Source organism: Janthinobacterium sp. SUN176, from assembly GCF_030587335.1.
Taxonomy (GTDB): Bacteria; Pseudomonadota; Gammaproteobacteria; order Burkholderiales; family Burkholderiaceae_D; genus Janthinobacterium; species Janthinobacterium kumbetense.
The window spans coordinates 795,115-851,501 of record NZ_JAPWIA010000001.1 but is presented as its reverse complement, the minus strand read 5'-3'; the positions used below and the strand labels follow the sequence as shown (position 1 = coordinate 851,501).

54 protein-coding genes (2 of these 54 only partly in view) are annotated in these 56,387 nt (G+C 64.5%); 18 read left to right on the top strand and 36 right to left on the bottom strand.

What is annotated here, in order from left to right; translation table 11 throughout:
- Together O3299_RS03955 and O3299_RS03950 are read right to left on the bottom strand one after the other, a co-directional pair.
- On the bottom strand, positions 1-211 hold the beginning of the coding sequence (locus tag O3299_RS03955; protein ID WP_099664439.1) for an ABC transporter substrate-binding protein. The gene continues 1,043 nt to the left of window position 1, outside the view; 211 of the gene's 1,254 nt are visible here — the first part of the coding sequence; its start codon is at positions 209-211; the stop codon falls past the left edge of the window.
- A gap of 356 nt (positions 212-567) precedes the next feature.
- A complete protein-coding gene (locus O3299_RS03950) occupies positions 568-1,881 on the bottom strand; it encodes a carbohydrate porin (RefSeq protein WP_099664440.1) in 1,314 nt (437 codons plus the stop codon).
- A 346-nt stretch (positions 1,882-2,227) separates the two neighbouring features.
- Here O3299_RS03950 and O3299_RS03945 point away from each other — a divergent pair, with 346 nt between their 5' ends.
- Both O3299_RS03945 and O3299_RS03940 read left to right on the top strand, forming a co-directional pair.
- On the top strand, positions 2,228-4,141 hold the full coding sequence (locus tag O3299_RS03945; protein WP_099380657.1) for a glucokinase: 1,914 nt from the start codon (positions 2,228-2,230) through the stop codon (positions 4,139-4,141).
- Positions 4,125-5,219: a LacI family DNA-binding transcriptional regulator gene (locus O3299_RS03940; RefSeq protein ID WP_305061564.1), complete on the top strand. Its 1,095-nt coding sequence runs from the start codon at positions 4,125-4,127 to the stop codon at positions 5,217-5,219. Before O3299_RS03945 ends, O3299_RS03940 begins: the two co-directional genes overlap by 17 nt.
- A gap of 28 nt (positions 5,220-5,247) precedes the next feature.
- Here the strand turns inward: O3299_RS03940 and O3299_RS03935 are convergent, their stop codons facing one another.
- The 4 genes from O3299_RS03935 to O3299_RS03920 form a co-directional block, all read right to left on the bottom strand.
- Positions 5,248-6,171, bottom strand: a complete 924-nt coding sequence (locus tag O3299_RS03935; RefSeq protein WP_305061563.1) for a carbohydrate kinase — start codon at positions 6,169-6,171, stop codon at positions 5,248-5,250.
- Entirely contained in the window at positions 6,168-7,382 is a 1,215-nt protein-coding gene (locus tag O3299_RS03930; RefSeq protein ID WP_305061562.1) for an AGE family epimerase/isomerase, read from the bottom strand. Before O3299_RS03930 ends, O3299_RS03935 begins: the two co-directional genes overlap by 4 nt.
- A 68-nt stretch (positions 7,383-7,450) precedes the next feature.
- Positions 7,451-8,437 (bottom strand): tetratricopeptide repeat protein, encoded by a 987-nt coding sequence (locus O3299_RS03925; protein ID WP_305053167.1) that lies wholly within the window; start codon positions 8,435-8,437, stop codon positions 7,451-7,453.
- Positions 8,434-9,276 (bottom strand): tetratricopeptide repeat protein, encoded by an 843-nt coding sequence (locus O3299_RS03920; RefSeq protein WP_305053168.1) that lies wholly within the window; start codon positions 9,274-9,276, stop codon positions 8,434-8,436. The genes O3299_RS03925 and O3299_RS03920 overlap by 4 nt, the downstream gene beginning before the upstream one ends.
- A 134-nt stretch (positions 9,277-9,410) precedes the next feature.
- On the opposite strand from O3299_RS03920, the gene O3299_RS03915 reads away from it, so the two are divergent.
- On the top strand, positions 9,411-9,800 hold the full coding sequence (locus O3299_RS03915; RefSeq protein ID WP_180278561.1) for a DUF1090 family protein: 390 nt from the start codon (positions 9,411-9,413) through the stop codon (positions 9,798-9,800).
- Here the strand turns inward: O3299_RS03915 and mmsB are convergent.
- The 3 genes from mmsB to O3299_RS03900 are packed head-to-tail and all read right to left on the bottom strand — an operon-like array spanning position 9,797 to position 13,483.
- Positions 9,797-10,702: a 3-hydroxyisobutyrate dehydrogenase gene (gene mmsB, locus O3299_RS03910; protein WP_305053169.1), complete on the bottom strand. Its 906-nt coding sequence runs from the start codon at positions 10,700-10,702 to the stop codon at positions 9,797-9,799. The genes O3299_RS03915 and mmsB overlap by 4 nt on opposite strands.
- 10 nt (positions 10,703-10,712) lie before the next feature.
- Positions 10,713-12,239 (bottom strand): CoA-acylating methylmalonate-semialdehyde dehydrogenase, encoded by a 1,527-nt coding sequence (locus O3299_RS03905; protein ID WP_305061561.1) that lies wholly within the window; start codon positions 12,237-12,239, stop codon positions 10,713-10,715.
- 26 nt (positions 12,240-12,265) lie between these two features.
- The gene (locus O3299_RS03900; protein WP_305061560.1) at positions 12,266-13,483 is read right to left on the bottom strand and encodes an ABC transporter substrate-binding protein; all 1,218 of its coding nucleotides are present in this window, start codon (positions 13,481-13,483) and stop codon (positions 12,266-12,268) included.
- Between the two features lie 121 nt (positions 13,484-13,604).
- Here O3299_RS03900 and O3299_RS03895 point away from each other — a divergent pair, with 121 nt between their 5' ends.
- The 3 genes from O3299_RS03895 (at position 13,605) to O3299_RS03885 (ending at position 17,074) form a co-directional block, all read left to right on the top strand.
- On the top strand, positions 13,605-14,522 hold the full coding sequence (locus O3299_RS03895) for a LysR family transcriptional regulator (protein ID WP_305061559.1): 918 nt from the start codon (positions 13,605-13,607) through the stop codon (positions 14,520-14,522).
- A gap of 42 nt (positions 14,523-14,564) precedes the next feature.
- Positions 14,565-15,095, top strand: coding sequence for an isochorismatase family protein (locus O3299_RS03890; RefSeq protein WP_305061558.1), 531 nt, complete (start codon positions 14,565-14,567; stop codon positions 15,093-15,095).
- A gap of 107 nt (positions 15,096-15,202) precedes the next feature.
- On the top strand, positions 15,203-17,074 hold the full coding sequence (locus O3299_RS03885; protein ID WP_305061557.1) for a hypothetical protein: 1,872 nt from the start codon (positions 15,203-15,205) through the stop codon (positions 17,072-17,074).
- A gap of 7 nt (positions 17,075-17,081) precedes the next feature.
- Here the strand turns inward: O3299_RS03885 and O3299_RS03880 are convergent, their stop codons facing one another.
- Both O3299_RS03880 and O3299_RS03875 read right to left on the bottom strand, forming a co-directional pair.
- A complete protein-coding gene (locus tag O3299_RS03880) occupies positions 17,082-18,239 on the bottom strand; it encodes a DUF1624 domain-containing protein (protein WP_305061556.1) in 1,158 nt (385 codons plus the stop codon).
- A gap of 9 nt (positions 18,240-18,248) precedes the next feature.
- A complete protein-coding gene (locus O3299_RS03875; protein ID WP_305061555.1) occupies positions 18,249-20,351 on the bottom strand; it encodes a TonB-dependent siderophore receptor in 2,103 nt (700 codons plus the stop codon).
- Positions 20,352-20,622: 271 nt separating this feature from the next.
- Here O3299_RS03875 and O3299_RS03870 point away from each other — a divergent pair, with 271 nt between their 5' ends.
- Positions 20,623-20,943 carry a tetratricopeptide repeat protein gene (locus tag O3299_RS03870; protein WP_305061554.1) on the top strand — a complete coding sequence of 107 codons (321 nt, stop codon included), beginning with the start codon at positions 20,623-20,625 and terminating at the stop codon, positions 20,941-20,943.
- 7 nt (positions 20,944-20,950) lie between these two features.
- Here the strand turns inward: O3299_RS03870 and bla are convergent, their stop codons facing one another.
- The 12 genes from bla to O3299_RS03810 all read right to left on the bottom strand — a co-directional run bounded on the left by bla (position 20,951) and on the right by O3299_RS03810 (position 32,165).
- The gene (gene bla, locus O3299_RS03865) at positions 20,951-21,907 is read right to left on the bottom strand and encodes a subclass B3 metallo-beta-lactamase (protein WP_305061553.1); all 957 of its coding nucleotides are present in this window, start codon (positions 21,905-21,907) and stop codon (positions 20,951-20,953) included.
- 58 nt (positions 21,908-21,965) lie between these two features.
- Complete coding sequence (locus O3299_RS03860) at positions 21,966-23,729, bottom strand: M56 family metallopeptidase (protein WP_305061552.1); 1,764 nt, start codon at positions 23,727-23,729, stop codon at positions 21,966-21,968.
- Positions 23,726-24,118, bottom strand: coding sequence for a BlaI/MecI/CopY family transcriptional regulator (locus O3299_RS03855; protein WP_099664459.1), 393 nt, complete (start codon positions 24,116-24,118; stop codon positions 23,726-23,728). Before O3299_RS03855 ends, O3299_RS03860 begins: the two co-directional genes overlap by 4 nt.
- A 64-nt stretch (positions 24,119-24,182) precedes the next feature.
- A complete protein-coding gene (locus tag O3299_RS03850; RefSeq protein ID WP_305061551.1) occupies positions 24,183-25,682 on the bottom strand; it encodes a hypothetical protein in 1,500 nt (499 codons plus the stop codon).
- Between the two features lie 104 nt (positions 25,683-25,786).
- Positions 25,787-27,133, bottom strand: a complete 1,347-nt coding sequence (locus O3299_RS03845; RefSeq protein WP_305060012.1) for a DUF3422 family protein — start codon at positions 27,131-27,133, stop codon at positions 25,787-25,789.
- 99 nt (positions 27,134-27,232) lie between these two features.
- A complete protein-coding gene (locus O3299_RS03840; protein ID WP_305061550.1) occupies positions 27,233-28,441 on the bottom strand; it encodes a multidrug effflux MFS transporter in 1,209 nt (402 codons plus the stop codon).
- Positions 28,438-29,112, bottom strand: coding sequence for a CerR family C-terminal domain-containing protein (locus O3299_RS03835; RefSeq protein WP_305061549.1), 675 nt, complete (start codon positions 29,110-29,112; stop codon positions 28,438-28,440). The genes O3299_RS03840 and O3299_RS03835 overlap by 4 nt, the downstream gene beginning before the upstream one ends.
- Positions 29,113-29,234: 122 nt before the next feature.
- Complete coding sequence (locus O3299_RS03830) at positions 29,235-29,705, bottom strand: copper chaperone PCu(A)C (RefSeq protein WP_305061548.1); 471 nt, start codon at positions 29,703-29,705, stop codon at positions 29,235-29,237.
- A 20-nt stretch (positions 29,706-29,725) separates the two neighbouring features.
- Positions 29,726-30,322: an SCO family protein gene (locus O3299_RS03825; protein WP_251351250.1), complete on the bottom strand. Its 597-nt coding sequence runs from the start codon at positions 30,320-30,322 to the stop codon at positions 29,726-29,728.
- Between the two features lie 62 nt (positions 30,323-30,384).
- A complete protein-coding gene (locus tag O3299_RS03820) occupies positions 30,385-30,771 on the bottom strand; it encodes a DUF2946 domain-containing protein (RefSeq protein ID WP_289905462.1) in 387 nt (128 codons plus the stop codon).
- A 36-nt stretch (positions 30,772-30,807) separates the two neighbouring features.
- Positions 30,808-31,401: a hypothetical protein gene (locus O3299_RS03815; RefSeq protein ID WP_289898927.1), complete on the bottom strand. Its 594-nt coding sequence runs from the start codon at positions 31,399-31,401 to the stop codon at positions 30,808-30,810.
- A gap of 62 nt (positions 31,402-31,463) precedes the next feature.
- Positions 31,464-32,165, bottom strand: a complete 702-nt coding sequence (locus O3299_RS03810; protein WP_251351247.1) for a Crp/Fnr family transcriptional regulator — start codon at positions 32,163-32,165, stop codon at positions 31,464-31,466.
- A gap of 113 nt (positions 32,166-32,278) precedes the next feature.
- Here O3299_RS03810 and O3299_RS03805 point away from each other — a divergent pair, with 113 nt between their 5' ends.
- Positions 32,279-33,913 carry an acyl-CoA synthetase gene (locus tag O3299_RS03805; protein WP_305061547.1) on the top strand — a complete coding sequence of 545 codons (1,635 nt, stop codon included), beginning with the start codon at positions 32,279-32,281 and terminating at the stop codon, positions 33,911-33,913.
- 2 nt (positions 33,914-33,915) lie between these two features.
- Here O3299_RS03805 and O3299_RS03800 read toward each other — a convergent pair whose 3' ends face one another.
- From O3299_RS03800 to O3299_RS03765, 8 genes are all read right to left on the bottom strand, one after another.
- Positions 33,916-35,331 carry an MFS transporter gene (locus O3299_RS03800; protein ID WP_305061546.1) on the bottom strand — a complete coding sequence of 472 codons (1,416 nt, stop codon included), beginning with the start codon at positions 35,329-35,331 and terminating at the stop codon, positions 33,916-33,918.
- A 73-nt stretch (positions 35,332-35,404) separates the two neighbouring features.
- The gene (locus O3299_RS03795) at positions 35,405-36,121 is read right to left on the bottom strand and encodes a hypothetical protein (RefSeq protein WP_218965271.1); all 717 of its coding nucleotides are present in this window, start codon (positions 36,119-36,121) and stop codon (positions 35,405-35,407) included.
- A 68-nt stretch (positions 36,122-36,189) separates the two neighbouring features.
- Entirely contained in the window at positions 36,190-37,290 is a 1,101-nt protein-coding gene (locus tag O3299_RS03790) for a branched-chain amino acid aminotransferase (RefSeq protein WP_305061545.1), read from the bottom strand.
- Between the two features lie 117 nt (positions 37,291-37,407).
- Positions 37,408-37,905: a Fur family transcriptional regulator gene (locus tag O3299_RS03785; protein WP_180278566.1), complete on the bottom strand. Its 498-nt coding sequence runs from the start codon at positions 37,903-37,905 to the stop codon at positions 37,408-37,410.
- Positions 37,906-38,038: 133 nt separating this feature from the next.
- The gene (locus tag O3299_RS03780) at positions 38,039-40,387 is read right to left on the bottom strand and encodes a TonB-dependent siderophore receptor (RefSeq protein WP_305061544.1); all 2,349 of its coding nucleotides are present in this window, start codon (positions 40,385-40,387) and stop codon (positions 38,039-38,041) included.
- Between the two features lie 93 nt (positions 40,388-40,480).
- Positions 40,481-42,886, bottom strand: coding sequence for a TonB-dependent siderophore receptor (locus O3299_RS03775; RefSeq protein ID WP_305053186.1), 2,406 nt, complete (start codon positions 42,884-42,886; stop codon positions 40,481-40,483).
- A gap of 91 nt (positions 42,887-42,977) precedes the next feature.
- The gene (locus tag O3299_RS03770; protein ID WP_305061543.1) at positions 42,978-43,991 is read right to left on the bottom strand and encodes a FecR domain-containing protein; all 1,014 of its coding nucleotides are present in this window, start codon (positions 43,989-43,991) and stop codon (positions 42,978-42,980) included.
- Positions 43,981-44,493, bottom strand: a complete 513-nt coding sequence (locus O3299_RS03765) for a sigma-70 family RNA polymerase sigma factor (protein ID WP_369812298.1) — start codon at positions 44,491-44,493, stop codon at positions 43,981-43,983. Before O3299_RS03765 ends, O3299_RS03770 begins: the two co-directional genes overlap by 11 nt.
- A gap of 262 nt (positions 44,494-44,755) precedes the next feature.
- Between O3299_RS03765 and O3299_RS03760 the strand changes: the two genes are divergently transcribed.
- The 4 genes from O3299_RS03760 (at position 44,756) to O3299_RS03745 (ending at position 48,633) form a co-directional block, all read left to right on the top strand.
- The gene (locus O3299_RS03760; RefSeq protein WP_305061542.1) at positions 44,756-47,302 is read left to right on the top strand and encodes a sulfite reductase flavoprotein subunit alpha; all 2,547 of its coding nucleotides are present in this window, start codon (positions 44,756-44,758) and stop codon (positions 47,300-47,302) included.
- Between the two features lie 137 nt (positions 47,303-47,439).
- Complete coding sequence (locus O3299_RS03755) at positions 47,440-47,625, top strand: hypothetical protein (protein WP_099402374.1); 186 nt, start codon at positions 47,440-47,442, stop codon at positions 47,623-47,625.
- Between the two features lie 151 nt (positions 47,626-47,776).
- Positions 47,777-47,932 (top strand): hypothetical protein, encoded by a 156-nt coding sequence (locus O3299_RS03750; protein ID WP_180278567.1) that lies wholly within the window; start codon positions 47,777-47,779, stop codon positions 47,930-47,932.
- A gap of 302 nt (positions 47,933-48,234) precedes the next feature.
- Positions 48,235-48,633, top strand: a complete 399-nt coding sequence (locus O3299_RS03745; protein WP_305061541.1) for a bacteriohemerythrin — start codon at positions 48,235-48,237, stop codon at positions 48,631-48,633.
- A 3-nt stretch (positions 48,634-48,636) separates the two neighbouring features.
- Here O3299_RS03745 and O3299_RS03740 read toward each other — a convergent pair whose 3' ends face one another.
- Positions 48,637-49,515, bottom strand: coding sequence for a hypothetical protein (locus O3299_RS03740; RefSeq protein WP_143451328.1), 879 nt, complete (start codon positions 49,513-49,515; stop codon positions 48,637-48,639).
- A gap of 324 nt (positions 49,516-49,839) precedes the next feature.
- Between O3299_RS03740 and O3299_RS03735 the strand changes: the two genes are divergently transcribed.
- Positions 49,840-52,074, top strand: a complete 2,235-nt coding sequence (locus O3299_RS03735; RefSeq protein WP_305061540.1) for a TonB-dependent siderophore receptor — start codon at positions 49,840-49,842, stop codon at positions 52,072-52,074.
- Between the two features lie 15 nt (positions 52,075-52,089).
- Here O3299_RS03735 and O3299_RS03730 read toward each other — a convergent pair whose 3' ends face one another.
- Positions 52,090-52,851: a nucleotidyltransferase domain-containing protein gene (locus tag O3299_RS03730; protein ID WP_305061539.1), complete on the bottom strand. Its 762-nt coding sequence runs from the start codon at positions 52,849-52,851 to the stop codon at positions 52,090-52,092.
- A 94-nt stretch (positions 52,852-52,945) separates the two neighbouring features.
- On the opposite strand from O3299_RS03730, the gene O3299_RS03725 reads away from it, so the two are divergent.
- The 3 genes from O3299_RS03725 (at position 52,946) to O3299_RS03715 (ending at position 54,459) form a co-directional block, all read left to right on the top strand.
- Positions 52,946-53,512 (top strand): methylated-DNA--[protein]-cysteine S-methyltransferase, encoded by a 567-nt coding sequence (locus tag O3299_RS03725; protein WP_305061538.1) that lies wholly within the window; start codon positions 52,946-52,948, stop codon positions 53,510-53,512.
- A gap of 58 nt (positions 53,513-53,570) precedes the next feature.
- Positions 53,571-53,945 carry a DUF1294 domain-containing protein gene (locus O3299_RS03720; protein WP_305061537.1) on the top strand — a complete coding sequence of 125 codons (375 nt, stop codon included), beginning with the start codon at positions 53,571-53,573 and terminating at the stop codon, positions 53,943-53,945.
- Between the two features lie 124 nt (positions 53,946-54,069).
- Positions 54,070-54,459 (top strand): hypothetical protein, encoded by a 390-nt coding sequence (locus O3299_RS03715; protein ID WP_305061536.1) that lies wholly within the window; start codon positions 54,070-54,072, stop codon positions 54,457-54,459.
- A gap of 81 nt (positions 54,460-54,540) precedes the next feature.
- Here the strand turns inward: O3299_RS03715 and O3299_RS03710 are convergent, their stop codons facing one another.
- Positions 54,541-55,260: a hypothetical protein gene (locus O3299_RS03710; RefSeq protein WP_305061535.1), complete on the bottom strand. Its 720-nt coding sequence runs from the start codon at positions 55,258-55,260 to the stop codon at positions 54,541-54,543.
- A gap of 158 nt (positions 55,261-55,418) precedes the next feature.
- On the opposite strand from O3299_RS03710, the gene O3299_RS03705 reads away from it, so the two are divergent.
- Together O3299_RS03705 and O3299_RS03700 are read left to right on the top strand one after the other, a co-directional pair.
- Positions 55,419-55,598 carry a hypothetical protein gene (locus O3299_RS03705; RefSeq protein WP_099664483.1) on the top strand — a complete coding sequence of 60 codons (180 nt, stop codon included), beginning with the start codon at positions 55,419-55,421 and terminating at the stop codon, positions 55,596-55,598.
- Positions 55,599-55,721: 123 nt separating this feature from the next.
- Positions 55,722-55,934, top strand: coding sequence for a hypothetical protein (locus O3299_RS03700; protein ID WP_099664484.1), 213 nt, complete (start codon positions 55,722-55,724; stop codon positions 55,932-55,934).
- Between the two features lie 63 nt (positions 55,935-55,997).
- Here O3299_RS03700 and cydX read toward each other — a convergent pair whose 3' ends face one another.
- Entirely contained in the window at positions 55,998-56,123 is a 126-nt protein-coding gene (cydX, locus tag O3299_RS03695) for a cytochrome bd-I oxidase subunit CydX (RefSeq protein ID WP_077402854.1), read from the bottom strand.
- 22 nt (positions 56,124-56,145) lie between these two features.
- Positions 56,146-56,387 carry the end of a cytochrome d ubiquinol oxidase subunit II gene (gene cydB, locus O3299_RS03690; protein WP_305061534.1) on the bottom strand. Its footprint extends 913 nt past the window's final position, so only the last 242 of its 1,155 coding nucleotides appear in the window; its start codon lies off the right edge, out of view; it ends in the stop codon at positions 56,146-56,148.

Genomic DNA, 56,387 nt, shown 5'->3' with positions numbered 1-56,387 from the left:
TCGCGGCGTTTTCGCCAGCGCCACCGGCCACGGCGAAGTCTTTCCAGCCGAAGCCGCTTTCCTTCACGATTTGCTGCAACTGGCCCACGGACTTCGCTTCGCCGCCGGAGGTCCAGTAGTGCAACACTTCCACGTCGGTCGCAAAGGCGCTGCCGGCGAATGCCAGGGTGGTCAACGCGGCCAGTTGGGTAATCTTGAATTTCAGTTTCATCTCCACATTCCTTTTTTGATCAAGCTTTTAGGGGGCTTCGGCATACGGGGGCCGAAAAAGGTGAAATCTGCGCCTGTACCGGCGCTCTTGTGCTCAGACCCGCTTGCAAACGGGCATCATCTTGGTGTAAAGACGGCGCCGTGATCCATGAAACGACTACATTGCATTTATATCACGGGACGGCGCCAAAAACGCATCCGCGAAGGATGCGCCAGGTTGATCTGCATTACAAACATCAACACTGAACAAAACCGTCGCGAGCGGCAGTGATTTGTGGCTAAGAAGCGCAACCGTGCTAGAGCACGGTGAGCATCGCAGGCCGCAAAGCGCGCCGCGCAGCAGGTTTGGTTCGGTGTTTAGAACCAGGTTTCCACTTGGAAACCGTAAGAGGTGCCGCTGGTATTGTTGTTGTAGATCGGGCCGCCGTTGTTCGACGCATTGACCGAGGCGGTGGCCGCATCGTTCCATTTGCCGTAGGTCACGAAAGCGCGCAGTTCAGGACGCGACCACAGGCCAGGACCGGCCGAGATCGTCGGCGCGATGGTCAGCTTGGTCAGGCGCTTGGCCGGCAGGCCGCCCGCTTGCGTCACGCGGTCCGTGCCCAGTTCGCCCACCAGCTTGAAGTTGTCGGTGAATGCGTACACAGGGCGCACGCCAACCGAGGTCCAGGTCGAGGAACCGTTGGCGTTCGACTCGTCTTTTTGCCACAGGGCAACGAATTCCATGCCGAAGTTGGCCATCGGCTGGATCGCCATGTCATTGAAGATACGCGTGCGTTTCACGTCCGAACCGAAACTGGTGTCGCCCGAAGCGCCGAACTGCGCGCCCTTGCCCGTGCCGGGACCGACGCCGTACTGCACGCCGAAGGTGTTGCCGCCGCCAAACACTTTACCTTGACGGTGGAAGGCCGACAGCTGCCAGCCATTGTGTTTCTTGCCGTACAAGTCGTTATCCTTGCCTTCACCGATGATGTAGGTCGCGGCCAGGTCCAGCGTGCCGTTTTCATTGACGGGAATCTCGCCGTAGATGAAGTTCTGGCGCACGGCCGAACGGGTGCCGAGCAAGGCGCCCGGCTTGCCGCTGATCGTGCCGAGGCTGTCATCGAACTTATTGAAATCGTTGTCCTTGAAGAAGGCATACGAGAATTTACCAGGACCAGCAGGAATGCGGTCCAGGCCGGCCCCCGTGCCGTTCATATTGATGTATTGCAAGTCCAACATGTGGATGTCAGGACGGTAGTAGAAGCGTTTACCGATCCAGGCCGTGCCGCCGTTCAGGAAATCGAGTCCCTGCGCTTCGACGTAGGCCTTGACGATGCCCAGCTTGTTGTCGCCGAAATCCGAGTTTGGCGCATAAGCGTTGACCCAGATGGTGGCCAGGTAGTTCACGCCGCCGGACTTGGCGATGGACTTGGTGTAGCCGAATTCCGTATAGGCGTCGCACTCATTGCCCAGACGGTATTTCATGGTATTGCCACCCAGGCCGAAGCAGCCTTGCGAACCTCCGTCGCCCGATGTATTGCTGCCAGCGCCGGCGCGCAGGTAGCCGTGGAAGCCTTCGGAATCGGATGGGTACATCGGGTCGGCGGCAGCGGAACCGCTGGCGATGGCTAAGACGATGGCAGCTGGCAGCGTTTTCAACACGGCCTTCAACATGGTGCGATGCAGCATGGTAAGTCTCCTCAGTAATTTATTTTTTATCTAGTCATTCGTGGCCGAATGTACTGGCCAGAATTCTTTCCAGCAGGGACATAGTAACTATACTACGAACAAATATCAACATATTATGTTGTAATCCTACGACTACTCTGCGACACTTTATTTGCGTACCGACAGGCGCGTTGACTGCCCTGTTTTTTCCGCCGGCGCCGCCCGTTTCCGGCACTGCGGACAAGCATTTATGCAGGCGTCCCGCATTTTTCGGCACGCGGCACGTATACGAATTAAAATCCTTGGTTTTTGCCATAACGACAGTGCGCCGCCAAGACAGCGCACGCAGACGAGACTAGGCACCGCCATGAAAATAGATGAAAAAATGGAAGTAGCAGGCAGCGATCCGGCGGAGCGTTTCAGTGAAGGGCCGCGCTTGCTGGCCGACATCGGCGGCACCAACGCCCGCTTCGTGCTCGAAACGCGCCAGGGCCACCTGGAAGCGGTCGCCGTGCTGCCCTGCGACGACTACGCGTCGCTGCTCGACGCCATCACCGCCTATATGGATAGCAGCGAAGCGCGCGCCGCCGGTTCGGCGCGCGTGCGCCATGCGGCCATCGCCATCGCCAATCCCATCGACGACGACAATATCCGCATGATGAACCATCACTGGTTCTTCTCGATCGAGGCCATGCGCGCCACGCTGGGCCTCGACACCCTGCTGGTGGTGAATGACTTCACGGCGCTGGCCATGGCCCTGCCCTATCTGCGGCCCGACCAGCGCCTGCAGATCGGCGGCGGCATGGCGCGCGCCGACAGCGTCATCGGCCTGCTCGGTTCGGGCACAGGCCTGGGCGTGTCGGGCATGATCCCCGCCGAAGACCGCTGGATCGCGCTGGGCAGCGAAGGGGGCCACGTCAGCTTCGCGCCCTGCGACCAGCGCGAGATGGACGTGCTGTCCTTCGCCTGGCGCGAACTGTCGCACGTCTCGGCCGAACGCCTCGCTTCCGGGCGCGGCCTGGAACTGATCTACCGCGCCCTGTCCGAGCGCGCCGGCAAGCCCGATGCGCTGCCGCTGCTGGCAGCCGAAATCACCAGCCGCGCCCTGAACAATGAATGCGACGTGTGCCTCGAAGCGGTGGACTGCTTCTGCGCCATCCTCGGCTCCATCGCTGGCAACGTGGCCATGACCCTGGGCGCGCTGGGCGGCATCTATATAGGCGGGGGCATCGTGCCGCGCCTGGGGCCCCTGTTCGAACAGTCGCAGTTCCGCGCCCGCTTCGAGCAAAAGGGCCGCCTGAACGAATACCTGGCGCAGATTCCCACCTTTCTGATCACGGCCGAACTGCCGACTTTCCTCGGCATCGCCGCCATCCTGGCGCAAAAGCTCAAGCGCGCCCATTCCGGCGCGCCCGTGCTCGAATCCGTGCGCCAGGCGCGCGGCAGGATGAGCCCCTCGGAGTGCAAGGTGGCCGACTGGGTCTTGAAGGAGCCGAACGCCATGCTGACCCTGCCGATTGCCGAAATCGCCCAGCGCGTCGGCGTGAGCCAGCCGACCGTGATGCGCTTTTGCCGCTCGATCGGCGTGCAGGGCCTGGCCGACTTCAAATTGAAGCTGGCGTCCGGCCTGACGGGCGGCGCCATCACGGTGGCCCACTGCCACGTGGAGATCTCGGATTCCGACGCCGAACTGGCGCGCAAGGTGCTGGGCAATAACGCCTCGGCCGCGCTGGCCCTGCGCGACATGCTCGACGTCAAAGCGCTGACGGCCGCCATCGAACTGCTGCGCGGCGCGCAGCGCGTGGAATTGCTGGCCGTGGGCAGCGCCCGCGTGGTGGCCGACGACATGCAGCACAAATTGCTCAACCTGGGCATCGTCAGCAGCTTCTTTGCCGACCCGCAGGCGCAGGAAATGAGCGCCGCCATGCTCAAGCCAGGCGACGTGGCGCTGGTCATTTCCCGTTCCGGCGCCCTGCCCGACCTGCTGCGCACCGTCAAGGTGGCGCAAGGCTGCGGCGCGCGCGTGCTGGCGATCACGGCCAGCGGTTCGCCGCTGGCCAAGCTGGCCGACGTGCTGCTGACCTTGAACCACCCGGAAGGTAACCTCAATTTCGTGCCCATGATCGTGCGCCTGCTGCAGCTGATGATGCTCGATATCCTGTCCGTGGGATTGGCGCGGCGCGACACGGCGCAGCGCACCAGCGCCGCCGAACTGGAAGAGGGGCAATTGCATGGCATGCGCATCAGCGGCAAGCTGAAATTCGGTGGCCACCTCGAATAAGGCGGCGCACGCCGCCCCCACCTCCTCCGACGCCGCCAGCGGCGCCACCGTGCACGACGTGGCGCGCGTGGCCGGCGTGTCGGCCATGACGGTGTCGCGCGTGATCAACGGGCGCGCCAGCGTCAGCGCGGCCACGCGCGACAAGGTCGAGGCGGCGGTCGCCAGCCTGCACTACCAGCCCAACTTGGCGGCCAGGGCGGCGCGCACGGGCACCCTGCGCATCGGCCTGTTGTACAGCAATCCGAGTGCGGCCTTCCTCAGCGAATTTTTAGTTGGCGCCATGGATCAATGCCGCCAGGGCGGCGGCCAGTTGCTGCTGGAACGCTGCGAAGACCTGGACAGCCAGCGCGCCGGCATCGATTGCCTGGTGGCGGCCGGCGTGGACGGCATCCTCGTGCCGCCGCCCCTGTGCGATTCGCCGGAAGTGCTGGCGCAATTGAACCGGATGGGTATCCCCGCCATCGCCGTGGCCACGGCGCGCCCCTCGCCCGGCGTTTCGGCCGTACGCATCGACGATTACGAGGGCGCGCTGGCCATGACGCGCCATTTGCTCGCGCTGGGCCACCGCGACATCGGCTTCATCGAGGGCGATCCGGCGCACACGCCCGCCCTGCTGCGCCGCCAGGCTTTCGAGGACGCCATGCGGGAAGCGGGTTTGCGGGTAGCGCCGCACAGGGTGGCGCAAGGTTACTTTACGTATCGTTCGGGTCTCGACGCGGCGCGCCAGCTGCTGGCGCAAGCGCCGCATCCCAGCGCCATCTTCGCCAGCAACGACGACATGGCCGCCGCCACCCTGGCCGTGGCGCACGGCATGGGCTTGCAGGTACCGACGGAATTGAGCGTGTGCGGCTTCGACGACACGCCCGTCGCCACCACGGTCTGGCCCGAGCTGAGCACCATCCACCAGCCCATCGCCGACATGGCGCGCGCCGCCGTCAATCTCGTCATCGACGAAATCCGCCAACGCCGCGCCGGAGAAACGGCGCCCGCCACGCATCATTTGATGGCGTTCACCTTGATGGCGCGGGCGTCGACGGGGGAATGTGCTCCGGTCGGGCACATTCCGGGCGCGAAGTGACTGCCCCCACCAACCCGTCGAGCGCCACTTAGCGCACCACAGTGCGCTGCACCAGCGACTCCACCAGTTCCACCGAAGGGGGCGCGCCACCGGCCGCCAGGCAGGCGCCCGCGCCCGCCGCGACGGCAAAGCGCAAATGCTGGCCGCCATCGGCCTCGGGCCGGTACATCAGGCTGTACAGCAAGCCGCCGATGCTGGCGTCGCCCGCCCCCACCGAATCGACCACCTCGATGACGGGCGGCGCCGCCTGCCATGTCTGCTCGCCCCGATACAGCGCCGCGCCTTGCGCGCCGCGCGTATACAAATACGTGGCTTGCGGATTCCAGCTGCGCAGGGTGGCAAACGCGCCATCGATGTCGTCATGGCGGAACAGGCCCGCCAGGTCTTCGTCCGACACCTTGATCACGTCGGCCAGCTGCGTCATGCGGCGCAAGGTGGCGTCGTAGCGTTCATCCATCATGATGCGGAAATTCGGGTCGTAGCTGATCTTCACGCCAGCCGCCTTCAGTTCCTGCGCCAGCGCCACCAACTTGCCCGCCAGCGGTTCGCGCGCCAGGCTGATGCCGCCGAAATGCACCCATTGCGCCCCCTGCATCCAGCCGGCCGGCAAGAGCGACGCGTCGAAATGCAGGTCGGCGCTGTCGTCGCCGATGAAGTAATAGGTAGGCGGATGCAGTTCATGCACGATGGCCAGCAGCGGCGACTTCGCATGGCGCTGCAGGAAGCGCATGTCCAGGCCCGCCGCCCCGGTCGCCTGCGCCAGAGCGTCGCCGAAGACGTCCAGGCTGACGCCGCCCGCAAAGGCGCTGGGCACGCCCAGGCGCGCCATCACGCGCGCCACGTTCCAGGTCGAACCGCCCACCTGGCTGTTCCAGGAGTCGGCGCCCGTGCGCAGCATGTCCGTCAGCGCTTCGCCGGCCGACACAAAGCGTGGGAAATTGGCGGCGCTCATACTGCACCGCCGATCACGTTCAGCACTTCATAGCAGGCGCCCATGGTGTGGTAATCGGTCTTGCCGGCCGGGCTTTTCTCGTTGCTGATTTTTTGATTTTCAGGCGTCAGGATGCGGTACCAGGCGCCGTGTTCATGGTCGACGAAGTGCGTCCAGCTGTAGTCCCAGATCTTGTCGTAGCTATGCCAGTAAGCCTCGTCGCCCGTGCGCACGGCCAGCACGGCGGCCGCCGCGAAGCTTTCCGCCTGCACCCAGAAGTATTTGTCGCCGTCGCAGATCTCGTCCTGCGGGCCGAAACCGTAGTGGATGCCGCCATGTTCGCCATCCCAGGCCTTGGCCAGCGCCGTGTCGTACAGGGCGCGCGCACGCGGCAGCAGCCAGTCCGATGGGCCGGCCATGAACCGGCTGTGGCGCTCCATGATCAACAGCAGCTTGGCCCATTCCGTGAAATGGCCGGGCTGGTAGCCCCACGGACGGAAGATATTGCTCTTGTCGTGCAGGTTATAGTCCCAGTCGATCGACCAGTCGGGCTTGTAGTGCTCCCAGATCATGCTGTTCGCCAGACCCGCCTGACGGACCGTGATGTTGTGCGCCAGGGTTTCGGCGCGGTGCAGATATCTCGCTTCGCCCGTCGCCTCGAACGCGGCCAGCATGGCTTCGCAAGCGTGCATATTGGCGTTCTGACCCCGGTAGCCGTCCAGGGTGGACCAGTCGGCACTGGCCACGTCCGCATACAGGCCGTGTCCGGGCAGCCAGAAGCGCTGCTCCATCAATTCGAAGGTCTCGTCCAGATACGCGCGCGCTTCCGTCACGCCAGCTTGCAAGGCATGCGCATAGGCCAGCAGCACGAAAGCCAGGCCGTAGCAGTGATTGGCGCCGTCTTCCACCGTCTTGACGCCGTCTTTCCAGGACAGTTGCCAGGCGTAGCCGCCCGTGGCCGGGTCGCGGTGCACGTCGCGCAGGAAGGCCACGCCGTGGCGCAGGGCCGCCTGGTAAGCGTCATCGCCGAAGTGGCGGTACGCCATGGCGTAATTGAAGATGAAGCGCGTGCTGCTGACCAGGTGACGCGTACTGGCGTCGTACACCGTGCCGTCATCGAGGAAGAAGTGATAAAAGCCGCCGCTCGGGTCAAACGCGCGCGGGTGATAAAAGTGCATCGTGTGCTGGATATGCTTTTCGAGCATGTCCCTGGAGCGGAAATCGGGATTCATGGGTCTCTCATGATATTGTTATCGATAACAATGATGATAGCATGCCGTCCCCGCGCCGTCATGCCCGCTCAGGGAGTCTTGGCCAGCCTGAGTTTTTCGCGCCACAGGGCCGCTTGCGCGGGGTCGGCCGCCTGTTCCAGCTCGCCCCTATCGTACACCTTGACCAGCCGTTCGATGGCTTCCAGGTCGCCCTGCTTCGCCGCCAGCAGGTACAGCGCGAAGGGCTTGGGCGCCGGCCCTTGCCGGGTCGGGCCGCCCCGGCCCTGCTCCAGCAGCCGCGCGAAACCCGTCTGGCCGGGCGGACTTTTGGCGATGGCGGCCATTTCATACCAGCCCAGGGCCGCCTCGTCGCTCTGCGGCGCGCCCTGCCCCACTTCATACGAGTACGCCACATTGTTCAAACCGGAGGGATCGAGCGCCTTGGCCGCCCGCATGTACCAGGTGAATGCCTGCTTGCGCTGCGCCTCGTCCTGCGCCGTCATCATCAGGCGGTAGCCGATTTCATTGTAGGCGGGGATGAAGCCGTTTTCCGCATAGAACTTCAGCCAGTGCAGCGCGTGCGCCTGTTCTTCCGGGCTGCTGCGGATATTTTCATAGTGCATGGCCAGCGTGAAGTTGGCCAGCTCCACGCCTTGCGCGGCGCCCTTGCGCGACCAGTATTCGCCCAGCTTGCGGTCGATGGCCATGCCCTGCCCCAGCGTGTAGGCCACACCCAGGAAAGCCTGCGCCGGGCCATAGCCGCCTGCGGCCGATTTCCGCATCCACGCCAGGCCGGCGTCGACGTCGCGCGGCGTGCCTTCGCCGCCGTGCAGCATCTGCGCCAGCTCCAGCTGGGCAGCCGCATTCCCCCCTTCCGCGGCCAGGCGCGCCTTCCCGAAGGCGGCGACCTTGTCCGGCGACAGGTCGGCAGGACGGTCGACCACGGCCCGCACCCTTGCGCGCATGTCATCGAGGCCGGACATATCGAATTCGACCAGCGCCGGATGCTGGCGCGGTGCGTTGGTGGACGCTGGCTGCGCCAGGGCCAAGCTCAATACCAACAGGATGGTCTTCATTTGTTTTCCTTCTCTGCCAGCTTACCGCGCCATTCGGCCGCGTCTTCGGCATTCGCCTGTTCTCCCAGTTCGCCTTTGACATATACCTCGATCATGCGCCGCATGGCGGGCACGTCGCCGCTCCATCCGGCCCGCTCGTACCAGACCAGGGCCCACTTGTCCGACTGCGCCACGCCCAAGCCCAGTTCATGTGCGCGGGCCAGGTTGCGCATGCCGGCCGGCTCCTTTTCACGCGCCGATCTGTAATACCAGTGGAAAGCCTCGCCGCGATCTTGTTCATCGACGGCTGCGCGCATCAGGTGCTCGCCCAGCGCATTGTAGGCGGGCACAAAGTGCTGCTCGTTCGCCGCCGCCTTCAGCCAGGTGATGGCCAGCGCCTGCTCTTCGGCACTGCTGTCGCCATCGATGTATTCCATCGCCAGGATGGTTTGCGCCTCTGCATCGCCCTGCGCCACGCCCCGGCGCAGCCAGTATTCGCCCTGCACGCGGTCGATGGGCACCTTGCCGCCCAAGGTGTAGGCCACCCCCATGGCCGCCTGCGCCGGCGCATAGCCGCCTTCGGCCGACTTGCGTATCCAGGCCATCGACTGTGCCGTATCCTGCGGCGTGCCGACGCCCAGCTGCAGCATGCGCGCCAGGTCCAGCTGCGCCTCCACGTCGCCCGTTTCCGCCACGCGCCGTGCCTGCTCAAATTCGGCGATGCTTTCCGGGCTATGACTAGCCGCATCCGCCCTGACCTTGATGGCGAGCAGCTGCAGGTCGAGCAAGGTGGGCGGGGTCTGGGCCAGGAGCGGCAACGGCAGCAGGAAAGGAATCAGCAAGAGGAGTTTCTTGGGCATGCGAAGGTGTCGGGAAGAAGAAAACACGCATGGTAGCCGATGCCATGCCAGACAGGCGCGCACTGCACAAGAAGTTTGACAGGGCAAGCCGGCAGGCTTACATTGCACGAGCCCACCACTTACACAGGAATGCCATGAACCGCCTCGCCACAACCGCCTTGACCCTGCTGCTGGCCGCAGCCTCCGTGGGCGCCAGCGCCGCCGACACCCAGCTGGCCGGCTGCGCCGCCAAGCGCGAAAGCATCCGCAGCGAATTGCACCAGGCGCAGGAACAGGGCCTGTCCGACAAGGTCGCGGGCCTGACGCGCGCGCTCGACGAAGTCAACGCCCACTGCCGCGACAGTACCCTGATCGAGCGCCACAACAAGAAAATCGTCAAGGCGCAAGCCAAGGTGAACCAGACGGAGCGTTCGCTGCGCCTGGCCCAGGAAGCGAACAAGGAGCCGAAGAAGATCGCCAAGCTGGAAGGCAAGCTGGAAAAGGCCAGGGCCGAGTTGGCGGCCCTGCAGGCGCAACAGCCTTAAGCCTTCTCGCCCAGCAGTTGATAAATGCTGGAAAAATCCAGCGCGCCCGCCCCTGCCTTGCTGTGCAAACTATATAGGTTGCGCGACAAGGCGCCCAGCGGCACGCTCGCTCCGCTAGCCAGCGCGCTTTCCACGGCCAGCCCCAGGTCTTTCAGCATCAAATCGACGCCAAAGCCCCCCGTGTAGCCGCGCGACGCGGGCACGTTTTCGGCCACGCCCGGGCACGGGTTGTAGACCTCCAGGGTCCAGTTGCGGCCCGAGCTTTTCGCCATCACGTCCGACACCACCTTCGGGTCCAGCCCATTGGCCACGCCCAGGCGTATCGCTTCGCTGGTGCCGATCATGAGTATCCCCAGCAGCATGTTGTTACATATCTTGACCGTCTGGCCGCAACCCGAGCCGCCCGCGTGAAAAATCGCCTTGCCCATGACGTCCAGGTAGGGCCGCGCCGCCGCCAGCGCGGCTTCTTCACCGCCCACCATGAAGGTCAGCGTGCCGTTGGCGGCGCCCGCCGTGCCGCCCGACACGGGCGCGTCCAGCATCGGCATGCCCTTGTCCTGCGCCGCGCGGCCCACCTGGCGCGCCGCTTCGGTGGAAATCGTCGAACAGTCGATCAGCAGGGTGCCGGGCCGCGCCTGCGCCAGGATGCCAGAGTCCCCCAAAGGGTTACCCAAATAAGCACCCAGTACGTGGCGGCTGGCCGGCAGCATCGTGATGACGATGTCGGCCTGGCCTATCGCCGCCGCCTGGTCATCGGAGACCAGGCCGCCGCCGTCGGCGAATTGCCGCACGCTGGCCGGCAGCAAGTCGAAACCCGTCACCGCATGGCCGGCCCGCACGAGGTTCTGCGCCATGGGCAAACCCATGTTGCCCAGGCCGATGAAAACGATATTGGTGCCCATGGCCTTCCCCTTATTTCATCGAGATGGTGGTATTGACGCCGCTGCCGCCATCGTCCGGGGCGAACCAGCGCGCCGTGACGGTCTTGGTCTGCGTCCAGAAGTACAGGGCCTGTTTGCCGTTCGGGCCCAGGTCTCCCAGCTTCGACGCGCGCGACCCCGTAAAACTGAAATACGCGACGGGTACGGGAATGGCCACGTTGATGCCCACCTGCCCCACGTCGATCTCGTTCTGGAATTTGCGCCCCGCCCAGCCGGACGAGGTGAAGATCGAGGTGCCGTTGCCGTTCGGGTTGGCGTTGATGAAGGCGATGGCCTGGTCCAGGGTGTCCGTCTCCACCACGCACATGGCGGGGCCGAAGATTTCCTGCGTGTAGACGGAATTCGACGCTGCCACCTTCGAGAAAATCGTCGGTCCCATGAAATTGCCGCCTTCGTAGCCGGCCACCTTGTGGCCGCGGCCGTCGAGCAGCAATTGCGCGCCTTCGTCCACGCCCGCCTGGATCAGCTTTTCCGCGCGCTGCATGGCTGCTTTCGACACCATCGGCCCCAGGTCGGCATCGCGGTCGCTGCCCGGCCCCACTTTCAGGGCCTGCGAGCGGGCGACGATTTCCGGCAGCCAGGAACGGGCCTCGCCCACCAGCACGACGACAGAATTGGCCATGCAGCGCTGGCCGGCCGCGCCGAAGGCGGCGCCGATCAGGTTATTGATCGCCTGTTCCTTGTTGGCGTCGGCCAGCACCACGCAATGGTTTTTCGCGCCCATCATCGATTGCGCGCGCTTGCCCGATTCGCTGGCGCGGCGGTACACATGCGTGCCCACATGGGTGGAACCGATGAAGGAGACGGCCTTGATGTCGGGATGGTCGCACAGCATGTTGACGACGTCGGCGCCGCCATGCACGACGTTCAGCACGCCGGCCGGCAAGCCCGCCTGGTACATCAGTTCGACCAGGTACATGGTCGAGGACGGGTCTTGCTCGGACGGTTTCAGGACAAACGTATTGCCGCAGGCGATGGCAATCGGGAACATGAAGCACGGCAGCATGACGGGGAAGTTGAAGGCCGTGATGCCGGCGCCCACGCCCAGCGGCTGGTAGATATTGTAGACATCGACACCCGTGGCCGCGTTTTCCGCGATTTCGCCCAGCTGCAGGGTGGCGATCGAGCACGCGTGCTCCACCACTTCCAGGCCGCGCATGACCTCCCCTTCCGCGTCGGGCAAGGTCTTGCCATGTTCGCGCGTGATCAGTTCGGCCAGGGCGCCGATGTTTTCGCGGATCAGGTGCTGGTACTTGAGCATGATGCGCATGCGCGCCGCCAGCGGGGTATTGCGCCAGGTTTTAAAGGCTTCCTTGGCCGTGGCGACGGCCAGGTTGACTTCGTCGGGCGTGGAAAACGGCACCCTGGCGACGATTTCCTGCGTCGCCGGGTTGACGACGTCGCGCCATTCGCTGCTGCTCGAGGCGTGGTGCTTGCCGCCGATGTGCAGGGGGACGGCGGGGACCGGGGTGACTGCGTGAGTGAGGGCTTGGTTCATGTGAGGCTCCGTAAGGTATTCGATGGTTATTTCTTGACCAGGTTGCACGCCGCCGCATCCATCGCCTTGAACGCCTGGTCGGCGGGAATGGTGGACAATACTTTCAGGTAGTCCCATGCGCCCTTCGATTCGGCCGGGGTTTTGACCTGCACCAGGTACATGTCGTGGATCACGCGGCCGTCGGGGCGGATGGAAGCGTTGTTCATGACGGCATCCTTGATGGGCAGCTCGCGCATTTTCTGGGCGACGACCTTCGAATCGTCGCTTTTCGCGGCCGCCACCGATTTCAGGTAGTGGTAGACGCTGGAATACACGCCCGCCTGCACCATGGTCGGCTTGGCGCCCTTGTTGAGCGCTTCAAAGCGTTTCGCAAACGCGCGGCTGCGGTCATCGTAATCCCAGTAAAAGCCGTCCGCGTAGACGAGGCCCTGGGCCGTTTCCAGCCCCAGCGCGTGCACGTCCGAGAGAAACACCAGCAAGGCGGCCAGGCGCTGGTCCTTGCCGCTGCCGATGCGGAACTCGCGCGCCTGCTTGATGGCCGATACCGTGTCGGCGCCGCCGTTGGCCAGGCCGATCACCTGCGCTTTTGACCCTTGCGCCTGCACCAGGAAGGACGAAAAATCGGACGCGTTCAGCGGATGGCGCACGGCGCCCAGCACCGTGCCGCCGTTGCGCTTGACGACTTCGCTGGCATCCTTTTCCAGCGAGTGGCCGAACGCGTAATCGACGGTGACGAAGTACCAGGATTTTTGCCCCAGCTTGGTCAATGCCGCCGCCGTGCCGGCCGCCTGCGAATAGGTGTCGAACATCCAGTGGAAACCGTTCGGCGAGCAATCCTCGTTCGTCAGGCGTCCCGTGGCAGGGCCACTGAACATGGCGATGCCGCCCTTTTCTTTCATGAGCTTTTGCACGGACAGGGCCACCGAGGAATTGGTGAGATCGGCGATGGCGTCGACCTTGTCGCGGTCTATCCATTCGCGCGCCTTGGAGGCGGCGATGTCGGCCTTGTTCAAATGGTCGGCCGAGAGGATCTCGATCTTCATGCCCTTGCATTCGGCTTTCAGGCAATCCTCGACAGCCATCTGGCTGGCGACGACGGAGCCGCGCCCGCCCATGGCCGAATACGGCCCGGACATGTCGGTCAGGATGCCCACCTTGACGACGCCATCGGAAATCTGCGCGTGCGCGCCGCCAAAGGAAAGGGTGAGCGCCAGCGCGCCCATGGCCAGAACGGTTTTTTTCATGCGTGTCTCCAGGTGGATGGGTTTTCTTATATGTTTATCTGCATTCTGCATGTGTAAAAATATGCGCTCAAGTGAAATTAATGCATAATTCCTTTGCAAAAATGCACAGAGGGGGTTTGCCATGCTCGATTGGGACAATGTACGGGTCTTCCTGGAACTGACGCGCAGCGCCGGTCTCGTCGATGCGGCGAAAAAGCTGGGCATCGACCATTCCACCGTATCGCGGCGCATGCGCAAGTTCGAGGAACAGGTGGGCACGCAGCTGTTCGACCGCAACTACGTGGGTTACCAGCTGACGCCCGAAGGCCACCGCCTGATGGAATACGCGGAAGCCATGGAAAGCACGGTGTTTGCCGCCACCGAGGAACTGGGCGAACACAATCGCCTGCTGTCGGGCCAGGTGCGCCTGGGCGCTACCGAGGGCTTCGGCGCCATCGTGCTGGCGCCCCACCTGGCGCAGTTTTGCAGCCGCTACCCGCACATCAGCGTGGACCTGATCGCCGTGCCCCGTTTCGTCAGCCTGTCCAAGCGCGAAGCGGACGTCGCCATTTCCATCGAGCGCCCCCTGTCCGGGCCGTATGTCGTGACCAAGCTGTCCGACTACCGCCTGAAACTGTACGCCACGCCAGCCTACCTGGCGCGCCACGCGCCGATCACCAGCGTGGCGCAGCTGGCGCAGCACCCGATCATCGGCTACGTGGACGACCTGGTCTTCAGCGCGGAGCTGCGCTACATGGATAACGTGGCGCCCGATTCCCTGCGCGCGTTTCGCAGCACCAGCGTCATTGCCCAGTACCACGCGGCGCGCGCGGGCCAGGCGCTGGCGATCCTGCCCTGCTTCGTGGCGCAGCAATCGAACGAACTGGTGCCCGTGCTCGATGGCGAGATCGACCTGCTGCGCGCCTTCTGGATGATCTCGCCGAGCGAGCGGCGCAATATCGCCCGGGTCAGTGCCCTGTGGAACTACTTGCGCACCGCCATCGACCTCAATCACGCCTACCTGATGGGCGAAACGGCCACGCCCAGCTGGCCAAGCTGACTGCGCGCTACACTGTCGCCACAAATGAATAAGGAGAACGCCATGCTGATGGATGCAAACCAGGCCGTTTTGGTCATTGTCGACCTGCAAGGCCGCTTGATGCCGGCCATCCACGATGCCGGCCTGGTGCTGGCACAAAACCTGCGCCTGGCGACGATCGCCCGCCTGCTCGACGTGCCCGTGCTGGGCACGGAACAGAACCGCCAGGGGCTGGGGCCGAACGTGGAAGAGATCGCCGCCCTGTGCGAACGGACCTTGCACAAGACGCATTTCGGCGCCTGTTCTGATGGCTTGCAGGACATGCTACCCACCGGGCGCAGACAGATCGTCGTCACCGGTTGCGAAGCCCATGTGTGCATGCTGCAGACGGCCATCGGCCTGCTGGAACGCGGCTATGACGTGAGCATCGCCATCGACGCCGTCGGTTCGCGCCAGGCCGCCAGCCGCGACGCGGCGCTGGCCCGCCTGGACAAGCTGGGCGCCCACCTGGTGACGGTCGAGATGCTGGCCTTCGAGTGGTTGCGCGACTGCAAGCATCCGCGTTTCCGCGAAGTGCTGGCGTTAATTAAATAATACGCGAGGTTTAAGCCAGATCAAGCCCTTCGGCGGCCCATTTGCTAGCTTGGTAACAGCGCCGCCATTGCGAGCGGCGCGCCGTCCATATCAGCAAGGGAACCATCATGGCCTATATCCTGCGAGGCAAGCTGTGCGGCTTGATCTGCGCCGAGTGTCCTGAAGCCTTATCCCACGTCATCGTGCGCCTGTACCGGCCGCGCGCGTCGCAAAACGTCACGGCCCTGGCCGTGGCCAGCGCCAAGGAAACCTTCGCCATCCTCACGGACGAGGAAGTGCAGGCGAAAGCGCCCTTCCTGCTGGCCGAAACGCGCACGGACGACGATGGCAACTACAGTTTTACCCTGGCAGGCGATTACCAGGGCGAGGCCGTCGAAGTCGATATCCTGTGCCCTACCGTGCCGCATCTGAAACCGGGGCCGAAAGACCCCGTGCCGCTGCAGTTTTCCATCACCACGCTCCAGCCGCGCTGGCGCCAGGCCGACAATGATTTCCTCGCCGTCTGGAACTATTGCCTGCCGCAACGCTTCTGGTGCCTGGTGCGCGCCCGCTTCGGCGCCTGGACCATCTGCGGCCGGCTGCGCACCTGCGATGCACCGCATGCGCCGATCGCCGGCGCCACCGTGCGGGCGTTCGACGCCGACTGGCTGCAGGACGACGCGCTGGGCCAGGCGATCACCGATGCCGGCGGACGCTTCCGCATCGATTACCTGACGTCCGACTTCACCTTGACGCCCTTCTCGCCCTTCATCAATGTGGAGTTCGCCAGCGGCCCCGACGTGTATTTCACGGCGCAGCTGGGCAGCGTGACCATCCTGTCGGAAACGCAGGCCAACGGGCGCCAGCCGGGCCGGGAAAACGTGGGCCACTGTTTCTGCGTGGAATTGTGCTCGAAAGAAGTCTTGCCGCCCGACGTGGAAGGCGTACCGCACTGGCAACAGGTGGAAATCTTCGACATCCACCCGTTTCCCTCGCTGGCGGGCTTTTCCCCGCAAGGCTATGCGGGCGGCGCGGGCGCCTCGTATGTCTTCGCCGGCGGCGTCACCCTGAAGGGTAATTGTCCGCTGCGCAACAGCGCCATCCCCGCCAACCCGCTCGAATACCGTTTCCTGATCAGCGAATGGTCCTGGCCCGGCGGCACGGACGATCCCACGGCGCTGCCCACGGTGGCGCCGGCCAGCCTGGCGCCGTTGACGCAAATCCTGGGCACGCATGTCGGTTATGTGTTTTATACGAATGGCCTGGGCCTCGCCGATTCGGCACCCGTCATCATCGATGCGGGCGATCTGCAAGCGGGCGGCTGGATACGGGTGGACGGCAAGCCCGTCACGGTGGACATGCGCGACGGCACGACGGCCGTCGTCAACGTGGCGCCCAACATCTTCCTGCGCACGTTTGATTTACTGACGGTGAATACGCCGGCCATCACCAGCCTGCATCCGGCCAAGTTGCCGGGCGGCTTGCCCATCCTCGACGCGGGCCGCAGCCTGACGGCGGCCGAGAGCGAACCGATACGCCGCTACCGCCTGGGCTTCGAAGTGCGCGACGGCATCAGCCTGGCGCAGGTGGCGACGGACGGGCTCGACTCCATCGTCTTCGACAATTCGCCCGTCATCGTGGCGCTGGACCTGGAAGAGCTGCGCAGCAATGCCTGCAACCCCATCGCGGGCGGCCTCGTGCATATCCTGTACACGATCGACCATCCGCATTTGCGCTTTTTCAATATCACGATTTCCAACAACAACGGCATCCAGCATCCGCCGCCACCGCTGCCGGCCGCCAGCTTTACCCCACCGCCGCCACCGAGCAACTATCTGTTCCGCGGCGGCGCGGGCGGACCGCATTTATCGGGCAACAATGGCGGCTTCCCCGTCAACGTGGCGCTCGATCCGCCGTGCGCCTACCGCGTGGCGATTGCGTGGCAGACGCGGCATTACCTGGCGTCCAGCCACAGCATCGACAGGCTGTACTGCAAGTAGGCATGCTTCAGAAATAACGCACCCACGCCCGTTGCGAAGTGCGCTTGTAGTGGGCAAACGCGCGACAGGGAAAGTACAGCACGGGCATCAGGGCCAGCGCGATCAGCCACACTTGCCAGATGTGCTCGACGCCATAGCGGGCACCGTGGTTAACGCCCAGTACGGCCGTCAAGGCGAGGCCGATGGCCAGCAGCAGGTATAAATGCAGCAGATAGTAAAACATGGGCGCGCCGCCAAAGGTGGCGCACGCCCGCGTGAACCAGTTATCGACGCTTTCCAGCCAGGCCAGACCCAGCAAACCCAGGCCCAGGGTGAACAGCAGGAAATCCAGCGACGGCGGATACTTGGTGAAGTTCAGCACGCTCATGGCCGTGCGCAAGGCCGTGTCGCCCGCCACCCAGGGCAGGGTTTCACCATAGAGATTCAAACCGCGCAGCACGGCCAGCAGCAGCAAACTGCCGCCGCCCAGCGCCAGCAACAGGCGGTGCCGTCCTTCGACAGACCGGCCGCGCGCATACAGGGGCCCGGCCACATAGCCGAGCACGATCACGCCTATCCATGGCAGCAGCGGATAGCTGACCTTGATCTTCATGGCGCCGTCCGCCACCAGGTAACCCCGTTGCAGCAGCACCGTCAGCGCGTAATAGGCAAAGCTGCCCTCTTCCGCGCGCAGTCCCGTGAACAGATGCTGCCCCGCGATGATCGCCACGCCCAGCAGCGCCAGCACCTTCAATGGCAGCCGGTGCAGCACGGCCAGCGCCATCATGGCCAGGCCGATGACCCAGATCACCTGCAGATACAGCACGGCCGGCGGAAACGCCCCGCTCCAGGCGAAGTTGACGAACACCAGTTCCAGCAGCACCAGCAGCAAGCCCCGCTTGAACAGGAAACCACTGGCGCTGCGGGGTCCGGCCGCCGGATGCGCGTACAGCCAGGCGGACAAACCCGTCAAAAAGACGAACATGGGTGCGCACACGTGAGCCGCCAGGCGGGTGAAGAACAGGGCCGGATCGACGCTGGCCGCCTCCATCGGGTCGCTCACCTGGTGATGTAAAAAGACGGTTTCACGCACATGGTCAAACAGCATGATCAGCATGACGAGGCCGCGCAATACGTCGATGACGGCGATGCGGGCGCGCAGGGTAGCAGAAGAAGTCGATGTCATGGTGATAGCTTAAAAACGGTAGTGCGCATTCAGGGTCAGCGTGCGCTCGGCCCCCGGCGCCACCCACAGCTGACTATAGGAACTCGCATAGTAGCTGCGGTTGAACAGGTTTTCCACGTTCAAGGCCAGGCGCAGTTTGGCGTTGGGCGAATACGAGGCCAGCAATTTGGCCGTCGTGTAGGCCGGCAGGGTAAAACTGCTGCTGACGGCGACGTCGCCCAGGCGCTCGCCCACGTACTGCACGCCGCCGCCCACGCTGGCCGTGCCCGTACCCAGCGCGAACCGCTGCGTGGCGAGGACATTGGCGCTGTGGCGCGGCACGTTGGCGAAGCGGCTGCCCGTCACGATCGTATTGTCGCCGCGCGTGACGGTGGCGTCCGTGTACGCATAGGCGCCCGAGACGCGCAAGCCGCGCGCCACTTCGCCCGACACGTCGAGCTCCACGCCACGGCTGCCCACTTCGCCCGCCGCGATGGCGAAGTCCGTGTTGGCGGGATTCGTCGTCAGTACATTGTGCTTGCGGATGTCGTACACGGCCACGGTGCCCGTCAGCTTGCCCGTTTCCAGCTTCGCGCCCAGCTCATACGAGCGGCTGCGCTCGGCCGGGAAAGCCTGGTTGGCGATGCTGATGCCGCTGTTGGGTCGGAAGCCCTTCGCCGCGCTCGCATACAAGGACCACATTTTCGACGGTTGATAGACGAGTCCCGCGCGGGGGCTGGTGGCCGACAGCGACTGGCGGTTGTTGACATTCAGGCGCTTGTTCGTCACGTCCTGCGTGTACGTATCGTGGCGCACACCGACCAGCGCCTTCCACTGCGCACCCAGGTCGACCTGATCCTGCGCATACAGGCCGCGCGCCCTTTGCCCTTCCTGCGTATCGATGGACAGGGCTAGCGGATCGGCCTTGCCGCCATACGCGGGATGGAAGATATCGATGGCATAGGCATTTGCTGCCGAGGGATTGCGCCGCAGCTGCACCCGGTGGTCGTCGAAATGATAGGCGTCGACACCGGCCAGCACCTCGTGCGCCAGGCCCCCCGTCCTGAACTTGCCCAGCAACTCGACGCGGGCCGACGCGTCGGTGGCCGAAAAATCGCGGTGGCGGCGCTGGCGGTTCAGGGTGCGGCCATCGGCAAGCAGCTTGTTCGCCTCGGTCGAATAGCCGGTCAGTTCGCTGTCGCGGTAAGAAACGCCCGCCTGCACCGTCCAGTCGTCGGACAGCGCGTGGTGGAGGAACAGCTGCTGCCCCAGCGACTTGACCGTCATGGGTCCGTCGCCCGGTTCGCCCAGGAAGCGCGAGACGGGGACAAGTCCCAGCTGGCCATTGACGGCCACCACGCCCCGGTCGAACGGCGCGCGCTGCCGCACCGCTTCGATTTCATACGACACGGTCGTGTGTTCGCCCAGCAGCCAGAGGAAGGAAGGCGAAAACAGGCTGCGTTCGACCTTCAAGGTATCGCGGAAGCTGTGCCCCTCTTCATGCGCCGCGTTGAGGCGGTAGGCGATAGTGCCGCTCAACGGCCCCGTCAAGTCGGCGGCGGCGCGGCGCGTCTGGAAACTGCCCAGCGACACATCGGCGCTGTACTCGGGCACGAACTTGGGCTTTTTCGTCGTGATGTTTACCGTGCCGCCCGGCTCGCCCCTGCCATACAGGGCCGAAGCGGGGCCTTTCAGCACTTCCACCTCCTGCGTATTGCCGCCGTCGCGCATGCCGTTATAGCCGCGGCTGGAACTGAAACCGTTGACCATGTAGTCGGAACCGAAATTCGGGTCGCCCGTGAAGCCGCGCATGGCATAGCTGTCCCACAGGCCGCCCAGCGGACTTTGCTTCGCAATGCCGCTGGCCAGGTCCAGCGCGCCGGCCAGGGTCGTCACGCCCGCGTCGCGCAGCAAGTCGCCGGTGAGCACGCGCACGCTTTGCGGCAAGTCCATCAGCAAGGCATCCGTCTTGGTGGCGCCCGTGGCCGACAGGCTGCGGTAGTGCTGGCGCTCGGCCTTGACGGCGACGACATCCAGCGCAGCGGGCTTGTCGGCGGCAGGGTCAGCCGCCAGCACCAGGGGAGAGGCGACGGCAAGCAAAAGCGCCACGGGGCGGCGGTAAAACACGGACATGGGATTCCTGACAATGGGCAATTCAATGCAATAGGCTTGCATTATAATTGATAATCAATTCTCATTAAAGATTTCATGGAAAATCTGCGCCAAGAACTCCACGGACACTGGCACCTTGGCCGTGGGCTTGACGACCGTTCACATCGGCGTAACGGTGTCTGGCAGCGCGCGGCAAGCTGGTGGTGGATGTGGCCGGCTGAACACCGCCTTGTTACTGGCAGGTGGAAGCGTTAATATGCAAGAACAAACTTGTATATTGACGAGGCCGGACATGCGTGAAAAACTGGAAAAACTGCTGGCGCAGGGGCGCGACAACGCCCTGCTGCGCTTTGGCTTGGGAGATGCCTGCCTGAAAGAGCATGACGCGCAGCAAGCGGCCCTGCATCTGGCGCAAGCCACCGCGCAGCAACCGGGCTATTCCGCCGCCTGGAAGCTGCTGGGCAAGGCCTTGCACCAGCTGGGCCGGCTGGACGACGCGCAAGCCGCCTGGACCACCGGTATGACGGTGGCCCAACAGCAAGGCGACTTGCAGGCCGTCAAGGAAATGACGGTGTTCCTGAAACGCCTGCAAAAACAGCAGGCGGCACAGTAAAAACGGCTTAGTGCGCGTGCGCCGCGCCCTTCGCGTCAAGAGGCAGCACCTCGCCCCGCTCCTTCGCCAGGCGCTTGGCCAGCAAGCCGCCCGCTTCGGCCGCATAGGCGCGGCAGGCGCTGGCGTCGATCAGGGGATTGTCCGTGCCGCTGCGTCTGGCGGCCTTGCCCAGCACGTCCGTCGTGCCCGGATGCACGGGGATGATGATGTCGCATGGCAAGGCCGCCACCTTGGCGATGCTCGCTTCGAACGAGGCCGAAATATCTGGCGAACCTCCCTTGCCCTTGCCCGTATAACGGAAATCGCCGCTCGCATACGGGTTCAGGCTGTCCGCATACACGACGTCCAGGCAGCGGTCGCCTTCGCACGAGGTCCACGTCCACGTCGTGCCGCCTGGCGTGTGGCCCGGCGTCATGTGGGCCGTCAAGGTCAACGGTCCGACCTTGACGGTATCGCCCTCGCCCACCAGGCTGACCTTGCGCACCTTGGCGACGTGCACGACGGGATTGGCCTGGTATTGCGGATCGTCCTTGCCATTCGTGCCGCTTTGCAGGCCAAGGGCGCCCGAGGCGCTGGCCATCACGGTGGCGCCGCTGGCCCGTTGCAGTGCTGCAATGCCGCCCGCATGGTCCCAATGGGCATGCGAATTGAGGATGACTTTCACGTCCTCGATGCGAAAGCCCAACGCCTGGATATTCGCAATGATCAGGGGTGCCGATTGCGGCAGCGCGCCGTCGAGCAGGATATGGCCCTGCGGACTCGTCACCAGCACGGCGGACAGGCCGGCCGTGCCCACGTACCAGGTATTGCCAAAGACATTGAACGGCTTGACGGGCGCGTTCCATTCCTTGCAACTATCACAATTAACAGGTTTATCCTGCACCGGTGCGGGCGTCTTCGCCTGCACCGCGCCAGCCGCCATGGTCGCAACCGTAGCCAGCATCAACTTCGCCAATAGTGTCATCTTCATCTCCAGAGTGTAAAAAAAGAAGGGCGCCCGCACTGGCGCGCCCGGGGGGGTATCAATGCATGCGGCCGGTCCTGTCGGCCAGGGTGTCGCGGATGTGTCCGGCGTCGAGCGAGCGCCGCTGCGCGCCGGCGGCGTCCAGCAGCACCACGGTGACGTGCTTGCCGCCGCTGCGCATGCGCATCGTCAGGCAGCTGCCCGCCGCGTTGCTGCTGCCCGTCTTGGACAGCAAGATGTCCCAGCCCTTGCCGCCCACCAAGGGATTCGTGTTGTGCAAGGTGCGCGTCCTGCCATTGACGGCCACGCTCGCCTGCGGGTGGCTGGTGATGCGCGCGATGTCCGGATAGCGTGCGGCTGCCGCGACGATCTTCGCCACTTCGCTGGCCGTGGACGTATTCGCGGGCGAACTGCCGACCGGGTCCGTCAGGGTGGTGCGCGTCAAACCCAGCTGGCGTATCTTCGCTTGCAAGGCTTGATGAAACGCCACGCTGCCACCGGGATAAGTGCGCGCCAGCGCGGCGGCGGCGCGGTTTTCGGATGGCAGCAGCGCCAGTTGCAACAGCGCGCCGCGCGACACGGCCACGCCCTCGGCCAGCAGGCTGTGGCGCTGCATGGAAGCGTCGCCATCGGCGCGCACGATGCGCAGCTGTTCCTCCGGGTCGAGGCCCGCATCGAGCACCACCATGGCCGTCATCAGCTTGGTGATCGAGGCGATGGGCACGACGGTGTCCGCATCCTTCGCCATCAGCACCTTGCCGCTGGCGTCATCGAACACCAGCATGTGTTTCGCGCTGACGGGCAAGGCCAGCATGCCGGAGGCGGCCTCGGCCAGGGTCGCCCCGTTGACGGCGGGCTTGCCCTGCACCTGCAGCAGCAAGGTGGCGCAAGCCAGCAACAAGGCGGGCACGGCCAGTTTCCAGCTGGCCGTGTCCGGACCGGGTGCCATCAGGCGTTCTATGCGCGTCAGCAAGGCTCCGCCCCGTGCCGACATCAGCAGGCCGGAATGCTGCGGCACGGCAGCGTGCACGGACAGCGCATGCAGCGCCGTGGCCAGCTGTTGCGGGTCTTGCAGCGCTTGCACCGCCAGGGCGTCGGCCACCTGTTCCCGTTCGGCCCGCATGCGCGCCGACAGCCACCAGACGACGGGGTGAAAAAACAGCAGTGCCTCGGCCACGCTTTGCAACAGATTGACCAGGTAATCCCAGCGCCGCACGTGGGCCAGTTCATGCGCCAGCAGCGCTTCCAGCAAGGCGACGGGCATGCCGCTCAGCAAGGCGGCCGGCAGCAGGATGACGGGGCGCCAGAAGCCCACGGTGACGGGACTGGCCAGGCCCGCATGCAATTTCAGCGGAATCGGGGCACTGCGGCGCAAGCCCATGCGCTGCGCCAGCGCATCGAGGCGGCCCTGCCAGATGGCCGGCGCAGCCACCGCCTGGCGGCGCAGCTTGCCGACCCAGGCCAAGCCCAGGCACAGGCGCAAGCTCATCAGGCCAACGCCCGCGCTCCAGGCCAGCACCAGGGCCGGCATCCAGGCTTGCAGCGCCGCGCGCCAGGCGGGCGGCGCATCCACCGGCAGCCGGGCCGGCGAGACGCCCGACAGCAGAGACAGCAGGTGCACAAAGGGAATACACAGGCACAGCAGCAACGCCAGCGCGCAGACGGCATAGCGCCAGCGCGCGCTGGCGTGGCGCAGCAGCCAAAGCAATACGGCAGATACGGCGCCGACGATCAAGCCCTGCCAGACGAAATACAGCAAGACCCAGCCCAGCGCGGGGACAAGGTTGCCCACATCGATGCCGAGGTGCATGTCCAGGTTCATGGCGCCTTGCCATCCTTGCTGCTCAGAATTTTTTCAATTTCCAGGCGTTCCGCGTCGCTCACGTGCTCGCGCAGCGCCGTCAGCACGAGCGCCTTGCCGGAACCGGAAAACACCTTGCCGATCAAGTCCTTGAGCAAGCTGGTCTGCAGCTTTTCCTGCGCTTCGACGGCGGCATACAGCTGCGGCCGCTGGCTTTCGTCGCGGCTCAGCAAGCCCTTGCCATGCATCAATTGCAACTGGCGCAGCACGGTGGCGTAACTGGCGTCGGCACGCTCCGCGGCCAGGGCGTCGTACACGGCGCGGGCGTCGGACGGACCGCGCTGCCACAGGATGCGCAGCAGGTCCAGTTCGGCGGCCGTGGGATGGGGAGTGGAGGTATTTTTTAGCATGACGCTAGAATACCCATTCTAGAATGCCCTGTCTAGAACTTTTTTTCTAGAATGCCAGACTGGCCTAGAATTCGCGCAAGCGGTCGAACAATTCCAGCAAGGCCGCCTCGTCGACGAGCCCAGCCCCCTGCCCGCCCGCTTGCTGCAATTGCTGCCGCAGCTGGGCCAGCAATTCCGCCAGCACCGTGTAGATTTCCTCGCGCTCGACCGTCTCGATGATGCTGGCGCGCCGTTCGATCTTGTTGAATGCCTCCACATAGGCGGCGACCATCGCTTCCAGCGCGGCGGCAGCCGCCGTCGCCGCCATGGCCGCATCGATGCTGCGCGTCACGGCCAGCATGTTCTTGTACGCCAGCGCCGCCTTTTTCGCATACGCAGGGGAAATTTGCTCGCGGCCATCCCAGTCGCGGAACGGGTTGAGCAGGTTTTCAGCCAGCCATTCCGGCTTGCGCGCCTTGGTGACCGATAAGTCCAGTCCCTGCGCCGCCGCTTTCTTGTAGCCGGCCTTGATGGCCTTGGCGACATCGGCGGGCAAGCTGGTCAGCCACAAGGCCGACAGCTGCGGCAATTGTGCGGCCGATGGAAACTCCTCCGCCGTGAATCCGAACAAGTCATAGGCGGTGAACGTCCGCAGCCGGGTCAGCTGCGCAAGGCTGGCCATCTGCGACGCCATTCCCGGTTTACCCCAGATGCGCAAGGAGGTCAGATGGGGAAAACGCCGCGCCACTTGCGCCAGATCAACTTCCTTCATGCCGATCAGCGACAGGCCGCCCAGCTGGCCGAGACCGTGGAACGGCGGCAGCGCGTGCTTGCACTGCAGTGTCAGGTGGCGGCCATCGGCGCCATCTTCGATGCGCAGCGCCTGCGATGGCGCGCTGTCCAGCGCGAGAAGGTTCAAGCCTTCGTTCAAGACGAGGCTGGTGACGCCATCGGGCTGCAGGATCAGGCGTTCCAGGCCGCTGCCGCTGAAATCGAGCGCATGCACCGTCGATGATTGCCAGTCCAGCTCATTGATGAAGGGGTTGCCTTGGATAAACTCCATCAAGGCTTGCGTGCCATTGCCAGTCTCGATCGACATCAGGCAAGGCAGTTGCTCCAGCTCGGACACGTCGCCCAGCGCCTGCAGGACGCTGTCATTGATTTTCGTCGCGTCTTGCCGGAAGACATGGCCGCCCAAGGTCACTTCACGCTTGTCCGACGCGGCCTTGAACTGCTGGCGCCGCAGCGGATCGATGCGCTCCCAGTTGCGCTGGCGCAGCACGCTGTCGCCCACGTACCAGGCGCTGCGGTAGCTGTTCACTTCCACATCCACCAGCGGCGCGATATTGCCAACGAGCGTATAGCCAGGCGGCACGTTCGCCGTGGCATAGCAGTGATCGTGGCGATTGTTCCAAAAGAAATAATCGCACAGCAGCGGCCGCATGGCTTGCACGGCCGCCGCATCGGGCAAGGCGTCGCCGGTCCAGTCCAGCTCCAGCACGGCAGCTACCGGCCTGGACGAGGATGCATCCTTGATGCGGGTGACCTGGCAAGCCACATACTGCTGCAGCTCGGGCGAAAACACACTGTAAACATCTCCAACATTCGCTAGCACGCAACTTCCTTTTCAAAACACCTGACGGTCGAATGTTGAAAGATAGCAAAAATGACAGCGCGATGTCGTCCTGTTCAGTCCGCGTGCAGCTTGTGGTGCATGCGGCGCAGTCCCAGCCACACGGCGGCCGCCACGAACGGCACCAGCGCGCCGACGAGGATTTCCGGATTCACAGGCAGGCCCAGCACCTTGGCCGCCTTGCCCGTGTAGCTGAACAGGCCGATCACGTAATACGAAATGGCGGCCACCGACAAGCCTTCCACCGCCTGTTGCAGGCGCAGCTGCTGCGCGGCGCGGGCGTTCATCGATTGCAGGATTTGCCGGTTCTGCAATTCCTGCACGATGCCCACGCGCGTGCGCAGCAAGTCATTCGTGTTGGCAATGCGCTGCGCCATCGCTTCCTGGCGGCTGGCCATCGCTGCGCACGTATTCATGGCGGGCGTCAACCGGCGGTCCATGAATTCCTCGACCGTGGGGATGCCTTCGATGCGCACTTCGCGCAACTCGTCGATGCGGGCCTTGACGAGGCCCATGTAGGCTTTCGAGGCGGAAAAACGGTAGCTATTGTCGAGCGACAGCTTTTCAATGCGCGCCGCCAAACGCGTGATGCGGTCGAGCAAGGCTTGCTCGGCCACGCCTTCGTCGGCCTTGACCAGGCCCGGCGCATCGTCCGTGTCCACCATGGCGGCCGCCAGGGTCGCCAGTTCATTCTCGATGGCATTCAAGGATGGTGCCGCCTGCATGGCGTAAGGCAGGCCCAACAAGGCCATCATGCGGTAGGTTTCGATTTCCAGCACGCGCTGCACCAAGCGGCCCGACTGCTGCGAACGCATGCCCGCGTCGCGGATGACGAAACGGCTGAAGCCGTCGGACTGGATGGTGAAATCCGTCCACAATTCGCCGCCCTGCAATACCTTGCTGCCGGCCAGGGTATTGCCTTCGAACACGCGCGACAAACCTTGCATGAAGATCTCGGCCGGCTCGGTCGCTTGCTCCAGCACCACGTGCGCCGCCACCATCAGCTTGCCCTTCAAGCCCGCCAGCCACTGCTGCGGCAATTGCGCCAGCGGCATGCGCTCGAACGCCTGCTCCAGGGGCAAGGCGGTACCAGGATGCTCGGCGAAGGTGAAGGTGGCAAATTCCGTGTGGCATTCCCATTTCAGGCGGAAGCGGCCGAAGTCGTAGTAAAAATACTTGGCTTCGGTGCTTGGGGGCGTGACGCCGAAATGCGTGCACAGGGCCGCCAGGGTGGCGTGCTGGGCCGCCATATTCGACGCACCGGGCGCCGCGCTGTCATCTTTATACACGGCCAGATGGGTGATCAGCTCGGGGGCGTCGAGCTGCAAGAATGGCCGCGAGTGGATTTCCGCGGCCAGCGGCACGCGCAAGGCGTGGTTCAAACTGGAGTTAATCAAGTGCATGATAGCCAAAGGTAAAGTTGCAAAACTGCTTAGACCCGCGCGGGTCTGATTGTCACAGTGTAACAAAGCAGAAAGCATGCCATCCTTTTCAAACTCCACTCATGCCGTTTTAACAACTCCCATCGCGCCCTGCGCCGCGTCCTGGCGCGTGCCCAGCCACCAGAAAAACGCGGCCAGCGCCACGGCCGAAGCCTGTCCCAGCGCCAATTTCAATGCGCTGTCGAACAGCAACGGTGCGACAAAACCGGACACCAGCGCAAACACCAGCATTTGCACGAAGTTTTGCAACGATGCGGCCAGGCCCCGCATCTGCGGGAAGATGTCGAGCGTCGACATGGTCATGCCCGGCAAGGCCAGCGACATGCCGAACGCATACAGCATCACGGGCACGACGGCGAACGGGATGCTGGCCGCGAACCAGTGGTTGTAGGCTATGTTGAGCGCGCCCGTGGCCGCCATGGCCAGCAAGCCCCAGCGCACCAGCACGGTGCTTTTCACCGCATGGGCGAGCTTGCCCGACAGCGCCGAGCCGCCCACCAGGCCCGCCACCATGGGGATGAACATCCAGCCGAACGCCGTTTCCGGCAAACGCAGCAGTTCCAGGATGAAATGCGGCGCGGACGCGATGTACAGGGCGAAGCCGCCAAAGGCGAAGGCCACGGCCAGCGAACGCAGCAGGAAAGCGCGGTGGCGCAAGGCCAGCCAGTAATTGCGCGCGATGTTGCCTGGGTGGAAGGATTGGCGTTGCTCGACGGCTAAACTTTCCGGCAAGCCTTTCAGGCAGGCGAGCGCCAGCAGCACGGTGACGGAAAACGTGAAGACGAACGTCGATTGCCAGCCATACGCCACGTGCAGCCAGCCGCCGATGATGGGGGCGATGGCGGGCGCGATGCCGAACACCATCATGATATTGGCAAGCATCTTTTGCGCGGCCGCGCCCGACAAGCTGTCGCGCACGATGGCTTGCCCGATCACCCTGCCCGCCCCCGCCGAGGCGCCCTGCATGCCGCGGAAGAACAACAGCCAGCCAAAGCTGGGCGCGAACGCGGCGCCGATGGAGCCGACGGCAAAGATCAGCAGCGAAGCGAGGATCACGGGACGGCGGCCGAAGGAGTCGGACAAGGTGCCGTAAAACAAGGTCATGAAGGCATACGCGGCCAGGTAGACGCTCAGGGTCTGCTGCACCAGCACGCTGCTGACGTCGAAATGCGTGCCGATCGCGGGAAACGACGGCAGGAAGGTATCCGTGGCGAACGGGCCCAGCATGGCCAGCCCGGCCAGCACCAGGGTCAGGTTGCGCGCCGTCATGCGAGCGCCTGCGCGGCATGCTGACGGCGCAAGCCATCGAGGGCGGCCAGCGAAAACGCGGCGACATGCTGCGCGATGCTGGCGGTGCCCGCCTCGTCATAGGTGATTTCCGGCGCCACCAGTTCATGCACGATGCGCGAACGGGAGTAGAACACGGCCTGGCCGATCACGCTGAACACGCATTTCTGCACCACGTCCGCCGGCATGGCCTGCCCCACCACGCCACGGATCAAGCCCGTAAACAGCGCATGGTGCGCGCGCACATCGCGGTCTGCCAGCATGTGGATGGCGGCCGTCGGCTCGATCAGTTCGCGCGCCACCAGGCGGCTGAACAGCGAAGCCGGCCCCGGACGCAGCATGTCGAATACCATCGACTGTATCGCCAGGCGCAACTGTTCCACGGGCGCCACGGCCGCCGCAGTGCCGGCGTCCGGCGCGGCAGCGGCCGAGGCACGCGCCAGCGCGCGCGCATGGTCGAAGGCGGCCAGGTACAGCTCTTCCTTGCCATGAAAGTAATAATTAACCATCGCCACGTTGACGTGGGCCGCTTCGCAAATCCGGCGCACGGACGCGAGCCGGTAACCTTCGTCGGCAAACAGCTGGACCGCCACTTGCAGGATGCGCGCGCGGGCCGGTTCCGTTTCCTGGTCGCTTCTCTTTTCTTCCGTCATGCCATTCCCATCGTTTAAACAGCTGTTTAATATTGGATGGGATTATATCAAACAGCCGTTTAACTTTCAGGCGGACGCAAAAAAGCCCGGCGAACCGGGCTTTTCAAGGGCGTATCGACAGCTTAATGCTTCATGGCCGGCATCGGGGCCGAGGCGGCGCCCAGCGGACGTGCCACGGCATTGACTTCGATGGTTTCGCGGCGCTTGTCCTCGCCTTCGACGACGAGGGTCAGCGGAATCTTGTCGCCCGCCTTCACCTGTCCTTTGAGTTCCAGCAGCATGACGTGGTAGCCGCCCGGCTTCAATTCGACGGCTTTGCCGGCTGGCAAGGCGATTTCCTTGACCTGGCGCATGCGCATCATATTGTCCGTCATGCTCATTTCGTGGATTTCCGCCACGCCCGCCACGGGCGAGCGCACTTCCAGCAGGCGCATGGCTTTCGGCGCCGTGATCTGCATGAAGGCGCCCGTGGCTTTTTGCTGCGGCACGGTGGCGCGCACCCACGGGTCGGTGATTTGCACGGACGTCTGGGCAACGGCGGAGAAGGACAGCACGGTCAGGGCCGCGGCCAGCAGGTTTTTGACATGGGTCATGATTATTCCTTTCGTGATAGTTACAAGGTGTATTTCGATTTCATCAAGGTCTTGATGTCCTGCACGCACTCGTCGCCCGTCAACTGGTGCTTCAAGCCCAGGCGCATGCGCCCCTCGTTGTCGAGCACATAGCTGATGGCCGTGTGGTCCATCGTGTACGAGCTGCCGCTGGGCACGCGGCGGTAGAAGACCTTGTAATTGAAGGCCGTCTGCGCCGTCGCCTGCGGGTCCGTGCGCAAGCCGAGGAAGCTGGGGTCGAAGGCGCGCATGTATTCGCCCAGCAACTCGGGCGTATCGCGCTCGGGGTCGATGCTGATGAAGATGACTTGCAGCTTGTCGGCATCGGCGCCCAGCTTCTGGCGGATTTCCAGCGCGCGCGACAGGGCCGTCGGGCAAACGTCCGGACATTGCGTAAAGCCAAAGAAAACCATCACATACTTGCCCTTGAAGTCGGCCAGGGTGTAGACCTTGCCGTCGGGGCCGCTCAATTTGAAGTCGGGCTTGTAATCGCCTCCCGTCAAGTCGAGACCGTTGTAATGGGGTTTGGGCGCTTGTTCGCAAGCGGCAAGCGTGAGCAATCCCGCCGTGCCGGCGAGAAGGAAAAGACGACGTTTCATGGCATTCTGGCCCGATGGGCGTAGTGGATACAGTTAAGACGTGGAAAGCGTGACGGCTGCGTTCAGGCAGCCGCAGGAGGGCCGCGCGGGCTGGCGGCCAGCCACGCGAACGGGGCCCGCGGCGCCTGGTAAAACAGGGGCGGATACAGGTCGTGGCCCGTGATGACGGGCAGCGTCGATGACGACGGCGGCGGCAAGCCCACGCTGCCCGCATGGCTCATGCAGAACGGGCAATGCTCGATGTGGTGCAGCACGGAATCGGTGGTGGACTTGGCGGCCGGCGCCAGGTCCGCTTGCGTGTAGACGGCGCCGCTGGCCGAGCAGATCTCGACGGCGGCATTGTTCGCGTTGGCGTGCAGCGAGGCAAACGCATACGACAGGGATGGCGACAGCGCATTGAGCAGTATCGCCAGGCAGGCGAACCACATATGCCACTGTTTGCGCTTCAATAATGATCCCATGGCCCCGATTATAACGGAGTCTGGCTATCCGGGCGCCGGGCCGCGCAGGAACAGGCTGGGACGCACGCCCGCCACGTCCACGCAGGCGTCGCAAAACGCGGGGATCGAGGCAAAGCCGGAACCGGCCGCCACTTGCGCCAGGTCGCGTTCGCCGTCTTCGTCGTCGGCATCCGCTTGCGCCGCCGTGTGCAGCGCGTGCGCCAGGCGTTGTTCGCGCACCAGACTGAGCAGTGCCTCGCCCTCGGCAAACAGGCGCGCCCTGGCCTTGTGCGGCGTCACTTGCCACAGGGCCGCCAGGCGGGCCGCCGTCCACTTGCCTTGCGGCGTATCAAAGATGTGCTGCGCCAGCGCCTGGCTCCAGCGCTTGCCGCCGCCGTGGCCGCCCTCCGCCTCATCGCCTTCCAGCGCCAGGGTGAACACGGCCGGCTTGCCCCGCCCCGGCATCACGTCGCAGGCAAAGCGCAAGAAGGCGGGCACGACGAAACTGTCGCCGCTGGCCAGTTTCTTGGTGGCGATTTCATTGTGCAAAGTCACAAAACCCTGGCGCACGGTAACGCGCAGCCGGAGCGGAAAGCGCAAGCCCAGCAAATGCAAGGGATGATCGGAAACGAGGGCCATGCGTCAGGTCAAGGTGGTGAACGAGCCGCCAGCATGCCACACATCGCGCGCCGGGTCTGTCATCACAGCGACGCCACGCCGTAGCGGCGCAAGCCGTCGAGGTCGACGACGCGGATGGATTGGTAGGCGATGCTGATCAGGTTCAGCTCGGCCAAGTGGCCCAGCGCCTGATTCACGCGCTGGCGCGAAATGCCCGTCAGCAAGCCGATTTCTTCCTGCGACAGCTCAAGCACGCTGGACGTGCGCGGGTATAACATGGGGTGGAACAGTTGCGCGATCGCTTGCGCCACTTGCGCGTCGACGGCCAGCAGGCGCTGGTTCTGGATGGTGGCGATGAATTGGCCCATGCGCTCGTTCAACTGGCGGATGACGAAGGCATTGAAGGAGAGGCTCTCGGCCAACAACAGGTGAAACAGGTCCACCGGCACGAGGAGGATGCTCGATGCGCGCACGGCCACCACGTCGTAGCGGCGCAGTTCGCGCTTGAGCACGCTGCCCTCGCCGCACCAGCCGCCGGCCGGCACGCCGGAAAACGTGGCGCCGCGCCCATCGGCGTTGTAGACGGCCAGCTTGATCAAGCCCGTGTGCACGCCGATCCAGTGCGCCGACGGTTCGCCGCGCCGCGTGATGAAGGCGCCCGCCTCGTAATGCCGCAGCACGCTGTCGGCGCGCAACAGGGTCTGATGCCGCGCGTCGAGGGCCGTGAACCAGTCGTGGCTGTCGAGTTCTGGCACGGCAAGGCCTACACTATCGTTGCTATCCATTCCACCCTTCAGTTGTCACTAAGATGACAGTGATTTTCCAGCACCGGTGCTATGCTAACCGGTATCAATCCCGAAACAGGGAGCTATAGAATTTTATTTACCAGGAGACAAGCATGACACCTGATTTCAATACCGGCCTCGGCAAAAACAGCGCCAACTACGCCGCCCTCACCCCGCTCGACTATATCGCCAGGGCAGCGGCAGTATATGGCAATCGCCTGGCAATTGCACATGGCGCCGTGCGCCAGACGTGGCGCGAAACGTATGCGCGCACGCGCCGCCTGGCATCCGGTCTCATCAAACTGGGCGTGGGCACAGGCGACACGGTCGCCGTGATGTTGCCAAACACGCCTGCCATGGTGGAAGCGAGCTTCGGCGTCCCGATGGCCGGCGCCGTCCTCAACGCCCTGAACATCCGCCTCGACCTGGCCTCGCTGACCTTCATGCTGCGCCACGGCCAGGCGAAGGTCTTGCTGGCCGACACGGAATTCGCCGAGCTGGCGCGCCAGATGGCGGCGCAGATTCCCGGCTTGCGCGTGGTCCAGGTCAACGACGTGCTGGGACCGGAAGTGGACGCCTTTTCCGACCTCGACTACGAAAGCTTGCTGGCCAGCGGCGACCCCGATTACGACTGGCAGCCGCCCGCCGACGAGTGGGACGCCATCGCCCTGAACTACACGTCCGGCACCACGGGCGACCCGAAAGGCGTCGTCTACCACCACCGGGGCGCGGCCCTGAACGCCCTGTCGAATATATTAGAGTGGGACATGCCCAAGCATGCCGTGTATTTATGGACATTACCGATGTTCCACTGCAACGGCTGGTGCTTCCCGTGGACGGTGGCCGCGCGCGCCGGCGTCAACGTGTGCCTGCGCAAGTTCGAGCCGAAGCTCGTGTTCGACCTGATGCGCGAATTGCGCATCACCCACTATTGCGCCGCGCCCATCGTGCACGCGGCGCTGGCCAACGCGCCCGCCAACTGGCGCGACGGCATCGATTGGACCGTGCGCGGCATGGTGGCTGGCGCGCCGCCGCCGGCGGCCATGGTGGCGAAGATCGAAGCCATGGGTTTCGACTTGATCCACTCGTATGGCTTGACGGAAGTGTACGGCCCGGCCGCCATCTGCGCCGAGCAGGACGAGTGGGCGGCCCTGTCGCAGGAAGAACGCGCCGTTTTAAAGTCGCGCCAGGGCGTGCGCTACCACTTGCAAAGCGCCGTGGCCGTGATCGACCCGGAAACCATGCAGCACGTGGCGGCCGACGGCGAACAGATCGGCGAGATCATGTTCCGCGGCAACATCTGCATGAAGGGGTATTTAAAGAATGAAAAGGCGACGCAGGAAGCGTTCGCGGGCGGCTGGTTCCACACGGGCGATCTGGGCGTCATGTATCCGGACGGCTACATCAAGCTGAAGGACCGCAGCAAGGACATCATCATTTCCGGCGGAGAGAATATTTCCAGCGTGGAAGTGGAAGACGCGCTGTACCACCACCCGCAAGTGCTGGCCGCCGCCGTCATCGCCCAGCCGGACGAAAAATGGGGCGAGACGCCGTGCGCGTTTGTCGAGCTGCGCGAAGGCGGCACGGTGACGGAAGCGGAATTGATCGCCTTTTGCAAGAACAACCTGGCCGGTTTCAAGGTGCCGAAAGCCATTTACTTCGGCCCCCTGCCCCGCACGTCGACGGGCAAGATCCAGAAGTTCGAATTGCGCAAGCGCATGCAGTCGGACAAGGCCATCGACGTCTAGGTTTAGCCGCCTTTGCCTGTCAGCCACGCCGGCTGCGCCACCACCAGGCGCGAGAAGCTGGCGATGCTGGCCACGGCGGCGAAGCCTGCCGCCAGGCACAGCGCATACGTCGTGCCCCGGCTGGCGGAAACCGTGAAGCAATACGCGACCAGCGCCGCGCCCGTCGCTTGCCCGATCAGGCGCGACGTGGCCACCACGCCGCTGGCGCCGCCGGCCCGCTCAGGCGGCGCGCTGCCCATGATGGCTTTCAGATTGGGCGCCTGGAAGAAACCGAAACCGATGCCGCACAGGGCCATGCGCCAGCCGATGTCGAACACGCTGGGGTGGGCCGGTATCCACACCAGGGTCAGCAAGCCGCCGGCCAGCGCCGCCAGGCCGATGCCGCCCAGCACGCCCGGCGAATAGCGGTCGCTGAGGCGGCCGGCGACAGGCGCCATCACGGCCACCAGCACGGCCCACGGCGTCATCAAAAAGCCCGTCTCGACGGGCGAACGGCCCAAGGTGACTTCAAAATAAAACGGCAGCGAGACGAAGGCCAGCCCCTGCGCGGCAAACGTGCAGATGGCCGTCAGCGACGACAGCAAGAACAGAGGACGGCGGAACAGGTCGATCGGCAGCATGGGCGCCGCATGCCCCGCCTGGCGGCGCAGCAGCAAGACAAAGAACACCACCACGGCCACCAGTTCCGGCAGCAAGGTCGACAGCGCCGCGTGGTGGGCCGCGTCGCCGAACAATAAAATCAGCAAGCCGAAGGCGCCCACGTTGTACAGCGCCGTGCGCGCATCGAGGGTATGCCCGGACAACTTGGTGGCCGGCAGCATGCGGCTGGCGAGGAAGAAGCCGGCCACGCCCAGGGGTACATTGATGGCGAACAACCATGGCCACGACGCCGTCGCCAGGATCAAGGAGGCGGCCGTGGGCCCGATGGCGAACGCGACGGCCACCACCAGCGCATTGTTGCCGAACGCGCGGCCCAGCAAGTGTTTAGGGTACAGGGCGCGCAGCAGCGCCGTATTGACGCTCATCATGGCGCTGGCGCCGACGCCCTGGAACAGGCGCGCCACCACCAGCGACGGCAAGGACCAGGCCAGCGCGCACGCGAGCGAGGCCAACGTAAACAGGAACATGCCGGAGATAAACACGCGCCGATAGCCGGCAATTTCGCCCAGCGCGGAAAACGGCAGCAGGGTCGCCACCATGGCCAGCTGATACACGTTGACGATCCAGACGGAAGCGGCGGGCGTCGTGTGCAGCTCGCCGGCGATGGCCGGCAAGGCCGTGTTGGCGATCGCCGTATCGAGCGAAGCCATGCCCACGCCGATGGCCAGCGCCAGCATGGCCCATACACGGGCGCCGGGCGGCAAGCCGTCCTCGCCCACCATCACGGCTTGCGTTTGCTGCCGCATAGACTGCTGCATACACTACCTGTTCATCTTGCTGATCCGGCCAATACACTAACATGTATGTAAGAAATCTGCAGGACAGGCCAGCTTACTTCTGGCAATCGATGACCTTGAAATCTTTTGAGTAGCAGATGCGCAACTCGCCCGAATGCTTTTCATAGCCGAGCCAGCGGCCCTTCAATTGCGGATTATGCTGCTTCATCCACTGGAACAACTCATTCTTGGGCATGCTGGAGTCCGGCAACTTCAAGGCCTGGAACAGCTCGCGTTCCTTCTCGAAATACTGCTTGGCCGTATCGAAATCGCAGGCGCCATGCTTTTCCCATTCACCCTGCAGCAAGGCTTCGCCCGGCTGCATGCACATGTAGGGCAGGATCTCGGACGGCGCCAGCTTCGGCAAATTGCCCTTGCAGTAACGCGGATGCAGTTCCGTCTTGCGCGGCGGCGTCACGGAAATGTCGTCGCAGCTGGCCGGGTTGTTCGACTGCGCCCACAGGCCATGCACGATCCAGCCGAAGTGGTTGCTATCGGCGCACTGGAAGGCAGCCTTTTTCGACACGGCGCCGCGGCGGCGCTGGCTGTCGCAAAAGCCTGGCGACCACGACAGCGCCAGCATGAAGTAATCGGTGGGCACGTTGGTGCTTTGCTTGTAGCACGTGTTTTTCTCGTCCGACGGCTTGACGTCGTAATCGTAGTAGCTGACGTTGCGGGGAATGGCGCAGCTGGCGTCGGCCGCGTGGACGGCGCTGGCAGACAGGCTGATGAACACGGCGGCCAGCGCGGGCAAGACAGAGCGGATTTTCATCGAGTTTCCTTCAAGATATAAAAACGCCGGCAACTGAGTGCCGGCGCGGTATCAATCAAACAAGTTGATCAGCAAACCTTGTGCATCCAGCCATGCGTGTCCGGTGCCGTGCCATGCTGCAAGCCCAGCAGCGCTTCGCGCAGGGCCAACGTAACGGCGCCGTTTTCATTGTTGTTGATGGTCATTTCAAAGCCATTGGCCTTGGCCACGCCCACCGGGGTGATGACGGCGGCCGTGCCGCAGGCGAACACTTCGGTCATGCGGCCCGAGGCGATATCGTCGCGCCATTGCTGGACGGACAATTTACGCTCTTCCATCGCATAGCCGAGGTCTTTCGCCATTTCCAGCAGGCTGCGGCGGGTGATGCCTGGCAGCAAGGTGCCCGTCAATTCCGGTGTCACGACGGTGACTTTCTCGCCATCCTGGTAGACAAAGAACAAGTTCATGCCGCCCATTTCTTCGATGAATTCGCGGTGCACGGCATCCAGCCAGACGACCTGGTCGCAGCCCTTCTCTTGCGCTTGCGACTGGGCCATCAGGCTGGCCGCGTAGTTGCCCGCGCACTTGGCTTCACCCGTGCCGCCCGGCGCGGCGCGCACGAAGTCTTCGCTGATCCACACGGTGACGGGTTTCACGCCTTTCGGGAAATAGGCGCCGGCCGGCGAGGCGAACAGCACGAACAGGTATTCTTCCGATGGACGCACGCCCAGGTAAGGATCGGTGGCGATCATCAGCGGACGCATGTACAGGCTCTCGCCCGTGTTCTTCGGCACCCAGTTGCGGTCTTGCGCAATGAGCGCGTCGCCCGCTTCCAGGAACAGCTCGACAGGGATGGCCGGCATGGCCAGGCGCGCGGCGCTGCGGTTGAAGCGTTCCGCGTTTTGTTCCGGACGGAAAGTCTTGATGCTACCATCGGGCTGCGCGAACGCTTTATAGCCTTCGAAGATGGCCTGGCCGTAGTGCAGCGACGAGGCGGACGGGTCCAGCATCAGCGGGCCGTAAGCCTTCAGTTCGCCCTGCTGCCATTTGCCGTCGCGGTAAGGAATCACCACCATGTGGTCGGTGAAGATGCGGCCGAAGGCGGGATTGACCATGCGCGCGGCGCGTTCGGCGTCGGACAGGGGGTGGGCGGATGGGGTGACGACGAGATTCGGTGTGGAAGTGGTCATGGCAGCAGAAGACGAGTCAGGGAGAATAAAGAGATTCCCTATTGTAGCGCCTAATGCGCGCGGCGAGGCGGCGGATGGCCTTGCAGCAATGTTGCGCCGCATCAAAAGGCGGCGCCGTCAGGCGGCCCGCAAGGGCTTGCCCCGCCCTGCTTGCGCTTCCCCGGCGCACTGGCTGCAGCGCATCTGCACGGAAATCACGTTGGCGCCGATGTCCATGCCGTGCGCCAGCGCCGCCTGGCGCAGCTGCTCCACCAGCGGCGCATCCTGCACCAGCACGCTGCGTTCGCAGACGCGGCACACGAGGTAGCAGCTGTCCGTTTCCACCTGGTCGGGCTTGATCAAGTAGCGCGCCTTGTTGCCGCTGGCGCTAGCCTCGCGCTCGCGCAGCAGCAAGCCGGCCAGCTCCATTTCCTTGAGCACGCGGTAAATCGTGCCCAGGCTGACGGCAATGCCGATGTGCAGCAGTTGCTGATAAATGCTTTCCGCATTCATCGCTTGCCGCTGCGTGCCGGCCAGCACTTGCAAGATGCAGATGCGCGCGCTGGTCGGGCGCAGGCGCACGGCGCGCAAGCGCTCGAACACGCGGCCATCGCCCTGGTATTGAATGTCTTGCATGGGATTCTCCGCTTGTGCGTTCTGCTCTACTGACATTGCCAAGCGAGAAGCGCAAAAGGGAACCGGGAAATGAAAAAAAGCGCCGTTCCCGACTACTGGAACGGCGCCTTGCGCTACCTCAAACCGGCAAACATCAGAACTTCATGTTGGCCGTCAGGGTTGCCGAGCGGCCCGGTGCCACGCCAGCGTAATGTGGCGAGGAAACCTTGTCGAAGTACAGCTTGTTCGTCAGGTTCTGGATGTTCAGCTGCAGGGTCACGTTGCGGTTGACCACATAGCTGGCCATGGCGTCGAAACGCGTGTAGGCCGGGGCAAACTTGTTGTTGGCCACGTTGGCATAGACCTTGTCGACGTAGTTCACGCCGCCGCCCACCGTGATGGCGGGCGTGACCAGGTAGGACGTCCACAGCGAGGCGCTGTTTTTCGGCGTCGTCGGGAACTGGTTGCCGTTGTATGGCGACGGTGCATACACGGGTACCGCCGTCGTGCCCGTATTGACGTAGCCATTGTTTTCCACGATGGCGTTCAGGTGCGTGTAGCCGCCGAACACCGACCATTCCTTGGTGATATTGCCGCTCACGCCCAGCTCGATACCCTTGACTTGCTTGTCGCCCACGTTTTGCGTGCTGCCGTCCGGTGCCGTCACGCGCGCATTGCTCATGTCGCTCTGGAAATAGGCGCCGCTCACGGACAGGCGGCCACCCGGCAGCACTTCCCATTTCGTGCCCAGCTCGAAGCTCTTGCTCTCCTGCGGCTTCAGGTTCTGGATGGCGACCGTCAAGCCGTCGATGCCGTCGCCGCCGTCATTGCCCGGTGGCGTGGACGAGGTGCCGTAGGAAACATACACGCTGCTGTTGGTCGATGGCTTGTACACCAGACCCGCCTGGTAGCTGGCGAAGGTGGCGTGCACCTTGGCGCTGGTGGCGGCGGTGGTCTTGCCGTCGAGCGTGTATTGCGGCGTGTTCAGCGAACTCTTGTAGTCATCCCAGCGGATGCCCACGTTGAGCAGCCATTGCGGCGTGAACTCGATGGTGTCGAAGCCGTACACGGAACGCGTGTTGGTGACGATGTTCGTGCGTGCCGGCGACACCGTGCGCGTGTAGACCCATGGGTCGTTGGCGTTCGGGTTGAGCAACGGTGCGCAGTTGTACAGGGTGGCCGCGCCATAGGTCGGGCAGTTGGAACCGACTTTTTCCAGCGGGTTGTTCGTCCCCGGGCTGAACATATAGGAGCTGCGATCCGTTTCCTCGCGGCCGATTTCCAGGCCCACCGTGTAGGTGTGCTTCACGCCGCCGGCCAGGAATTCGCCGCCCAGACTGGTCGCATTGGCCAGCGCGTCCGTATCGGTCGTGCGCGTGTTGGCGCGGCGCCAGACGGTGCCGTACAGCATGGTGTTGCCCTTGGAATCGTCGGGCTGGGTCCACACGTAGTCATTGCTGGTCTTGCCGTAACGGGTCACGTTGCGCAAAATCAACTTGTTGCCGAAGTCGTGGCGCACGTCGATGGTGCCGATATCGCTTTGCGTGTCGCGGAAATCGCGGTTGACCAGGCCATAGAAGGTCTCGCGCGGCACGTTGACGGGGGTGCCGTTGCCGTTTTTCGATACATTCGCGCCCGACGAGAACGGGTTGTTGAACGGCAAGCCGGTGTCCGGCAATTCGCTCGACTGCATGTGGTAGTAGCTGAGGGTCGCCTGCGTGGCCGATTTCAGGCCGAAGGTGATCGATGGCGCGATGCCCCAGCGGTCGCCATTGATGTAGTCGCGGCCGGCCACGTGGGCGTCATGCGCCATCACGTTCAGGCGCACGGCCACGTCGTCGCTGATGACGCGGTTCACGTCGGCCGTGGCGCGGCGGTACTTGGCGCTGCCCAGGCCCACGGTGGCGTTGGTGAAATTGTCGACTTTCGGCGTCTTGCTGATCAGGTTGACGCCGCCGCCCGCGGACGAACGTCCACCGTAGGCCGAGTTCGGGCCCTTGACGACTTCGATTTGTTCCAGCGCAAAGATTTCACGCGATTGGGAACCCGTGTCGCGGATGCCGTCGATATACGTATCCGTTTGCGCGTTGTAGCCGCGGATGAACAGGTTGTCGCCCACAGGGTTGCCGCCTTCGCCGGCGCCGATGGTGATGCCCGGCACGGTGCGCAGCGCATCCGTCAGCGAGACGGCGCCCGTTTGCGAAATGATTTCGGCAGGAATCACGGTGACGGATTTCGGCGTGTCCAGCAGCGGCGCCGTCAGCTTGTCGTTGGCCGATTTGACGGGCGCCTGGATCAGGCGGTCAGCCGTGCCCACGACCTTGACTTCCTGCAACTGCTGCGGCTTGTCCACCGTTTGCGCGTGCAGCGCCAGCGGCATGGCCAGGGTGGCAAACGCGGCCAGGGCCGTGCCATGCATGCGTGGCGCGGAAGTGGTGTGGTGCTTGCGGCTGCGGATGAGGGCTGCCGGCTTGGCGGCGCCCGCTTGGTCTTTCAATGTCATCGCTATCTTTCACTCTATCGGATGGATTAAATTATGGCTGGCTACTGCGCCGTGGCGCCTGGCTGGCTCGTTGATTGCTTGGGTACGACAAAACTAGAACCGCCACAGCGCCGTCATGCGCAACGCCCGGGGCGAGCCGGGCGCGATGTTGTCGTTGCTGTGGGCGGAGGCAAAATATTTTCTGTTGAACAGGTTTTCCACATTCAGCTGCAGCTGAAAATTTCCTTGCGGCTTGAAGTAGACGGCGCCGTCGACGCGGGCAAATCCCGGCAGCGCCACCGTATTCGACACGGACGCATACACGGCGCTGCGGGCAATGATGCCCAGCGCCGCGCCCCAGGCAGGCGAAAAATCGTAGCGGTTCCACAGCGACAGGCTGTGCCGGGGCACATGGGCCACCGTGGCCCCCTCGAATGCCGTGGCCGATTGCGTGGCCGTCAGCACGGCCCGCTGCCAGGCATAGCCGCCCGCGATGCTCCACCCGGGTTGGACCTTGCCCTTCACTTCCAGTTCCAGCCCCTCGCTGCGCTGGCCATCGACCAGCATGGCCCGCGTGGCGTCATTCGGGTCGGTGACGGCGACCTTGCTGCGCGTCAAACGGTACAGGGCCGCGCTGGCCGACAGGTCCGGCGTGGCTTCCCATTTCACGCCCGCTTCCACGTTGCGAAAACGTTCAGGTTCAAACACGGCGTTACTGGGCGTCAATGACGCCAGCTGTTCGCCCGCGCGCGGCAAGAACGATTGGCTGACGCTGGCATACAGCGACAGCGCCGGCATGGGCTGATAGATCAGGGCTGCGCGCGGCGACCACGGCGCATCCGTGCGGGCGATGCGCGCGCCATTGCGGCGGTTGACGAAATCGACGGCGAAGCGCTCGTAGCGCAGGCCGGCAATCGCCTGCCATTGCGGGCTGAAGCGGACCTGGTCCTGCAGGTACAGGGCAGCCGTGTCGGCCACGCCGTGGTTGTCGGCATCCGTGGCGCTGGGACGGAAGGTCACGGGCAAGTCCGTCACGGGGTGCGAAGTGGGCAGGCTGATGTGCGTGACGCCCTCGCCCAGGGTCGTGAAATAGCCGGTGTTGCGCAGATTGTCCGTCGTCTGGCGGCCCAGTTCCCCGCCCGCCGTCAGGCGGTGCCGCACGGCGCCGCTGCTGACCGTCCACTCCACGTCCGTCTGGTTGAACAGGTTGCGCCGCAAGGTGGCGCTGTTGTACGCCAGCACCGTCACGCTGGCCCCATCCGCGCTGACGGGGCCGGGAAAGGCATTCTGGTACAGCTTGTCGTAATCGGCCAGGCGCGTGCGGTTGCGCAAGACCGCGCCGCCGGCGAACGCATGCTCGACGGTCACGCCCAGCGCGTCGATGTAAGCCCACGACGGGCTGCTGCCGGCGATGCCGAAAAACGTGGACGGGTCCGTGTCGAACGGCCGGCCCCGGTACGACGGCACGCCCCGGTCCGTCACGCGGTCGTCGCGAAAATGTTCATAGCTGGCTTGCACGGTGGTGCGCGGCGACAAACGCCATGCCACGACGGGGTTGACGGCGCTGCGGCGCACCTTGACGCCCTGGCGAAACGAGCCGCTGTTTTCCGCCATGGCGTTGACGCGCACGGCCACGTCGCCTTTCACGACCTGTTGCAGATCGACGGCGGCGCGCCCGTTGCGCCAGGCGCCCAGGCTCAGCGTTGCTTCGCCGCCATCGACCCACTGCGGCTGCTTGGTGGCCCGGTTGATCACGCCACCGCCGCCGCCATGGCCGAAGACCAGGGCGTTCGGCCCCTTGATGGCCTCGACCGCTTCGATATTGTAGAAATCGCGGTAGTACTGCACGTCGTCGCGCATGCCGTCCAGATAGAAATCCGAGGTCGAGCTGTTGCCGCGCAGCACGGCCGTATCGCGGTTGCCCTCGCCTGCGGCCGTGCCCACGCCTGGCATGTAGCGCATGGCGTCGGCCAGGGTGCGCATGTCCTGGTCGCGTATCAATTCACGGCTCACCACGCTGACGGCCTGCGGCGTGTCATGCAGGGCCGTGTCGTTGCGGCTGGCGGCGGAAGAGCTGGTACGGCGGTAGCCATCGTCGCCGCTGCCCTGCACGGTGACGGGCGCCAGCACTTGCAAGCCGGCGCCCTCCCCGTCCAGGTCCGCGCGCAGGGGCGTGGGCGCCAGGCGCACGATGTAACTTCCGTCCGGCAACTGCACGGCCACGAGGCCCGTTCCTGCCAGCAATTGCTGCAAGCCCTGGCCCGTGGCCACGGTGGCGTTCAAGCCGGCGCTGCGTTTGCCCTGCGTCAAGCCGCCCTCGGCCGACAGCAAGATTCCCGCCTGGCCCGCGAACTGGCGCAGGGCCTGGCCCAGGGGCGCGGCGGCGATGCGGAAGCTGTGCACGGTCTCTTCCGCCGCCGCTGCCATCGCATGCATGACAGGCACGGCCAGCAACGCCGCGGCCAGGGACAGCGGCAGCAGACGGCGGGCAAACGGCAGGGAGACAGGGTACGGCGGCACGGCATTCCTTATTGATGTTGAGCAGCTTACTTCTACCTTGCCAAACAACTTTTCAAAAAGGGAACTACTTTTTGAGAAATATTCTCATTTACTATTTTGACTGCGGCAGCTGGGCTTCCACCGTCACCCACCAGTCATGCAGGCGATGTATTTTCACGGGCAAGGTCGCTTCCAGCGCCGCCAGGATGCGGTCCGTATCGGCCAGCGGGTAGCTGCCCACCAGGCGCAGGTGGGCCACTTCGGGCGCGCAGCCCAGATGGCCGCGCCGGTAGCGCGACAGTTGCGCGAGGAAATCATCGAGCCGCATCTGTTCCGGCTGCAGGCGGTACTCGATCCATGCGGCCCCGTTCGGATCGGCGGCGTATGGCTCGCCGATGAAACCGTCGCCGAAGCGCACTTGCTGGCCGGCCGGCACGATGCGCTGCACGCCGCCATCGCGGGGCGCCACCTCGACGCTGCCCTCGTAGACGGCCAGCAAGGTGGCATCGCCCTGCGGCTGCACGCTGAAACGCGTGCCCAGCGCGCGCAGGCGGCCGTGCACGGTGTCGACCACGAGCGGGCGCGCCGGCTGGCGGCTGTCGCGCGCGGAGGCGAGATAGATTTCGCCGCCATGCAGGGCGATGCGGCGCAGCGTGTCGCTGTAATCGATGTCGAGGGACGTTGCCGTGTTCAGCCACAGTTGCGAACCGTCGGCCAGCGCCAGCTGGCGGATGGTGCCGACCGGCGTTTTTTCGCCCGCATGCAGGCTGGCAACCCAGCTGCGCGTATCGCGCCGCAGCAGCGCGGCGCCACCCGTGCCGGCCGTCAGGCACAGCGCCAGCAAGCCCTTGACCAGGCTGCGGCGCGCGGCGTCGCTCTGGCGCGGGCCTGCGGCGTCGAGCGCCTGGCGCGCCGGTTCCGCCGGCACCTGGCGAAATTCGGCGCTGACGGCTTCCACCCTGCGCCAGGCGGCGCGGTGGGCGGGCGAACTGGCATGCCAGCGCTCCCAGGCTTGCTGGTCGGCAGGGCCGGCATCGTCCCCGCGCAGCACGGCGAACCATTCGGCCGCTTCCTGCAGGATGGCGTAGTCGGCCGGCGGCATGGCGGCGCCTGGCTTAGGCGGCATCATCCATGCACAGCATGCATTGCAGCATGGCTTGCGCCATGTATTTTTTCACCATGCGTTCGGATACGTCCAGCTGGCCGGCGATCTGCGCATACGTCAGGCCGTCCAGCTGCGCCAGCAGGAAAGCCTGGCGCGCGCGCGGCGACAGGGTATCGAGCATGGCGTCGATGCGGCACAGGGCTTCGACCACGAGGGCCCGCTCTTCCGGCGACGGCGCCGTCATTTCGGGATGGCTAGCCAGGGCCGCCAGGAACGTGCGTTCCAGGGTCAGGCGGCGCCAGTGGTTGACCAGCAAGCCATTGGCCACCGTGCTCAGGTAGGCGCGCGGTTCGCGCAGGCTGTCCGCCGATTGCGTCGCCAGCATGCGCACGAAGGTGTCCTGCGCCAGGTCGGCCGCACCGTCGCGGCAACCGAGCTTGCGCCACAGCCAGTTATACAGCCAGCCATGGTGGCTGGCGTACAGGTCGCTAAAGGTATCGAGGGAGGGAGAAATGGTGGACACGGGCAAACAAACAAAGGGGCTGCCATACTTGCCGGTCAAGTGGGTCAGCACTGCATCACGAATGAGAATGATTTTCATTTTCACACAATTTCACGACGATGTAAATTATCAAAAGCATCATCCCGGCCTGGCGCGGACATTTTGCGCAACAGTGCCAGTGCGCCATCATTTGCGAATGATTCTCGTTTGCGTTAAAATGTCAGCCTTCCTTCTTCCCCGCCATGCCTGACGCCTCTGCATGGCGGCGCCATCGAAAGCCGCCATGACGACCTCCTCCCTTCCACAACCCCAGTTGCGCGCCAGCGCCGACGAGGCGCCGGAGACCCGCCAACAGCAACGCCAGCCTGCCGCCAACCCGCCGCAACGGCGCTGGCACTGGAGCTGGAAACAGGTGTGGTTTCAATTGCACTGGTTTATCGGCATCACGGCCGGCACGGTGCTGGTGATCATCGGCCTGAGCGGCGCCACCCTGGCATTCAAGGATGAATTGCTCGATGTCATGAATCCCGGCGTGCGCCATGTGGCCGTGGAAACGCGCGCGCCGCTGACGCCTGGCCAGCTGAGCAACATTGCCGCTGCCGAACACGGCCAGCGCGTCGCTTCCATCACCATGTATGCCGAAGCGGGCGCGGCGCCACGCGTCTTCTTCGCGCCGAAGAATGGCCAGCGGCGCGGCGAGTCCATTTATGTCCACCCCTACACGGGCGCGACCCAGCCGGCGCTGGCGGGCGCGGGCTTTTTCGAGTGGACGGAATCGCTGCACCGCTGGCTGCTGCTGCCCCGCGATCCGGGCCGGCAAGTGGCGGGCGCGCTGGCCCTGTGCCTGCTGGGACTGGCCCTGTCCGGCCTGTATCTGCGCTGGCCCCGCCGTCCGCTGGACTGGCGCACCTGGCTGACCTTCGACCCTGCCCTGAAGGGCCGCTCCTTCCTGTGGAACCTGCACGCCGTGGCCGGCACCTGGTGCCTGGTGGCCTACGTGGCGCTGACCCTGACGGGCATTTACTGGAGCTATGACGTGGTGCGCGACAATATCGACGCCTGGGCCGGCAAGCCGCCAAGGGTGGCGCAGGCGCCCGGCAAGCAAGGCCAGTCCAGGGAAAAGAAAGAAGCGCCGGCCGTCGACATCAGCCTGGCCTGGAGCAGCTTCCAGCAGCACGCGGCCGGCTGGACACTGGCCAGCGTACGCCTGCCGACACGCGCCGGCGAAGCCGTGCAATTCACGTGGCTGGCCAGCGACGCGCCGCACGAGCGGGCGCGCAGCCGCATGAGCATTGCAGCGGCCGACGGCGCGGTGACGGAAAACGAACCGTACAGCCAGCAAGCGCTGGGCGCCCGCCTCGTCAACATCATTTATCCCTTGCACATGGGCACGTATTTTGGTTTGCCGGGCCGCATCATCGTCACCCTGGCCAGCCTGGGCCTGCCCCTGTTCGCCATCACGGGCTGGATGCTGTACCTGGGCCGCCGCAAGGCGAAACGCGCCGTGCAGGCGCAGCGCGCCATGCTGGGCGCCGGCGCGCCGGGCCAGGCGAACACGGGCTTGCCCACCCTGGTGGCCTACGCCAGCCAGTCGGGACAGGCCGAGCGCCTGGCCCTGGAAAGCGCGCGCGCCCTGCAGCAGGCGGGCGTGGCCGTCGACGTGCAATCGCTGGACCAGTTCGATCCCGCACAATTGCGCCAGTACGAACGGGCCCTGATCGTCGCCAGCACCTTTGGCGAAGGCGAGGCGCCGGACGGCACGCGCCGCTTCGCGCGCCTGCTGCAAGCCACCTCCGGCACGCCGCTTGCGGACCTGGAATTCGGCATGCTGGCCCTGGGCGACCGCCATTACAGCGCCTTCTGCGGCTTCGGCCATGCGCTGGCGCAACAATTGCAGGCGCTGGGCGCCACGCCCCTGTTCCCCCTGATCGAAGTGGACAAGCACGACCCCGCCGCCCTGGCCGACTGGTCCACAGCGCTGGCCCGCCGCAGCGGCAGCGCCATCGACGCCATCGGCGTGCAGGAAGAAGCGTCATATGCCGAGTGGCGCCTGGCGCGCCGCGTGCTGCTCAACCCTGGCAGCCAGGGCGGCGAACTGCATGAAATCACCTTGACGGGCCCGGCCGGCGCCAGCTGGGAAGCGGGCGCGCTGGCGGAAATCATTCCCTGCAATGCGGACGGCAGCGATGGCGATGCCAGCAATGCCCATCACGCGCCGCGCAGCTACTCGATCGCCTCGCTGCCGTCCGATGGCGAACTGCAGTTGCTGGTGCGCCAGGAACGCCATGCGGGCGAGGAGAATCAAGGCCATGGCCTCGGCTCCGGCTGGCTGACGCGCTTCGCCCCGCTGGACGCCGCCGTCCGCCTGCGCCTGCAAGCCAATCCGGCCTTCGCCCCTGCCCTGGTCGACGTGCCCTGCATTTATATCGGCAACGGTTCCGGCCTGGCCGGCCTGCGCTCGCACTTGCGCGCGCGCCAGCGGGCGGGACTGGCCCGCAACTGGCTGCTGTTCGGCGAACGCCAGCAAGCTTTTGACAGCGTCTGCGGCGCAGAGTTGCAAGGCTGGCTGGACGCTGGCCACCTGGCACGCCTGGACCGCGTCTTTTCGCGCGATGGCGCCGATGCCGGCAAGCGTGAATACGTGCAAGACCGCCTGCGCGCCAACGCCGGGACGCTGCGCGACTGGCTGGCGCAGGGGGCCATCGTCTACGTGTGCGGCAGCCTGCAAGGCATGGCGGCAGGAATCGATGCTGTACTGCAAGAAATGCTGGGCCAGGAAGGACTCGACGCCCTGCTGGCGGCCGGACGCTACCGCCGCGACGTGTATTGAACTGGCTCAAGCCATCGCCGGCGCCGCCCGGCTATGTGGGCCGGCGCACGGTCGGCGCCAGCCATCGGACTACAGTGGGGGCATGGCGGCCGGGCGACAAACCCGCGCCGCCCCACCCACTGTCTGCGAGGCTTCCCATGAAAAACCCCTGGATGAGCATGTACCTGAGCGCCGCCAACCGCATCGCCAACACGGCGCGCGGCCATGCGACGGCCGCCGTCAAGCGTGAAGCGGCGAAAAATACGCGGCAATTGACGCAAGTGTGGTTCGATTCCTTCCTGCCCCCGACAGGCAAGCCGCGGCGCAGCCGCAAGGCGAAATAAGCTCCTGGCAATGGGCGAACTGGTGCGGTGCATCACAGCAATAAATTGAAGTTTCAATCAGATGAACTAAACTGCAAGCATGGTAGTACATAAGGAAGTGACCGGCAGGCGCCGCATCCCCGCGCCGCCGCCGGGACACCGGGAGACGACCATGTTGACGCTCAAAGTGCTGGCTTGCCTTGCCCTGTCGGCCTTGCTGCTCGTACCCCTCGTGCTGCGCGACGCGATGCAGACGTCCGCCGGGCAGCAGTTGCAGGTGCCGAATGTCGATGCGCAAGGCATGTGGGCCCACTGGCCCAAGCAATAGCAATACGCGCGGCTGAGAAAACACCGCTGACTGCGTTGCTTTGACTTGCCGTACTCGCGTACTGTCTGCGTCAAAGACGCCTTGCCAGCGGCGTTTTTCAGCGGCGCTCGGTAGTGGATTGCATCGTTGAAACCGCTTTGTTTTGCGGGTGGGGATTTGTTCTCTCCTCCCATTTATTTTTGCCTTGATTTGCTCCCCCTCTTCGCCGTACTTTTGATCCAGATCATGGATTTCCACCTTTGCTGCGCCCAAACTGGAACAGTCCGCTTCGCACCGTGACGGACTTAACCTGGAGCATCAGCATGGGTAAATCGGATTGGAAGGATGAGATGGCGCTGGGCGTTCCCGTCATCGACGAGGCGCATGAGGCGCTGTTTCAGGAACTGGCGCGGCTGCAGCAGTTGAGCGACCAGCATTTCAGCATGGCGTTTCGCGAGCTGATCGCGGCCGTCGAACGCGATTTCCGCGAAGAAGAGGATTTGATGGAGCAAATCGCCTTTCCCTCGCTGGCCAACCACCGCGAACAGCATGCGCGCGTGCTCAGCGGCCTGCACCATGCCTGGGCCGCCGTCGATGAAGGCGACCTGGAACAGGGGCGCCACGCGCTGTCGCTGTTGCCGCAATGGCTGATCTTTCACCAGGCCACGATGGACCTGGCCCTGGCGGCGGCGCTGGAGCTGGTGCAGCGCCAGCCTAGCTAGCTTCTACAGCAGCAGCACCGTGGCTTGCTCGGGCAAGACGACGCGGTAGTGGCCCGGGTATTTGTCTTCGCCATCGAAAATCTTGCAAAACACGGGCTGGTTGATGTCATTGACGGCTGCCTCGTTCATGGGCAGGGTGGCGATCAGCTGCTCGCCTTCGACCAGTTGCAGCGCGCTGCCCCGCTCGGCAGCGCAAAACGCCAGCGATTGCACATCGCTGGCGAACGGCCGCTTGTACCACGGCGTGATGGCCCGCACGGCGCGCCGGGCGTCCTGCAAGACCTGCCCCACGCGCTTGACGTTCCAGGCATCGCGCGCCACGGACGGCTGGAGCACGATATTCGCCGTCAACTCGCCCCTGCTCTTATTCACCAGGAAAGTACCGTCCTGCGCGGCGATGTCTTCGTTGAGCGGCACGACGAACACGCCGCCGTCGGACACCTTGATCGGCATGGGCGCGCCATTGCCTTGCAAGGCCACGCGCACGTCGTCGATGGTGGCGCTCAGCTTGGCCGGAATCAGGCGCAGGGCCATGACCACGCTGCCGCTCGACACTTGCCACACTTTCCGGGCCGTCAGATAACTGTCGCGGTAAGCCGTGAAGCGCACGCGCGGCGCCTTGGCGTCGCTGCTGGCGGTGACCGTCACCGTTTGCGATGGCAAGGTTTCCTCCGCGCCCGCCGGTGCCGCTGGCGCCACGGGCGTGGCTGGCGCAGGGGGGGACGGCACGGGCGGTGGCGGCACGAGCGGCGGTGGCGCGACGGCGGCGGGCGGCACGCTGGCGCTCTGCAGCGGCGCGGGGATAGCCGGCGGCGCGTGCTCCTGGGCCTGGCCCAGCGACACGACACACAACCATCCGGCACAAGCGATCCATGTACGCATGCATTTCTTTCAATGAGGAAAATATTTTATCAGCGCCTGCATTATCGCAGAAGGCCAGCCCATGCGCGGTCCTTGGCCTATCCGCACTCTTTTGGTGCGCACGCTTGATTATTTAACAAATACCACTTATATTGATAATGATTCTTATTCACATAAGTGAAGGGAATCGCGCGCCCTTCTTTTCCACTGCCCGCACGCGCCGGGCCTTGCGGTGGAACTGCTATCCAAGCCAGACCACGGGCCAGCGTCACGCCATCCCCCAGCTACTGCGCACCTCGCCAGACGAGATAGGAAAACACACAACTACAATATGCCAGGAAAATGATGCAATCGACGACAGTCTTCCCTCCTTCGCGCCAGCCCGCCTTGCGCCCCCTCCCCCGCCTGTTACACGTCGCCCTGCTGAGCCTAGCCGCCGGCACCGTCTTGCCGGCCCAGGCCGCCGACGCCGCCGCGGCCGACGTCACCATGCCGGCCGTCACCGTGCTGGGCCAGTCGATGGCCAGTACGGAAGGCACGCAGTCGTACACGACAGGCGAAGCGCGCAGCGCCACGCGCATGGACCTGTCCCTGCGCGAAACGCCGCAATCGGTCAGCGTCATCACGCGCCAGTTGCTCGACGACCTGGGCGCCGTGCGGCTGGACCAGGCGCTGGCGCAGACGACGGGCATCCAGGTTGGCCAGAATGACACGGAGCGCACGACCTTTTATGCGCGCGGCTTCGGCATCAACAATATCCAGATCGACGGCATGGCGCGCGGCGGCCAAGCGCCGCTGCAAGACACGATTTTGTACGACCGCATCGAGGTCGTGCGCGGCGCCACCGGCTTGATGGGCGGCAAGGGCGACCCGTCGGCCACCATCAACATGATACGCAAGCGCCCGACGAAGGAATTCCAGGCCAGCGCCGGCCTCATCATTGGCCGCTGGGATGACCAGCGCGTCGAGGCCGACCTGTCCACGCCGCTGAACGCGCAGGGCAGCGTGCGTGCGCGCACGGCCCTGGCCTGGCAAAAACGCGATTCCTACCTGGACATGTATCACGAACGCAAGACGGTCGGCATGCTCATCGTCGAGGCGGACCTGCGTCCCGGCACCCTGCTGACGGCCGGCGTCGACTTCCAGGATAACGAGCCCACGGGTGCCACCTGGGGCGCCGTGCCCTACTGGAACGCGGACGGCAGCCTGGCCAATTTGCCGCGCAACACCAGCTGGACGGCGCCATGGAGCACCTGGGCCAAAAAACAGCACACGGTGTTTACCTCGGTGGACCAGCGCCTGCCGGGCAACTGGAATCTGCACCTCGGCTATGCGCGCACGGAAAGCACGAACCGCACCACCGTTCTGTATGCGGGCAAAGGTTATCCCGATCCCGCCACGGGCAAAGGCATGGAACTGTGGACGGGCGCCTGGGGCGCGGGCAAAAATTACAGCGACAATTTCGACGTCTACGCCAGCGGGCCGTTTACCTTGCTGGGACGCAAGCACACGGCCATCATCGGCTGGAATGGCGACAACAGCCAGGATCGCTCCATCGGCGGCAAGGAAAAAATCGATTACTCGAAATTCATCCCCGATTACCGCAGCTGGACGGGCAACGTCCCCCGCCCCGTGTTCACCCCGGATGGCTCGCACACGGAAACCGTGACGCGCCTGGCGGGCGGCTATGTGGCCACGCGTTTGAGCCTGGCCGACCCGCTGCACGTGATCATCGGCGCGCGCAGCAGCACCTATCGCACGGACACGCGCAGCTACAACACGCAAGGCGTGTACACGGGCAGCAGCGACTTTGTGGAAACGCGCAATGAAATCACGCCGTACGTGGGCGCCGTGTTCGATATCAACAAGCAATATTCCGCCTACGCCAGCTTCACGCAGCTGTTCAACCCGCAAACGAGCAAGGACCGCAACAACCAGTTCCTGGCGCCGGAAACGGGCGACAATGCCGAGCTGGGCGTCAAGGGGGAATTCTATGAAGGCAAGCTGAATGCGTCGGCCGCCCTGTTCCACACGAAGAAAAAGAATCTGGCGGAACTCGACCGTTCCGTGCCGCCCGGCTTTTTGCTGCCCGACGGCGGCCAGGCCATGGTGGCCAACGGCGCCGGCGTGACGGCCAAGGGCGTCGAATTCGACGTTTCCGGCCAGTTAACCCCCGCCTGGGAAGCGAGCGGCGGCTATACCTATCTGCACGCGGCCGAGGCCGATGGCCGCCGCGCCGCCACCACCCAGCCGCGCCATTTGCTGCGCCTGGCCACCAGCTACCGCTTCGACGGCCGCCTGGCAGGGCTGAAAGCGGGCGCCAGCCTGACGGCGCAAAGCGCCACCTACAGCGAATCGTGGTACGGCCGTCCGCCGTCAAGCGAGATGACGAACATCCCGCAAGCCGGTTATGCGCTGGTCAACGCCATGGCCAGCTATGCCATCAACCGCCATGCCAGCGTGCAGCTGAACGTGAATAACTTGCTCGATAAAAAGTACTACCGCAACGTGGGCTTCTTCGATGGCGTGTTCTGGGGCGAACCGCGCAACGTCAGCCTGGCCGTGCGCACGGCGTTTTAAGCGGGGTGCAGTGCCTCAGGCTGCCGGCGCGCTGCGCCAGTGCGCGGGCGCGGGCAAAGTGAAGCCTTCGAGCAAGGGGCCGCCCACGGGCGCCAGCACGGCGGCGGCCACCTGCCCGAACGCATGCTGGCCGGCCGGCAAGTCGCTGGCGACCAGGCGCAGCGCGCCGTCCAGCTGCCCGGCGACGGCGGCGTCGAACGCCTGCAGGCGGCGGAACAGATGCTTGCCGCCGCCGCTCCATACGCCCGCCGCGCGCAAGTGCAGGTCGGCCAGCGCTTCGTACAGCTGGCAGGCCACGGCCAGCGCCTCGCCCGGGTGCGCGCTGTCGACCAGGTCTTCCAGCGCGGTGGTGATGGCGTAGCGGCGCCGCTGCAGGTTTTCCACGTCGAGCAAGGGCGGCCCGGCTGCGGCGATGGCTTGCGCCAGCGCCAGCAGCTGCGCGTGCTGCGCTCCGGGCGCAAGGATGTTTTCTCCTTCCACCACCATCATCACCAGCGGCACCTTGCCGCCCGGCGCATCGATTTCCTTGCAAAAATACGTGAACGTGGCCATGTCGTGCGCGAACAGTTCCACCGTGCGCCCTTCGGCCACGAGGGTGTCGCGCCAGGCGCAATCGACGTGGTCGAACAGCAGCAGCAAGTCGATGTCGGAAGTGGGCGTCTGCCGGCCCGTGGCGAACGAGCCGCCGATGATGGCCGCCACGGCCGTGGGATAGCGTTCACGCACCAGCCGCACGGCGATCGCGCGGATAGCGTCATAGGTGGAAATGTCTGTCACAGCCAGTGCTCCTTGCCGAAAAGCACTATCCTACACGCGATACGCGGCCTGCCGCCATCCTGCTACACTGGCGCTCTCTGATCAAGGAACCAACATGGAATACGATTGCATCGTGGTGCCCTCGCCCGTGGGCGAGCTGACGCTGGTGGCGCGCGGGACGGCCCTGGCCGCCATCCTGTGGGAAAACGACAAGCCCAACCGCGTGCGCCTGGGCGCGATGCGCGTCGATGACGGTTGCGCCGTGCTGCAGGAAACGGCGCGCCAGCTGGCGGAATATTTCGCCGGCACGCGCCAGTGTTTTGACGTGCCGCTCGATTTCGCCGGCACGCCTTTCCAGCAAGAAGTGTGGCGCGCACTGCTGACGATACCGTATGGCCAGACGCGCAGCTATGGCGAGATCGCACGCCAGATCGGCCGTCCCGCCGCCGTGCGCGCCGTGGGCGCCGCCAACGGCAAGAATCCCATTTCCATCATCGCCCCCTGCCACAGGGTCATCGGCGCCACGGGCGAGTTGACGGGCTTTGCGGGCGGCCTGCATGCCAAGGAAACCCTGCTGGCGCTGGAAGGCATCTCCCTGTCCAGCGACCGCGAAGCGCTGAAAACGGGTCACGCCCGCCGCCGCGCCGTGTCCATCGATACGGCGCAAGGCTGCTTGTTTTAGGCGCGGCATCGCTCCCCTTGTGGGATACTCACGCCCTCCGTTCAAGCAAACACACCCTATGCCCTACCTTGTCATCCTGTTCTTTGTCGTCCTGTATTTGCTGGCCACGTTCTTTTTCCACATCCCCGCCCTGGTCGCCCTCGTGTATGGCGTGCTGAGCCTGAGCTGTTTCGTTGCCTATGCGATCGACAAGTCGGCCGCCAAAGGGGGCCGCTGGCGCACCTCGGAACGCACCCTGCTGCTGCTGGGGCTGCTGTGCGGCTGGCCGGGCGCCGTGCTGGCCCAGCAATGGCTGCGCCACAAGTCCAGCAAGCGCTCGTTCCGCATCCTGTTCTGGATCACGGTCGCCCTCAATATCGGCGCCTTCGCGTATTTCAGCATGCATTACGCGGCGCCCGATATCGGCACCGAGGTGGCGCCCATCGAACTGTAAAACCACTGCAAGCCAAGATGTAACAATTATTGCAGCCCGTTGTTCTTGAAATGATCGCCTGTCAGAATATCAATATTCACGATATTCAAGCCAATTCATTTACACGGGAAAGCCCTTTTCGACCATGCGTACCTTGCAATTCCACAATTCCTTCCTGTTCCGCCTTGCCGCCGCGATTTGTTTCGCCATCACCTTGGCGGGCTGCACGAGCTATCGCTTTATTCCCCCGGACTCCGATGCGGGGCGTCAATGCGTAACGAGCTGCGGGACCAATCGGCAAATATGCATTGCCGGCAAGGAACAAGTTGCCGCGGCCCAGGCACAAGCTTGCGAGATGCGCAACGTCAGTACCGTTTCCCTCTGCCTGGCCGTGGCGAAAACAGATGCGGACCGGGAACTGTGCTCGAAGAAACGCCAATATTGTTCCTCAAACAACTCTGCAACGTGGCAATGCGAGACAGATTACCGAAGCTGCTATACGCAATGCGGCGGCAGGATCGAGGAAAGCGAATAAACGCTGACAGCCTGATGCCGTCGAACAGGATGCCGCGTGGCGAGCGCAAGGCGCGATGAACGACGCGCGGCAGACAGCTGCTTACTCGCCCAGCAGGCGCAGCGATTCCAGCCAGTCCGCCTTCCATTCGCGCAGCAACGGTTGCGTGGCGAACGCCTTCTTCAGGTGCGCCATCGGCACGCGGTGCACGTCGTGCAAGCCGAACGCCAACGTCACCGGATGCCACAGATGGCTGTTCTTGCCGCCGCGCGAATTCTTGCGCACGCGCGCGCCATCATCGCCGAAGATGCCCACGCCGCTGGCCAGCCCCTTGTCCAGGTCGACCTTGCCCACGCCGGCAAAGGCGATCAAAATCTGCTCGCGGGCCAGGCCCTTCAAGGCGCTGGGCAAGACCACGGGGCCCTTGTCCGCCTCTGCGACATCCGGCTGCGGATGCTGCAACTCCTTGAGCAAACGCAACAGATCACGCTCCTGGAAGTGCAAGCCGTCCAGCGGCGCGCGCAATCCCGGCGCCTTCAGTTCGATGGCGATATTGCCCGAGTCGCGCGTAAAGCGCAGCCACACGTCGTCCGCGCCCGAGGCCAGGTGCTGCTTGTCCCCGATAAACACGACGGGCGCCGCATAGCGCGTCACGCCGTCATGGAACAGCTCGGCCCATGCCTCGCTGTAATCGAGCCAGACGTAGGGCAAGCCGCCCTGCTCCAGCAAGCGCGCCAGGGGCCACGGCGTGCCCGTCTGTTCAGCCAGCCAGGCACAGGCGTCAAGGGCGGTGGCGCGGTATGGCAGGTGTATTGCAGTCATGGCGGTTCCATCGATAAAAGTGGAGCGCAGTGTAGCAGACCTCGTCCTCATCCCCTTCGGCAGGCGCAGCGGGGCGCTGCGCGATGTGCTAGGCTGGAAGCATCAGCACGCGCCATGCCCATTCCGGCCGCCTGGCGCACTACCGCGAGGGGATTACCATGCATTCGAGCACCAACGCCGCCACCGCACCTGCCCCGCCACCGGAACGCGATTCGCCCACGCCGGCCAGCGAAAGCCATGCCGAGGAAGCACTCGATGAAGCGCTGAAGGAAAGCTTCCCGGCCAGCGACCCGATCGCCATTGCCACGCCAAAACCAGCCGGCAAGACGCCGCCCTGATGGCGCGCGCCCCAGCCACCGTTGCGGTGGCTTTTTTTTGCCTGAACTGAATCCGGACGCCCCGCCCCCGCGTAGATGGCTATGCCACGACCGAACGAAGTTACTACGCGGAAAGGAAACGCCATGCAGCATTACAGCAAAAAGACGGATCCCCTGGACCAGCGCCTGTACCTGGCCCAGCGCATCGACCGGGCCGATGCGCGCCTGCAACGCTTGCACGATGCGGCCGAGCGCGAACGCTGCGCGCAATGGATCACGGCCTGGGCCGTGGCGGCGGGCGCCGACGCGCCGCGCGGCATGAAGCTGCGCATCCGCGGCGAATTCATCCTGCTTTGATCCAAAACAAAAGCCCCGCCCGGTGCATGCGCGCGGGGCGGGGCCAGTCAAACCGGCACGGACTTAATCGGACGTGTCGCGGTACTGCTCGGGCGTCGTGTCGCCATCGGCGACTTCATACCACATCGCATTGAGCACGGCGAAGGTCGCCGCCAGCGGAAGACCCAGTATCCAGGCGAAATACCACATAGTTATATCCTTTCGTTGATTCTTAGTAGGCGTGACCGCTGTCGTCCTTGATTGCTTTTGCATCAACCTTGCCCCACAGCACTTTATATACCCACGTCGTGTACGCCACGATGAGGGGAATGAAGACGGCCGTGACGACCAGCATGATGAACAGGGTCATGTGGCTGGACGAGGAATCCCACACCGTCAGGCTGGCGCGCGGGTCGATCGACGATGGCAGGATGAACGGGAACATGGCCGCGCCCACGCCGAGGATGATGCCGG

Coding starts and splice junctions, on each gene's coding strand:
- O3299_RS03950 (WP_099664440.1), bottom strand. CDS start 1,881: ATGCTGCATCGCACCATGTTGAAGGCCGTGTTGAAAACGCTGCCAGCT.
- O3299_RS03945 (WP_099380657.1), top strand. CDS start 2,228: ATGAAAATAGATGAAAAAATGGAAGTAGCAGGCAGCGATCCGGCGGAG.
- O3299_RS03935 (WP_305061563.1), bottom strand. CDS start 6,171: ATGAGCGCCGCCAATTTCCCACGCTTTGTGTCGGCCGGCGAAGCGCTG.
- O3299_RS03930 (WP_305061562.1), bottom strand. CDS start 7,382: ATGAATCCCGATTTCCGCTCCAGGGACATGCTCGAAAAGCATATCCAG.
- O3299_RS03925 (WP_305053167.1), bottom strand. CDS start 8,437: ATGAAGACCATCCTGTTGGTATTGAGCTTGGCCCTGGCGCAGCCAGCG.
- O3299_RS03920 (WP_305053168.1), bottom strand. CDS start 9,276: ATGCCCAAGAAACTCCTCTTGCTGATTCCTTTCCTGCTGCCGTTGCCG.
- O3299_RS03915 (WP_180278561.1), top strand. CDS start 9,411: ATGAACCGCCTCGCCACAACCGCCTTGACCCTGCTGCTGGCCGCAGCC.
- mmsB (WP_305053169.1), bottom strand. CDS start 10,702: ATGGGCACCAATATCGTTTTCATCGGCCTGGGCAACATGGGTTTGCCC.
- O3299_RS03905 (WP_305061561.1), bottom strand. CDS start 12,239: ATGAACCAAGCCCTCACTCACGCAGTCACCCCGGTCCCCGCCGTCCCC.
- O3299_RS03900 (WP_305061560.1), bottom strand. CDS start 13,483: ATGAAAAAAACCGTTCTGGCCATGGGCGCGCTGGCGCTCACCCTTTCC.
- O3299_RS03895 (WP_305061559.1), top strand. CDS start 13,605: ATGCTCGATTGGGACAATGTACGGGTCTTCCTGGAACTGACGCGCAGC.
- O3299_RS03890 (WP_305061558.1), top strand. CDS start 14,565: ATGCTGATGGATGCAAACCAGGCCGTTTTGGTCATTGTCGACCTGCAA.
- O3299_RS03885 (WP_305061557.1), top strand. CDS start 15,203: ATGGCCTATATCCTGCGAGGCAAGCTGTGCGGCTTGATCTGCGCCGAG.
- O3299_RS03880 (WP_305061556.1), bottom strand. CDS start 18,239: ATGACATCGACTTCTTCTGCTACCCTGCGCGCCCGCATCGCCGTCATC.
- O3299_RS03875 (WP_305061555.1), bottom strand. CDS start 20,351: ATGTCCGTGTTTTACCGCCGCCCCGTGGCGCTTTTGCTTGCCGTCGCC.
- O3299_RS03870 (WP_305061554.1), top strand. CDS start 20,623: ATGCGTGAAAAACTGGAAAAACTGCTGGCGCAGGGGCGCGACAACGCC.
- bla (WP_305061553.1), bottom strand. CDS start 21,907: ATGACACTATTGGCGAAGTTGATGCTGGCTACGGTTGCGACCATGGCG.
- O3299_RS03860 (WP_305061552.1), bottom strand. CDS start 23,729: ATGAACCTGGACATGCACCTCGGCATCGATGTGGGCAACCTTGTCCCC.
- O3299_RS03855 (WP_099664459.1), bottom strand. CDS start 24,118: ATGCTAAAAAATACCTCCACTCCCCATCCCACGGCCGCCGAACTGGAC.
- O3299_RS03845 (WP_305060012.1), bottom strand. CDS start 27,133: ATGCACTTGATTAACTCCAGTTTGAACCACGCCTTGCGCGTGCCGCTG.
- O3299_RS03840 (WP_305061550.1), bottom strand. CDS start 28,441: ATGACGGCGCGCAACCTGACCCTGGTGCTGGCCGGGCTGGCCATGCTG.
- O3299_RS03835 (WP_305061549.1), bottom strand. CDS start 29,112: ATGACGGAAGAAAAGAGAAGCGACCAGGAAACGGAACCGGCCCGCGCG.
- O3299_RS03830 (WP_305061548.1), bottom strand. CDS start 29,705: ATGACCCATGTCAAAAACCTGCTGGCCGCGGCCCTGACCGTGCTGTCC.
- O3299_RS03825 (WP_251351250.1), bottom strand. CDS start 30,322: ATGAAACGTCGTCTTTTCCTTCTCGCCGGCACGGCGGGATTGCTCACG.
- O3299_RS03815 (WP_289898927.1), bottom strand. CDS start 31,401: ATGGCCCTCGTTTCCGATCATCCCTTGCATTTGCTGGGCTTGCGCTTT.
- O3299_RS03810 (WP_251351247.1), bottom strand. CDS start 32,165: ATGGATAGCAACGATAGTGTAGGCCTTGCCGTGCCAGAACTCGACAGC.
- O3299_RS03805 (WP_305061547.1), top strand. CDS start 32,279: ATGACACCTGATTTCAATACCGGCCTCGGCAAAAACAGCGCCAACTAC.
- O3299_RS03800 (WP_305061546.1), bottom strand. CDS start 35,331: ATGCAGCAGTCTATGCGGCAGCAAACGCAAGCCGTGATGGTGGGCGAG.
- O3299_RS03795 (WP_218965271.1), bottom strand. CDS start 36,121: ATGAAAATCCGCTCTGTCTTGCCCGCGCTGGCCGCCGTGTTCATCAGC.
- O3299_RS03790 (WP_305061545.1), bottom strand. CDS start 37,290: ATGACCACTTCCACACCGAATCTCGTCGTCACCCCATCCGCCCACCCC.
- O3299_RS03785 (WP_180278566.1), bottom strand. CDS start 37,905: ATGCAAGACATTCAATACCAGGGCGATGGCCGCGTGTTCGAGCGCTTG.
- O3299_RS03780 (WP_305061544.1), bottom strand. CDS start 40,387: ATGACATTGAAAGACCAAGCGGGCGCCGCCAAGCCGGCAGCCCTCATC.
- O3299_RS03770 (WP_305061543.1), bottom strand. CDS start 43,991: ATGCCGCCTAAGCCAGGCGCCGCCATGCCGCCGGCCGACTACGCCATC.
- O3299_RS03760 (WP_305061542.1), top strand. CDS start 44,756: ATGACGACCTCCTCCCTTCCACAACCCCAGTTGCGCGCCAGCGCCGAC.
- O3299_RS03755 (WP_099402374.1), top strand. CDS start 47,440: ATGAAAAACCCCTGGATGAGCATGTACCTGAGCGCCGCCAACCGCATC.
- O3299_RS03750 (WP_180278567.1), top strand. CDS start 47,777: ATGTTGACGCTCAAAGTGCTGGCTTGCCTTGCCCTGTCGGCCTTGCTG.
- O3299_RS03745 (WP_305061541.1), top strand. CDS start 48,235: ATGGGTAAATCGGATTGGAAGGATGAGATGGCGCTGGGCGTTCCCGTC.
- O3299_RS03740 (WP_143451328.1), bottom strand. CDS start 49,515: ATGCGTACATGGATCGCTTGTGCCGGATGGTTGTGTGTCGTGTCGCTG.
- O3299_RS03735 (WP_305061540.1), top strand. CDS start 49,840: ATGCAATCGACGACAGTCTTCCCTCCTTCGCGCCAGCCCGCCTTGCGC.
- O3299_RS03725 (WP_305061538.1), top strand. CDS start 52,946: ATGGAATACGATTGCATCGTGGTGCCCTCGCCCGTGGGCGAGCTGACG.
- O3299_RS03720 (WP_305061537.1), top strand. CDS start 53,571: ATGCCCTACCTTGTCATCCTGTTCTTTGTCGTCCTGTATTTGCTGGCC.
- O3299_RS03715 (WP_305061536.1), top strand. CDS start 54,070: ATGCGTACCTTGCAATTCCACAATTCCTTCCTGTTCCGCCTTGCCGCC.
- O3299_RS03710 (WP_305061535.1), bottom strand. CDS start 55,260: ATGACTGCAATACACCTGCCATACCGCGCCACCGCCCTTGACGCCTGT.
- O3299_RS03705 (WP_099664483.1), top strand. CDS start 55,419: ATGCATTCGAGCACCAACGCCGCCACCGCACCTGCCCCGCCACCGGAA.
- O3299_RS03700 (WP_099664484.1), top strand. CDS start 55,722: ATGCAGCATTACAGCAAAAAGACGGATCCCCTGGACCAGCGCCTGTAC.
- cydX (WP_077402854.1), bottom strand. CDS start 56,123: ATGTGGTATTTCGCCTGGATACTGGGTCTTCCGCTGGCGGCGACCTTC.